This is a genomic window from Streptomyces sp. NPDC005752, from assembly GCF_040630715.1.
In the GTDB taxonomy this organism is placed as follows: Bacteria; Actinomycetota; Actinomycetes; order Streptomycetales; family Streptomycetaceae; genus Streptomyces.
In genome coordinates this window covers 57,672-113,130 of record NZ_JBEXYB010000016.1, presented here as the reverse complement: position 1 = coordinate 113,130, position 55,459 = coordinate 57,672, and the positions used below count along the sequence as shown (strand labels likewise).

Here is a 55,459-nt window from a genome sequence, read left to right as displayed (position 1 = left end):
TGTTGACCAGGCCAGCAAGGGCAACAACAGCCTCTTCGGTCTGGTCAACATGTTCAGCGGTGGTGCACTGCTGCAGATCACGATCTTCGCGCTCGGCATCATGCCGTACATCACGGCCAGCATCATTCTTCAGCTGCTGACCGTCGTCATCCCCCGGCTCGAAGCCCTCAAGAAGGAGGGGCAGTCGGGCACGGCCAAGATCACGCAGTACACGCGTTATCTGACCGTGGCGCTGGCCATCCTCCAGGGCACCGGCCTGGTGGCGACCGCCCGCAGCGGCGCGCTGTTCAGCGGTTGCCCTGTCGCCGACCAGATCGTCCCGAACCAGTCGATCTTCACGACGATCGTCATGGTGATCACCATGACCGCCGGCACCGCCGCCGTCATGTGGCTCGGTGAGCTCATCACCGACCGCGGCATCGGCAACGGCATGTCGATCCTGATGTTCATCTCGATCGCCGCCAGCTTCCCCGGCGCCCTCTGGGCCATCAAGGAGAGCGGCAAGCTGGCCGACGGCTGGATCGAGTTCATCACGGTCATCCTCATCGGCTTCGTGATGGTGGGCCTCGTCGTCTTCGTCGAGCAGGCCCAGCGCCGCGTTCCGGTGCAGTACGCGAAGCGGATGATCGGGCGCCGGTCGTACGGTGGTACGTCCACTTACATCCCGCTGAAGGTGAACCAGGCGGGTGTGATTCCCGTCATCTTCGCTTCTTCGCTGCTCTACATTCCTGCTCTAATCGTTCAGTTCTCCAACTCCACTTCGGGCTGGGCGACCTGGATTCAGGATCACTTCGTCAAGGGCGACCACCCGTACTACATCGCGACGTACTTCCTGTTGATCGTGTTCTTCGCATTCTTCTATGTGGCGATCTCGTTCAACCCCGAGGAAGTCGCCGACAACATGAAGAAGTATGGTGGCTTCATCCCGGGTATCCGGGCAGGTCGACCTACTGCCGAGTATCTGAGCTACGTGCTCAACAGGATCACTTGGCCGGGATCGCTGTACCTGGGGCTGATCGCTCTCGTGCCGACGATGGCGTTGGCGGGCTTCGGCGGTGCGAACCAGAACTTCCCGTTCGGCGGGACGAGCATCCTGATCATTGTGGGTGTGGGTCTGGAGACCGTGAAGCAGATCGAGAGTCAGCTCCAGCAGCGCAATTACGAAGGGTTCCTCCGCTGATGCGAATCGTCCTCGTCGGGCCGCCCGGTGCCGGCAAGGGAACGCAGGCTGCGTTCCTTGCCAAGAATCTTTCGATTCCGCACATCTCCACGGGCGACCTCTTCCGCGCCAACATCAGCCAGGGCACCGACCTTGGCAAGCAGGCCCGTGCCTACATGGACGCGGGACAGCTGGTGCCGGACGAAGTCACCATCGCGATGGCCAAGGACCGCATGTCCCATCAGGACGCCGTGAACGGCTTTCTGCTGGACGGCTTCCCCCGCAATGTGGGGCAGGCCGCGGCGCTCGACACGATGCTCCTCAGCGAGGGCGTCAAGCTGGACGCGGTTCTCGACCTCGAGGTCCCCGAGGACGAGGTGGTCAAGCGCATCGCCGGCCGCCGTATCTGCCGGAACGACAGCGCGCACGTCTTCCACGTGACGTACAACCCGCCGAAGACCGAGGGCGTTTGCGACGCCTGTGGCGGCGAGCTGTACCAGCGGGACGACGACACCGAGGAGACGGTCCGTACCCGTCTCGAGGTCTACCACACGCAGACCGAGCCGATCATCGACTTCTACCGGGCCCAGGGCCTGGTCGTGACGATCTCCGCGCTCGGCAAGGTCACCGAGGTGACCGAGCGGGCCATGGAGGCCCTCAAGAAGTCCGACGAGGGCTGATCCCTCCGCTCCACCACTGCAGCCGGCCGCGGCGCCCTCGGGCGTCGCGGCCGACTGTTTGCGCCGTATCGTTGACTACGGCTCCAACCGTTCCCCTTCGTACGCAGAGAGGCGCCCAGCGATGGTGCAGATCAAGACCCCCGAGCAGATCGCGAAGATGCGCGAGGCGGGCCTCGTGGTCGCTGCCATTCACGCCGCGACGCGAGAGGCGGCCGTCCCCGGCGCCACCACGAAGGACCTGGACGAGGTCGCGCGCAAGGTGATCGCCGACCACGGCGCGAAGTCGAACTTCCTGGGCTACGGCGGGTTCCCCGCGACCATCTGCACCTCGGTCAACGAGGTCGTGGTGCACGGCATCCCGGACGAGAAGACCGTCCTCAAGGACGGCGACATCATCTCGATCGACGCCGGTGCGATCATCGACGGCTGGCACGGCGACGCGGCGTACACGGCCTTCGTGGGCACCGGTCACGCTCCGGAGCTCGTCGAGCTCTCCCGGGTGACCGAGGAGTCCATGTGGGCCGGGATCGCCGCGATGAAGGTGAACAACCGCCTCGTCGACATCTCGAAGGCGATCGAGTCCTACATCCGCCGCCAGCCCCGCCCGGCGACCGGCAAGTACGGGATCATCGAGGACTACGGCGGCCACGGCATCGGCACCGAGATGCACATGGACCCGCACCTGCTGAACTACGTCTCGCGCAAGCGCGGCAAGGGCATCAAGCTCGTCCCGGGCGTCTGCCTGGCCATCGAGCCGATGGTCTCGCTGGGCACCGCGCAGACGAAGGTCCTGGCCGACGAGTGGACGGTCCTCACGACCGACGGCACCTGGTCCTCCCACTGGGAGCACTCGATCGCCCTCACGGAGCAGGGCCCGCTCGTCCTCACCTCTCCGGACTGCGGTCGCGCGAGGCTCGCCCAGTACGGGGTGGAGGCCGCGCCCGACCCGCTCAAGTGACGTTGGGCCCGGGCCGTCGGCAGGACTGTCCGGCTGATCCGTGTCTAAGGATCAGGGTTAGTGGGCAAACTTGACGGATTCGTCTTTTGGAGTCCGCTGACGTAGACTGACTCGTCGGCTCTCGTGCATCAGTGTGCCCGTATGTCTGCACACGAATGAGTGAGAGTCGATCAAGGTAGCCGATTCGAAGGGCGAAGCGTGGCCAAGAAGCAAGGTGCCATCGAAATTGAGGGCACCGTGATCGAGTCCCTCCCGAACGCGATGTTCAGGGTGGAGCTCCAGAACGGTCACAAAGTCCTCGCGCACATCAGCGGCAAGATGCGGATGCACTACATCCGCATCCTCCCGGATGACCGGGTCGTCGTGGAGCTCTCTCCGTACGACCTGACGCGTGGCCGGATCGTCTACCGCTACAAGTAGATCTTGCCGCCATCCCGCTTCGGCGTGGTGAGGGCACTGACCCGGAGAACCTGACATCCCATGAAGGTCAAGCCGAGCGTCAAGAAGATCTGCGACAAGTGCAAGGTGATCCGCCGTCACGGCCGGGTCATGGTCATCTGCGACAACCTGCGCCACAAGCAGCGCCAGGGCTGACGCACGACCACCTGCATCTCGCAGCTCTTCGCGCGACGCACGTAAACGTACATACGCAGTGCCCGTCCAAGCTTCGGCTGACGACACCTCCGGCGGGGGCCGGGGACCCGGACGTACCACTCACCCTCAGGGGTCGGGTCGGCGTTCGGGAGTGGTGCTGTGGAAGACCCCCGAAATAACAACTGGAGCCATTGAATGGCACGCGTTTCAGGTGTTGACATCCCGCGCGAAAAGCGCGTGGAGGTTGCCCTCACCTACGTCTTCGGTATCGGGCGCACCCGGTCCAAGGAGATCCTCGCCGCCGCCGGCGTGAACCCCAACACCCGCGTTCGTGAGCTGGCCGAAGAGGACCTGGTCAAGATCCGCGAGTACGTGGACGCCAACCTCCGCACCGAGGGTGACCTTCGCCGCGAGATCCAGGGCGACATCCGCCGCAAGATCGAGATCGGCTGCTACCAGGGCATCCGGCACCGTCGCGGTCTGCCGGTCCACGGTCAGCGCACCAGCACGAACGCGCGTACCCGCAAGGGCCCGCGTCGCGCCATCGCCGGTAAGAAGAAGCCGGGCAAGAAGTAGTCCTCAGCGGACGCACTACGGGTGCCCGGGTCACCGGACGTCCGTGGAAACCAGCGGTCTTCGCTGTAGGACCGATCACCTCCCCTCTCCATCTGGAGTCAAGACATGCCCCCCAAGGGTCGTCAGGGCGCAGCCAAGAAGGTGCGTCGCAAGGAAAAGAAGAACGTCGCTCATGGGCACGCCCACATCAAGAGCACGTTCAACAACACCATCGTCTCGATCACGGACCCCTCGGGCAACGTGATCTCCTGGGCCTCCGCCGGCCACGTCGGCTTCAAGGGCTCGCGCAAGTCCACCCCCTTCGCCGCGCAGATGGCCGCCGAGTCGGCCGCCCGCCGCGCGCAGGAGCACGGCATGCGCAAGGTCGACGTCTTCGTCAAGGGTCCCGGCTCCGGCCGTGAGACCGCGATCCGCTCCCTCCAGGCCACGGGCCTCGAGGTCGGTTCGATCCAGGACGTCACCCCGACGCCGCACAACGGCTGCCGTCCGCCGAAGCGTCGCCGCGTCTGATCCGCTACGGCCGGTGACGGCCGTGCGTCAGTAGCGTTTGATCCGGGCGGTACGTCCTTATCTGGGCGTACCGCCCGTATCCTTGTTTTATCTGTCGGGCATCAAATAGTGGGTGCCCACGACTGAAGGATCACCACATGCTTATCGCTCAGCGTCCGTCGCTGACCGAAGAGGTCGTCGACGAGTTCCGCTCCCGGTTCGTGATCGAGCCGCTGGAGCCGGGCTTCGGTTACACCCTCGGCAACTCCCTGCGCCGCACGCTCCTCTCCTCGATCCCCGGTGCCGCTGTCACCAGCATCCGGATCGACGGTGTCCTGCATGAGTTCACCACCGTGCCGGGCGTCAAGGAGGACGTGACCGACCTCATCCTCAACATCAAGCAGCTGGTCGTCTCCTCGGAGCACGACGAGCCGGTCGTGATGTACCTGCGCAAGCAGGGTCCCGGCCTGGTCACCGCTGCTGACATCGCCCCGCCGGCCGGTGTCGAGGTCCACAACCCGGACCTGGTCCTGGCCACGCTGAACGGCAAGGGCAAGCTGGAGATGGAGCTGACCGTCGAGCGCGGTCGCGGCTACGTCTCCGCCGTCCAGAACAAGCAGGTGGGCCAGGAGATCGGCCGGATCCCGGTCGACTCCATCTACTCCCCGGTGCTCAAGGTCACGTACAAGGTCGAGGCGACCCGTGTCGAGCAGCGCACCGACTTCGACAAGCTGATCGTCGACGTCGAGACCAAGCAGGCCATGCGTCCCCGTGACGCCATGGCGTCGGCCGGCAAGACCCTGGTCGAGCTGTTCGGTCTGGCGCGCGAGCTCAACATCGACGCCGAGGGCATCGACATGGGCCCGTCCCCGACGGACGCCGCGCTCGCCGCCGATCTGGCGCTGCCGATCGAGGAGCTCGAGCTCACGGTCCGTTCGTACAACTGCCTCAAGCGCGAGGGCATCCACTCCGTGGGTGAGCTCGTGGCCCGCTCCGAGGCGGACCTGCTCGACATCCGCAACTTCGGTGCGAAGTCGATCGACGAGGTCAAGGCGAAGCTGGCCGGTATGGGCCTCGCGCTGAAGGACTCGCCTCCCGGCTTCGACCCGACCGCCGCCGCCGACGCCTTCGGCGCGGACGACGACGCGGACGCCGGTTTCGTGGAGACCGAGCAGTACTGATCCGCTTCCCGGCCCGGGGCGTCCGCTGATGCGGGGCCCCGGGGCCGGTCGCGGACCATCAAGGACTTCCGCGGGGCGGCCGCCTCGCGGGAACTGACACCGGTACCTGATACGGCCGGTGCAGCACACAAGGAGAAACACCATGCCTCAGCCCGCCAAGGGTGCCCGTCTGGGCGGCAGCGCTGCGCACGAGAAGCTTCTTCTCATCAACCTCGCGAAGTCGCTGTTCGAGCACGGCCGCATCACCACGACCGAGGCCAAGGCCCGCCGCCTGCGTCCGGTCGCCGAGCGTTTCATCACCAAGGCGAAGAAGGGCGACATCCACAACCGTCGCCTGGTGCTGCAGTCGATCACGGACAAGAGCATCGTGCACACGCTCTTCACCGAGATCGCCCCGCGGTACGAGAACCGCCCCGGTGGTTACACCCGCATCACCAAGATCGGCAACCGTCGTGGCGACAACGCCCCGATGGCCGTCATCGAGCTCGTCGAGGCCCTGACCGTGGCGCAGGCCGCCACCGGTGAGGCCGAGGCCGCCACGAAGCGCGCCGTGAAGGAAGACGCCCTCAAGAAGGACGAGGCTCCGGCCGAGACCGTCGAGGACGCCAAGCCGGCTGACGCCGCCGCTGAGGAGTCCAAGGACGCCTGAGCGTTCTGAGACCCTGGTACGGGCCCGCATCACCCTTCGGGGCGGTGCGGGCCCGTTCGGTTTTGAGAGGATCTGCGGGTGAGTGACGAGGCAGAGCCCGGATTCGTACGGGTACGGCTGGACCTTTCCTACGACGGCAAGGACTTCTCCGGCTGGGCGAAGCAGACCAGCAGGCGCACGGTGCAGGGCGAGATCGAGGACGCTCTGCGCACCGTGACGCGGTCGTCGGTGACGTACGGCCTGACGGTCGCCGGGCGCACCGATGCGGGGGTGCACGCGCGGGGGCAGGTGGCGCACGTCGACCTGCCGGTCGAGGTGTGGGCGGAGCACGAGGAGAAGCTGCTGCGGCGGATGGCGGGGCGCCTGCCGCAGGACGTACGGATCTGGCGGGCGGCGGAGGCCGCGGCGGGGTTCAACGCGCGCTTCTCCGCGCTGTGGCGGCGTTACGCGTACCGGGTGGGGGACCGGCCGGGCGGGGTGGACCCGCTGCTCCGGGGCCATGTGCTGTGGCACGACCGGCCGCTGGACCAGGACGCGATGAACGAGGCGGCCGCCCTCATGGTGGGGGAGCACGACTTCGCGGCGTACTGCAAGAAGCGTGAGGGCGCCACGACCATCCGTACGCTGCAGAAGCTCCACTGGGTCCGGGACACGGAGACCGGTGTGCTGACGGCGACCGTGCAGGCCGACGCGTTCTGCCACAACATGGTGCGGGCGCTGATGGGCGCGGCGCTGTTCGTGGGAGACGGGCGCCGGCCCGTCGCGTGGCCGGCCGAGGTGCTGGCGGCGAAGGTGCGGGACCCGGGGGTGCACGTGGTGCGGCCGCACGGGCTGACGCTGGAGGAAGTGGCCTACCCTGCGGACGCGTTGCTGGCTGCCAGGGCCGTGGAGGCCCGCAACGTCAGGACGTTGCCGGGGGCGGGGTGCTGCTGACCGGCCGACGGCGCAGGGCGCGCACCAGCCTGGCCGCGCTGTCCACGGCCAGCAGTGTCATCACGGTGGAGCGGAACCAGCCGATGTCCGGCGTCCACCAGGCGTAGGCCGCCGCCGAGGTGAAGAGCAGCAGGGCCGCCGTGCGCAGGACCCACCAGTGGGCCGGGTGCCGTTCGTCCTGGGGAGGGGCTTCCGGATGGACGCCGTCCTTCGTGGTGAGGGTGTCCCGCATGCCCGCGAGGAACCCCCGGCGGGCCAGCACCCGGGCGCCGGGGAGCCCTGCGAGGATCTCCTGCTGCCCGCCGTATCCGGCGGGCAGCGGCGGGAGGCCCAGGGCGGCGAGGAGTTCGCCCTGGTGGCGGGAGGGGTCCCCGGCGGCGCGCAGGATGTGGGCGAGGGGACGCGGGTCGGACAGGCCGTAGACACGGGCGAGCGCGGTGGCCGTCGCGGCCGCCCTGGCGTGGTCGGCGGCGGGCGCGGCGGTCTCCCAGGCGTGGTCCGCCACCTTCCTGCCCCGGTGCAGGAGGGTGAAGCTGCTGCGCTCCGGGGTGCGGTGCAGGACCAGCGCGGGCCATTCCTCGGCCGTGGTGAAGTTGTCGGCCGCCGCGGTGAGCGGGTCCTCGGGGAGCAGCGCCGCGCGCTTGGCGCGTACCGGGTCCGGGACGATCTCGACGTACGTGTGGTGATTGCCGGCCGGGGCGGTCCGGAGGCTGTGGCCGCAGATCAGGGCTGCGTGGGCCACCTCGGTGGGGCCGGTGGAGGCGATGGCGACCGACCGCGGGGCCAGCTCGCGCTCCCAGTCCGGCGTACCGGTGGCCGGAGGGCCGGGGGAGGGCCGGAAGAAGGGGACCTTCATCGCGAGCTCGACGCGGGTGTCGGAGCGGGCCTCCAGGAACTCGGCACGGGCCTCGCCGAAATAGGTCCAGGGGTAGGTGGTGGCGTGCACCCCGATGCTGCGGAAGGCGGTGAGCGCCTCCTCGTAGCGGTCCATCGACCACAGGACCAGGGCCAGGTGGTTGCGGAAGCCCGCGGCCTCACGGTCCCCGGGGGCGTAGCTGTCCGACAGGGCCTGCGCGCGGGTCACCGCCGCCTCCGCGCGCTCCGCGTACGGGTCGGGATCGGGTGTCTCCTCGTCGGCGATCAGGTACTCCACGACGGCCTGGAGCGGCAGCGCGTGGAGCTTGGACCCCGGAGGCGCGTGGTCCGCCGCCCGCTCCGCGAAGGCGAACATCTCCTCGTGCGAGCCGTACCACTTGGCGCAGAGGTACTGGAGCGCCTGGATGTGGCATCCCTCGTGATGCGGGTCGCGGGTGTTGGCCTCGGCCAGATAGGTGTCGAAGACCTCGCGCGGGGCCTCGATGCCCCGAGCCTGGGTCAGCGCGATGCGCCACGGGACCGGGTCGTCGGGGTTGAGTTCGGCGGCGGCGGAGATCACCGGCACCGCGTCCCGCAGCACCGTGTGGAACGCCTGGAACTGGTCGGCCTCGACGTGCCTGGCCCGGGCCCCGGTCCGTATCTTCCAAGCCTGGAAGACGTACTGGTCGGCCTTGACGAGTACGGCGTCGGGGTCCTCGGGGGAGTCCTCCAGCCAGCTGTCGAGCCAGCCCGGATGGTGCAGCGAGGCCCGTGCGAGCCGGGAGACGCAGGTGTCCCTGTGCTCCCACTGGGCGTGCTCGCGCGTGGCGGCGAGCAGCTCGGCGGCCGGGGCGTGGTGGCCCGCGGCCGCGGCGGCGAGGGCCACCCGCAGCGACGGGTCCGGGGCGTCGAGGACCACGGCGTCGTCCGGGGGCAGGCCCGCGCCTATCGCGTCGCTGTGGCGCAGTACGCGCGGGATGGTGAAGAGGGAGGTCAGACGCACGACGACGGGTCCTCGTTCGAGGGGGTGGACGGGACTGGTGCGTGGGGAGACCGGCGGACGGTCAGGTGACGGGCGCGCCCGCGGCTGCCGAGGCCTGTACCTCACCCCGGTGACGGATCTGGCGGAAGGTGAAGTCGGTCAGGTCGTCGCCGACCGCGTACACGTCCTTGGACGCCGTGGTCACGTTCTTCCCGCTGGTGAAGCCGCCGACCGTGAAGTAGGCGTAACGGCCGTAGGAGTTGGCGGTACGCCGGCACACGGATCCGCCGCGGCAGAAGGTGGGGACCCTGGAGCCGCTGAGGGAGGCGATGCCGCCGGACGCCTGCTGGGCCGCCTTCCTGGCCTCCGCCTCGGTGCCGAACACGGCGAGGCCGATGGTGACCGCGATTCCGTCCTTGCTGTACGTGGCGCGGATGACCTGGTCGCAGCCGTTGCCGTCGAGGATCGAGCCGAGGGCGCCCTGCGTCGTCGTCGCGCAGTTCGTCGTGCGGGCGGTGGCGCCCTTGGCGTAGACGCGGTCGCCCATGGTGAGCTTTCTGCCGGGGAAGAAGGCGTCGACGGTGACCGGGGCCCTGTCCTTCTTCTCGTCGGCTATGTAGTCCTTCGGGTCCGGCGGGGGCGGCGGTGCCACCGAGGAGAAGGAGGGCTCCGGGGCGGAGGTGTCCGAGGGCAGATCGGCGGGGGCCGGCAGCTCGCTCGCGTTCTTGCCCGACCCGGAGGCGCCGCCCCCTCCGCCGGTCGTGATGACGGCCGTGGCCACGATCGCGGCCACGACTCCGGTGGCCAGCGCACCGCCGCCGAACATCAGCCACTTCCTGCGCCTGCCACGTGCGGCGGACGCGTCCGCCAGTGCCGCCCAGTCCGGAGTCCGGCTCTCTCCCGGCCCCCAGGAGGGCCCCCCTTGCCCAAAGCTCATGCGGCGAATCCTAGACCGACCGTAATCCGGTTGGGTCAACGGTTCGTATGCCGTGACAATGCTGTGCATGGGACATCTTGAAGCGGGCCATCTGGAGTACTACCTACCGGACGGACGGGTGCTGCTCGGCGACGCTTCGTTCCGGGTGGCCGACGGTGCCGTCGTCGCCCTCGTCGGCGCGAACGGGGCGGGGAAGACCACTCTTCTGAAGCTGCTCGCGGGGGAGCTCCAGCCGCACGGAGGCTCCGTCTCGGTGAGCGGCGGGCTCGGCGTGATGGCCCAGTTCGTGGGTTCCGTACGCGACGAGCGGACCGTCCGCGACCTGCTGGTGTCCGTGGCCCAGCCCCGGATCAGGGAGGCGGCGAACGCCGTCGACGCGGCTGAGGAGCGCATCCTCGGCGTGGACGACGAGGCCGCGCAGATGGCGTACGCGCAGGCGCTGAGCGACTGGGCGGAGGCGCGGGGGTACGAGGCCGAGACGCTGTGGGACATCTGCACCATGGCCGCACTCGGCGTCCCGTACGAGAAGGCGCAGTGGCGGGAGGTGCGCACGCTCAGCGGCGGCGAGCAGAAGCGGCTGGTGCTGGAGGCGCTGCTCCGCGGTCCCGACGAGGTGCTGCTCCTCGACGAGCCGGACAACTACCTGGACGTCCCCGGCAAGCGGTGGCTGGAGGAGAGGCTCAAGGAGACCCGTAAGACGGTGCTCTTCGTCTCCCACGACCGGGAACTGCTCTCCCGGGCTGCCCAGAAGATCGTGAGCGTGGAGCCCGGCCCGGCCGGCTCGGACGTCTGGGTGCACGGCGGCGGCTTCGCCACGTACCACCAGGCCCGCAAGGAACGGTTCGCGCGCTTCGAGGAGCTCCTGCGGCGCTGGGAGGAGGAGCACGCGCGGCTGAAGGCGCTCGTCCTGCGGATGCGGCAGCAGGCGGCGAACAGCCCCGACATGGCGAACCGCTACCACGCGATGCAGACGCGCTTCAAGAAGTTCGAGGACGCGGGACCGCCGCCGGAGCCGCCCCGCGAGCAGGACATCAGGATGCGGCTGCGCGGCGGCCGGACCGGGGTGCGTGCGGTGACGTGCACCGGTCTGGAGCTGACCGGGCTGATGAAGCCGTTCGACCTGGAGGTCTACTACGGGGAGCGGGTCGCCGTGCTCGGCTCCAACGGGTCGGGGAAGTCACACTTCCTGCGGCTGCTGGCGGGGGAGCCCGTGGCGCACACCGGTGAGTGGAAGCTCGGTGCGCGGGTCGTGCCCGGGCACTTCGCGCAGACGCACGCCCATCCGGAGCTGCTCGGCAAGACGCTCGTCGAGATCCTGTGGACGGAGCACGCCAAGGACCGCGGCGGCGCGATGTCGGTGCTGCGGCGCTACGAACTGGAGCGCCAGGGCGACCAGGCCTTCGAGAGGCTGTCCGGCGGGCAGCAAGCGCGGTTCCAGATCCTGCTCCTGGAGCTGTCCGGCACGACCGCGCTGCTGCTGGACGAGCCGACGGACAACCTGGACCTGGAGTCGGCCGAGGCCCTGCAGGACGGGCTGGAGGTGTACGACGGGACGGTCATGGCCGTCACGCACGACCGCTGGTTCGCCAAGTCCTTCGACCGGTATCTGGTCTTCGGCTCGGACGGGGTGGTGCGGGAGTCCACGGAGCCCGTCTGGGACGAGCGCAGGGTCCAGCGGCAGCGGTAGGGCCGACGCGTTTTGACCCGTCCGGGGCGGGGCGGGTACTGTCAGGGGTTGTTACGTATTGGCTTCGTCGTTCTCATGCGAAGGGCCCTTACGTAGGTTCCCTGGAGCAGTTACCAGTGGCTCGCATACGGGCAACGTTCCCGGCATTTGTGGGCCCCAGCTGCATGGTCGCTTCAGAGGTGCCATGTGTCTGGACCTCATCCACTGAAGAAGCGAAGGCTACGAAGTGCGTACGTACAGCCCCAAGCCCGGCGATGTCACTCGCCAGTGGCACATCATCGACGCCGAGGACATCGTCCTGGGCCGTCTGGCCACCACGGCTGCGAACCTCCTCCGAGGCAAGCACAAGGCGATCTACGCCCCCCACATGGACATGGGCGACTTCGTCATCATCATCAACGCCGAGAAGGTTCACCTCTCCGGCAACAAGAAGACCCAGAAGATGGCGTACCGCCACTCGGGCTTCCCGGGCGGTCTCCGTTCGGTGCGCTACGACGAGCTCCTCTCGAAGAACCCCGAGAAGGCTGTCGAGAAGGCCATCAAGGGCATGATCCCCAAGAACACCCTGGGTCGTCAGATGATCTCGAAGCTCAAGGTCTACGCGGGCGACCAGCACCCGCACGCTGCGCAGCAGCCGGTCCCGTACGAGATCACCCAGGTCGCGCAGTAGTTCCGGCCTCCCCCCTAAGACGTAAAGAAAGATCTGAGGAGAATCGTGGCCGAGACCACTGTTGAGACGACCGCCGAAGACGCGGCGGGCACCGAGGGCGAAGAGACCTTCGCCGAGGTGACCACCTTCGAGTCGGAGGTCCCCGTCGAGGGTGAGTACACCTCCGAGTCGCTCGCGGGCCGCTTCGGCGACCCGCAGCCCGCGGCCGGCCTCGGCCGTCGCAAGAACGCCATCGCCCGCGTCCGGATCGTTCCGGGCACCGGCAAGTGGAAGATCAACGGTCGCACCCTTGAGGACTACTTCCCCAACAAGGTGCACCAGCAGGAAGTCAACGAGCCCTTCAAGGTGCTCGAGCTCGACGGCCGCTACGACGTCATCGCCCGCATCTCGGGTGGCGGCGTCTCCGGTCAGGCCGGTGCCCTGCGCCTCGGTGTGGCCCGTGCGCTGAACGAGGCGGACGCGGACAACAACCGCGCCACGCTGAAGAAGGCCGGATTCCTCTCCCGCGACGACCGTGCGGTCGAGCGCAAGAAGGCCGGTCTCAAGAAGGCCCGTAAGGCGCCGCAGTACAGCAAGCGCTAAATCGCCTGCTCGTCTGCTTTACACGTTCGCCCCGGCGGCACACCTCGTGCTGCTGGGGCGTTCGTTTATCAGCCCGCGCGGGCGTATAACGGCCTAAGACGTTTGCACGTTTATAAGGTCGGCGGTTTCAGGCGCACCTTTCTTTGCTGTGTCTTGCCTCGCTTTGCCCTGTTTTCAGTACTTTGGTTTTTGTGGTTTCGGAGCACCTTCGGAGGACACCAGTGGGACGACTCTTCGGCACGGACGGCGTGCGCGGCGTAGCCAACGCGGACCTGACAGCAGAGCTCGCGCTCGGGCTCTCGGTCGCGGCGGCGCACGTACTCGCCGAGGCGGGCACCTTCGAGGGGCATCGCCCGACCGCTGTGGTGGGCCGCGACCCCCGTGCGTCCGGAGAGTTCCTGGAAGCCGCCGTCGTGGCGGGCCTCGCCAGTGCCGGCGTGGACGTCCTGCGCGTCGGTGTGCTGCCGACGCCCGCCGTCGCGTATCTCACCGGTTCGCTGGGCGCCGACATCGGTGTCATGCTCTCGGCCAGCCACAACGCCATGCCCGACAACGGCGTGAAGTTCTTCGCCCGCGGTGGCCACAAGCTCGCCGACGAGCTCGAGGACCGCATCGAGACGGTGTACGAGCAGCACCGTACCGGCGAGCCTTGGAGCCGGCCGACGGGCGCAGGAGTCGGCCGGGTGACCGATTACACCGAGGGCTTCGACCGTTACGTCGCCCACCTCATCGGCGTCCTCCCCAACCGGCTCGACGGAGTCAAGGTCGTCCTCGACGAGGCGCACGGCGCCGCCGCCCGTGTCTCGCCCGAGGCGTTCGCCAGGGCGGGGGCCGAGGTCGTCACCATCGGTGCCGAGCCGAACGGCCTCAACATCAACGAGGGCTGCGGTTCCACCCACATGGAGCTGCTGCGGGCGGCCGTCGTCGAGCACGGTGCGGACCTCGGCATCGCGCACGACGGCGACGCGGACCGCTGCCTGGCCGTGGACGCGGCCGGCGAGGAGGTCGACGGCGACCAGATCCTGGCCGTGCTCGCCCTCGCCATGCGCGAGTCCGGGCACCTGCGCAAGGACACCGTCGTCGGCACGGTCATGTCGAACCTCGGCTTCAAGATGGCGATGGAGCGGGAGGGCATCCAGCTCGTGCAGACCGCGGTCGGTGACCGCTATGTCCTGGAGTCGATGAAGGCCGAAGGCTTCGCGCTGGGCGGCGAACAGTCCGGCCACGTCATCGTTCTGGACCACGCGACGACGGGCGACGGCACCCTGACCGGGCTGATGCTCGCGGCCCGGGTCGCCGCCACCGGACGTACGCTCGCCGACCTGGCAGGTGTGATGCAGCGCCTCCCGCAGGTCCTCATCAACGTGCCGGACGTCGACAAGTCACGCGTGGGCACCTCACCCGAGGTCGCCACCGCTGTGGCCCGCGCCGAGCACGAGCTGGGCGACACCGGACGGGTGCTCCTGCGCAAGTCGGGCACCGAGCCGCTCGTACGGGTCATGGTGGAGGCCGCCGACCTGGAGCAGGCGCGCGCCGTGGCCGGACAGCTGGCCGACGTGGTCAAGTCCGCGCTCGGCTGACACGGCCTCAGCCACCGGAGGGACCCGGCCTCACGGCCGGGTCCCTCCGGCGTTGCGCCGCCCACAGCGCCTTCTGGACCAGCAGCGTCAGAGTCCCGGCGAGGACGATGCCGGCCAGGTTGGCCAGCAGTTGCGCCGAGGACCCCCACGTCTGTGCCAGGTCCTGGTAGCTGAAGGCGACCGCCGCGTTGGCGGCGGCCGGCACCGTGGTCACCGAGATCGCCACCCCGATCAGCGCCCCGGACTTCGCCGAGGTCAGCGAAAGGGTCCCCGCGATGCCCGCGAGGAGCGCGACCACGAACGACATCCAGTCCGGGTGCCAGATGAAACCGGTGTTGGGCCTCTCCGCCTTGACCATGTCCTCGGTGAACAGCCCGAGCAGGTCCATCAGCCAGGCGAAACCCGCCGTGAGCACCATCGCCGCCGCGAAGCCGCCGACCAGCGCCCACAGGGACCGCGCGACCAGTCGGGGCGCACGCTGCACCAGGGCCGTCGAGATCCCGGCCAGCGGGCCGAACTCCGGGCCCACCGCCATCGCGCCCACGATCAGCACCGCGTTGTCCAGCATCACTCCGCACGCGGCGAGCATCGTCGCGACGGAGAGGAAGGCGACGTAGGTGGCGCTGAAGGTCGACTCCTCGTGGGTCACCTCGCTCAGCTCTTCCCAGAGCACGGCGTCCGCGCCCTCGCCCGGCGCCGCCCGCTCCGCTTCCTCGGCACGCCTGGACAGCGTCAGATCTATGTTCTCGACGGTGATCGAGCCGTCGCTGTCGATGCCCGCCTTCCGCAGCGCGCCGATCAGTTCGTCGCCGGACTCCCGCGCCACGTCGCACATGACCACATCGCCCACCGGGCTCCGTGCGGCTCCGGTCAGCACCGCGATGTGCGCGGTGCCCACGGTCCGCTCCAGCAACCGCACCACCTCGTCGGTGCGTTCGGCGGGCACGATGAGGCGCAGATGCAGCACGGGCGCACCCTTTCCCTGGTCAGAGTTTGCGCAGTGAGAGCCGCTGGACCTTGTGGTCCGGCCCCTTGCGCAGCACCAGAGTGGCACGGCCGCGCGTGGGCGCCACGTTCTCCAGCAGGTTGGGCTTGTTGATGGTCCGCCACATGGTGCGCGCGTAGTCCAGCGCCTCCGCCTCGGAGACCTGCGTGTACTTGCGGAAGTACGAGAACGGGTTCTGGAACGCCGTCTCACGCAGCCTGCGGAAGCGGTGGAGGTACCAGTTCTCGATGTCCTCGGCGCGCGCGTCGACGTACACGCTGAAGTCGAAGTAGTCGGCGAGCCCGACCCTGGTCCGGCCGTCCTTGCCGGGCAGCGCGGGCTGCAGCACGTTCAGCCCTTCGACGATCAGGATGTCGGGGCGGCGTACGGTCAGCCGCTCGCCCGGCACGATGTCGTAGATCAGGTGGGAGTAGACGGGTGCCGTCACCTCGTCCTTGCCGGCCTTGATGTCGGCGACGAACCGGGTCAGCGCGCGCCGGTCGTACGACTCGGGGAACCCCTTGCGCGACATCAGGCCACGCGCTTCGAGCTCCTTCATCGGCAGCAGGAACCCGTCGGTCGTCACCAGCTCCACCCGGGGGTGCTCGGGCCAGCGCGCCAGCAGCGCCTGCAGGATGCGGGCACTGGTGGACTTGCCGACGGCGACGCTGCCCGCGACCCCTATGACGAACGGGGTGCCGCGCTGCGCGCCGTGTCCGTTGCCCGCGTCGCCCAGGAAGGTGTTCAGGGCGCCGCGCAGGCCGGACGTGGCCTGGACGTAGAGGTTGAGCAACCGGGAGAGCGGCAGGTAGACGTCCCGGACCTCGTCGAGGTCGATGACGTCGCCGAGCCCTCTCAGCTTCTCGACCTCCTCGGCGCTCAGCGGCAGCGGGGTCCTGTCGCGCAGGGCGCTCCACTCCGCCCGTGTCAGGTCGACGTAGGGCGTCGGCGCGTGCTCGGTGCGGCGGGGGCTCCGTGCGGACGAGGTGATCACGTACTCATTGTTGCGGGAGTTCGAACGGAGTGGGGGGTGGGGTCGGTCACGTGACCGGGCTCGGACTCTCCGGGGGCCGGGTGCCGTTCATGTTGCTGGCATACAATTCTTTGTACAAGGCCAACATTGCTTGGGAGGCGCCCGATGTCAGTGACACAGATCGACATAGACGATGACGCGCTGGAGCGCACGATGGCGCTGTCCAAGGCCAGGACCAAGAAGGAGGCTGTCAATCTGGCGCTCCGGTTCTACGCGGACCAGCAGGACCGTGCGGCGCGGATCAGCAGGCACTTCGAGCGGGCGCGCCACTGGGGCGCGGTGGAGGATGCCGAGCGCCGCCATCGTGCGGAGAAGGACGATCGGTGATCTATCTGCTCGACACGTCGGGTCTGGTCCGGCTGCTCCGGGACGCCGAGCTGCAGACCACCTGGTACGACGCCGTCTGCGCCGGTGCGGTCGGCTCCTGTTTCCCGCAGCGCGCCGAATTTCTGTACAGCGCCCGTACCGGCGGCGAGTACGACGAGATCGTGGACATGTTCGACGACCTCTACCCGGACGTTTCGGTGCCGAAGTACGCCGGACGCTGGATCGGTGCGGTACAGCAGCGGATGGCCCGCGCGGGACAGCACCGGAGTGCCTCTGCGGTGGATCTGATCATTGCCGCCACCGCTGCCCACCACGGACTGGCCGTCCTCCACGACGACGCCGACTACCTCACCGTCGCCCGGTACGCACCCGATCTGAGGGAGCACCGCATCCACGACGTGGGCTGAGCCGGGAATGCCCGCCGGTCCCTCTCTGCCGACGTCCCGGGCCCCCGCTCGGAGTGCCCGGCCGAACCGCTGGTAATCTGCCGCCCCGCCGTTCGGACATGATCGTCCCGGGCGGCGGTTCTCCTGTCCGCACGTACGCAGCAACGAGGTGCGCATGAAAACTGGCAGACCCGGCACCGTCGCCGCAATAGCGGGGGCGGCCGTCGCTCTCTCCACCGTCACGGCTCCCGCAGCGCAGGCCGCGAGCACCGGGATCACGGTTTCCCGGGTCGTCGTCAACGGAGGCAAGTCCGTGATCGTGGGCACCACGGACGAGAAGGAACCGTCCCTCACCTTCCGTGTCACCCTCCCCTCCGGATACACCTCTGCCGACATGAGCGGCTGGAGCACATGGCCGTTCCTCTACCACGGCACGACCGCGGCCGAGGGGGCGGAGAGCGGCGGTCTCCGCACGGGCATCTACACGTGTTACCCGACGACTCCCCGGATCGCGGACTGCGAGGGCAACCTGTACATCGATCCGCGCTACGACCTCGACTCGAACAACGACGCCACCACCTGGAAGATCGGCGTCCGGACGCAGCTCTGGAAGCCCGGTGGCGGGCTCAGGACGGAGCAGGTCGTCACCGCCTCCGGCACCGTGAAGGTCAAGCGCTGGGCCAAGGTCACGGTCAATGCCTCACCCGAACCGGTGGCGAAGGGTAAGACGATCACCGTCACCGGCAGTCTCAAGCGGGCAGACTGGGTGAAGCACACGTACACCGGTTACGCCGACAAGACGGTCAGCCTGCAGTTCCGTAAGAAGGGCAGCTCCGTCTACTCCACCGTCAAGACGGCCACGTCGTCCGGCACGGGCGCGCTGAAGACCACCGTCAAAGCCTCGGTCGACGGCTACTGGCGCTGGAGCTTCGGCGGTTCGTCCACCTCGGGCACGGCCACCGCGGCGGGCGACTTCGTCGACGTGCGTGAGCGGTGAGGCATCGGCGGCGGCTCATCCTGCTGAGGTGCCGCCGATGCCTGCGCCCGGCGGGTGCGTCGCCACCTGGCACCACCGAGGACGCACTACTCGGCCCAGGCGGGTGGTGGCTGGTGTGCAATGTGGGCGCTTTGCTCGACTTTGCGGTCGTCAATCTTTCGTTGGCGCGTTCCGCTCGAGGCGTCGCGCGACAGATCCGCGGCTGTGACCTGCTACGAGTCGCAGAGATGTCATGGGAATGTGCCGGTACGACAGCTGCCGTGAGGCCATGAGATTGCCTCAAAATCGCGGCTATACAGAGATTCTGTTTGCTAGTTTCTCCTGTAGGTGTGTTCTGCACTGGTGCTGACGGGGGGAAGTGATCAGGCATGGCCTGGGACGAGTGGGAGCAGCTGAAGACGGCAGCTCAGGGACGAGCTGCCCACATGCAGCTCAACCAAGTGCCGAGCCAGGGCGGGGGCGGCGGAGGGCAGCAGGGTGACCTGGCAGTCGACCAGCAGGACTTGGCCGCGATCGGGGACAGTGCCTTCAAGCTGTTCGAGGATCTGGGGCGGCACGGGCGGGATGCCTGGTCGAGCAGTCAGGTCGCAGCCAAAGATCTGACCACGCAGGAGTTCGAGCTCGGCAGCGGTTTGGACGTGGTGCAGAAGAAATGGGAAAAGCAGCTGCAATCGCTCGTCGACGCCTGTGCCCATATATCGAACCATATGGACTTCACCAAGAAGGCGCATCGAGGCGATGAGCACTTCATCGCGTCCACGGTCAGCAGCATCGCCACGCTGGACAAGGGATTCGATGAAGGGGTCAAGTCCTGATGGACATCGAGGCACTTCGGCACGGAAATTTCGCCGCGCTCGGCACTGCCGTGGAGGACTGGACCGGAGTGATCCGGCACCTTACGGAGATGGAGAAGAGGGCGCGGGACGATCTGCGGGCGAAGGCGAACAGGGCCAATTGGGCCGGCGTGAACGCTTCCGTTTCGAGGGAGTTCATCAACAGGACGGCAGGCGAATTCGCCGACGCAGTCAAGCAGGCCACCAGCATCCGCAACATCCTTCGCGATACCAGAGGTGAGCTCGTGGGCTACCGCGACGAGCTCAACCGGGCGATCGACCGGGGCTGGGACAAGCACCTTTCCGTCGTCGGCGCGAAGGGCGGAGGCTTCACCGTCTACGTGAACGTCCACCCGGAGCCCGCCGGTAGTAAGGAGGCGATGACGCTGCTTCGGGGGGAGCTCGAAAACATCCTCACCAAGGCCACCGAGAGTGACAGCACTGCCAGCGAGGTGCTGAAGGCGCTCGCGAATCACGCCGAGTACGGCTTCTCCGGAGGCTCCTCCTACAAGGACCGTGACGCCGCAGCCGATGCCTTGAAGGCAGCGGACGACATGGCCAAGATCGTGAAGAAAGACCCCGAGGACCGTACGGCTGCTGACCTGGCAAAGCTGAACGCCGGCCTCAAGAAGTACGGCCAGGACCCTCTCTTTTCGGAGCAGTTTGCCCTCGCGGCCGAGCCGAAGGAGACGCTGCAGTTCTGGGCGGAGGTCACGGATCGGTATGCGGGAGTGAAGGGCTCTGAACTGGACCGGCTTCAGGAACTGCAGAAGAACCTGAGCCTGACCCTTGCGTCAGCTACCTACTCCGATTCCGCTCCTATGAAGGATTGGAAGCAAGACCTCATCAACGAGGGGAACACCAATTTCCGGGCCGACCCGGCCAATCCTCTCAAGGGCCCGGTGGGAGCCATCGGTTTCCAGGTCATCAGCAGCCTGATGGGTCATGGAAAGTACGACAGTGAATTTCTTGACGAGTACGGGAAGAAGATCCTCAAGTCGGATATGGCTCCGGTGGGTGGTCCCGGAATGAACACCAAGGATGTATGGACGTCCCCGGACCAGTCGGCGGACCTGGTATTCGGGAAGGGGAATGGGCGCGATCCTCTGATCGGCTTCATGGACGCCCTCTCCCACAATGCCGAGGCGGCAACGAACACCTTCGACGACAAGTCGACCCTCGACCATGTGCTGCAGAGCACCAGGTACACGGAGAGGGGGGAGTCCGTGGGGCGTGCCCTCGAAGCTGCTGTTACCGGCGTGTCGTTCGGTGATGCGCCGACTGAACCCGCCCCGCACAGCAAGGTGCAGGTAGAGATAATGCGTAACGTCATGCATGCCGTCGCACAGCCTGGCGGCGGGTCCGACCTGGTGGACAAAGCAATTGGTGCGAGTTTTGGGCACATGGCCTCTGCGTATATGCCTGAGATCAGCCGGTCGTTGGCTGGCGAGGGGGCGGAATCCATCTTCCTCACAAATAGTGCGGATGGAAACGGTCTAACGTCTCCGACGGATGTCAGGAGATTCTTGTACGAGGTGGCCCGGGACGACAACGGGAGGGTCGCTCTCCGTATTGGTGAGAGTATCTACACGAGCAGCCTCCTGGAGGCGCATATCTCGACTCCCTCTCTTTTTGACGGCTCAACTAACCAGGCGATCGAGTCTGTGGCTTATAACGCTGGGCTCATCGAAGGGATCGTGGGTCACTCGGTGGCCGATGCTGGTATCTCGGCCGATCTCGAAGCCCAGAAGAGCGAGAATGAAGCTGTCAAGACTCAGGGCGATATTTTCAAGGCGGTGCTGTCGGCAGGCATCGGGGTGGGAGCGGTGGCCCTCGTGCCCGAGGGGAGGGAGGGCGGCATGGCGGGAGCCGTAGCGGGAGGATTCTTCGGTGGGATCGCAGGCCTGGCCGTGGACCGCCTCATGAGCGGACGTGAGATGGACGGTGCGCTGGACAACGCCCTCTATACCACAGGGCGAGGTCTCGACAGTGATCTCTCTTCGGCCAGAGTGCAGACCGAGGAGGCTGCTAAGGATGCCATCGAAAGGCATGACGCGGACCTGCCCGTAGATGCCACCAGCGATATTATTCGCAGGAATTTGAACCAAGGCTGGGCGGATAGTGACTCAAACCTGGAAGATAATCATGCTCGGCCGAGTTCGTGACGCAGTTGAGGTGTACGGCGTCGCGGAATTGTGCGGAAAAAGAGCGACCAGAGACCCCGAGGTGTAGCTGTGAAGCCGACTGAGAAAAAGATGACGAAGCAGGCCCTCGTCGTCCTCGCTGTAGTGGGTCTAGGGGTGTTCGGCTACACTCAGTTCTTTACCAAGGGGGTCGAGCGTCTCCCGGAAAGAGTATGCTCGGGTGCGGCAGACCGGGTTATTGCGGAAAAGGTGTTGCCGAATACAATGACGGCTGCCCAGCGAGGGAAAAGAGGCGCCGCCTACTCCAGTTCTCGTGGAACGGTCTTCTTCTGCAGCGTTAAGACTCACGGGGAAGATTCCATTCTTTCGGGCGAGGTCCGAGTCAATGACGTCTCGCTCGCCAAGTGGCGTGCCGGACACTCCCCCGGTGATGGGAAATCTCGCGAGGTGGAGGTAAAGAGAATTGTTGCCATGGTGACCTCTGAGGGTGTTTCCGTCTACGTTCCTTGCACTCGGCCGGAGCAGGACAGGCAGAAGCCTCTGGAGTCGTACGCGTTGATTGCTGACGCGAGGACCATTGGTGATACACGGGTGTCGGGGGTCGAGCTGCAGCAGTACGTGGCTGATTTCGCGTATCAAATCCTGAGGCATACCTACAGGGCTGAAGAATGTCAGGAGCGGCAGAAATTCCCAGCCGGGCTGCCTGACTTCGAGTGATGTGCGGATGGGGGCGTGCTGTGCGACGTCACCCAGTCGTGCGGCCGCTCGACTGGGGCTCCCCGTATGCTTTTTTCTAATCTTGCTCGGGTGGCATGTTCGAGGGCGACGAGGCTGTGCTGCAGCGGAGCTTCCGCAGGAGACGCCAGGGCTTGAGGATCGCCCAGGACTTGAGAATCGCCATGACGCGTTCGCCGAGGTTGTGGATCTTGGCGTGGTCCCGGTTGTGACGTCGGCGCCAGCCGCGCAGGTGCCTGCCACGGATTGGGACACGGATCGCGGGGTCGGCGCCCTGATACGCCTTGATGCTCGTATGACAGGGCAACACGTACCAGTCGGGCCAGGCGGACACGACAGTGACGGGTCTTCCCGCGCAAGCACCTATGAAGTCACGATGGCGTCACCGACCGATCGACGGATCAGGGCAGGGACACGAGATTCCGGCCAGTCGGCCCAAGGGGCGGATCTGTCGGTGGCACCATCACCCATCATCACTTGTCGGACCAGCACTGATGTCGTCTTCGGCGAGGGCGGCGGGAATGCCGTGGGCCCGCGCCGCGCTCAGGTTGTCTGTGGCTCCGGCAGTGCGTCCGAGGCCCAGATCGGGCGTCCGGCGAGATCGGTGAGGACTTGCACGTTCATCCCGTGGTGCTTTTTCTTCCCGGAGTGGTACGGCCGGTCTGCGGCTATGCGGCCGATCGGCAGCACGGTGCTGTCAAGGATCACATATGCCTTCTTCCGGACGGTCGTCATGGCCTGTTCCAGCGTGGGCGCGAGGACGTCCAGAAGGTCGACGGCCTCGCGTATGCAGAGGCAGGCCGTGGCGATCCCGATGCGGACGCCCGCGGCAAGGCGGGCGTAGGTCTCGCCGCAGCGCATTGGGTCAGGACGAGCATGGCTTGCCGGCCGTAGAACAGGCGACGCCACCGTGAGCCGATCCGGCGGCGGTGAGCTGCGAGAAGACCGGAGAGGTGTTGCACGGTGCGGCTGGGCAAGTCGAGCCGGGCGGGTAGACAAGCACGCGAAAGCTCCTGGCGGGCTGGTGATCTTGGTTGTGAACCCGTCCACCAAGAGCTTCCTGGCCGCTACCGCTACCGGGGTCACCGGCCCAACCACACGGCAGGTTGGAAACGGCTCAGTGCATCGGCGCGGGCTCGTGTGCGGCTCAGGCCCTCCTGCACCAGGAGGTCGTGTGCAGACATCGTTCGCGCGTGGCGTACCACTGGTGTCCCTCACCACCCTGCGGCCTTATGGTGCCGATATGTGCGGAATCGTGGGTTACGTCGGGGCGCAGTCGGCGCAGGATGTCGTTGTCGCAGGGCTGAAGCGGCTGGAGTACCGGGGGTACGACTCCGCCGGGGTCGCCGTCCTCGCGGACGGTGGCCTTGCCTCCGCGAAGAAGGCGGGCAAGCTGCTCAATCTGGAGAAGGAGCTCAAGGACCGGCCGCTGCCGGCCGGGAACACCGGGCTCGGGCACACCCGTTGGGCGACGCACGGCGGGCCCACCGACGCCAACGCCCACCCGCATCTCGACAACGCGGGCCGGGTCGCCGTCGTGCACAACGGGATCATCGAGAACTTCGCGGCGCTGCGCGAGGAGTTGGCAGGACGAGGCCATGACCTGGCCTCCGAGACCGACACCGAGGTGGTCGCCCATCTGCTCGCCGAGGCGTACTCCTCGGCTGGTGACCCGGCGGAGGCCATGCGGCAGGTGTGCCGGCAGCTGGAGGGCGCGTTCACGCTGGTCGCCGTGCACGCGGACGCGCCCGACGTCGTGGTGGGTGCCCGGCGGAACTCGCCGCTGGTGGTGGGCGTGGGGGACGGGGAGATGTTCCTGGCCTCCGACGTGGCCGCCTTCATCGCGCACACGCGGGACGCGATCGAGCTCGGGCAGGACCAGGTGGTCGAGCTGCGCCGCGACGGGGTGTCGGTCACCGGCTTCGACGGGCGGCCCGCCGACGTACGCGAGTACCACGTGGACTGGGACGCATCGGCCGCGGAGAAGGGCGGCTACGCCTCCTTCATGCTCAAGGAGATCGCCGACCAGCCCAAGGCCGTCGCCGACACGCTGCTCGGGCGCGTCGACGGCTCGGGCACGCTCCGCCTCGACGAGGTGCGCATTGCGCAGGGTGTGCTCCGGGAGGTCGACAAGGTCGTCGTCGTCGCCTGCGGGACCGCCTTCCACGCCGGGATGATCGCCAAGTACGCCATCGAGCACTGGACCAGACTGCCCTGCGAGACGGAGCTCGCCAGCGAGTTCCGTTACCGCGACCCGATCCTGGACCAGCGCACCCTCGTCGTCGCCATCTCGCAGTCGGGCGAGACGATGGACACGCTCATGGCGGTCCGGCACGCCCGTGAGCAGGGGGCGAAGGTGCTCGCCATCTGCAACACGAACGGCTCGACGATCCCGAGGGAGTCGGACGCCGTCCTCTACACGCACGCCGGGCCCGAGGTCGCCGTCGCCTCCACCAAGGCGTTCCTGACCCAGCTCGTCGCCTGCTACCTCGTCGCGCTGTATCTGGGGCAGGTGCGCGGCACCAAGTGGGGCGACGAGATCCGCACCGTCGTGCGCCAGCTCTCCGAGATGTCCGGCGCGGTGGACCGCGTCCTGGGAACCATGGAGCCGGTCCGTGAACTGGCCCGCTCCCTGTCCGGCCACGACACCGTGCTCTTCGTGGGCCGGCACGTGGGCTACCCGGTGGCCATGGAAGGCGCCCTGAAGCTCAAGGAACTCGCGTACATGCACGCGGAGGGCTTCGCCGCCGGAGAGCTCAAGCACGGGCCGATCGCGCTGATCGAGGAGGGCCTGCCGGTCGTCGTGATCGTGCCCTCCCCGCGCGGCCGTTCGGTGCTCCACGACAAGATCGTGTCGAACATCCAGGAGATCAGGGCCCGTGGCGCCCGTACCGTCGTCATCGCCGAGGAGGGCGACGAGGAGGTCGTCCCGTACGCCGATCACCTCATCAGGATCCCGGTTACGCCTACGCTGCTTCAGCCGCTGGTCGCCACGGTGCCGTTGCAGGTGTTCGCCTGCGAGCTGGCGACCGCCCGGGGCAACGAGGTGGACCAGCCGCGCAACCTGGCGAAGTCCGTGACAGTCGAGTGAGTTGAGTGAGCGCGTGATCATTGGGGTCGGGATCGATGTGGCGGAGATCGAACGCTTCGGCGCCGCGCTGGAGCGCACGCCCCAGCTGGCCGATCGGCTGTTCCTGGAGCGGGAGCTGCTGCTCCCCGGCGGGGGCCGGCGGGGGATCGCCTCGCTGGCGGCCAGGTTCGCCGCGAAGGAGGCCCTGGCCAAGGCGCTCGGGGCCCCGGGCGGGCTGCTCTGGACCGACGCCGAGGTGTGTGTGGAGGAGAGCGGCCGGCCCCGGCTGGAGGTGCGGGGCACCGTCGCTGCGCGGGCGGCCGAACTGGGCGTCCGCAGCTGGCACGTATCGCTGAGCCACGATGCGGGGGTGGCGTCGGCCGTGGTCATCGCGGAGGGTTGAGGGTATGCGACATGCCTACAGCGTCGAGACCGTACGGGCCGCCGAACAGGCGCTGATGGCACGGCTGCCGGAGGGGGCGCTGATGGCGCGCGCCGCCGCCGGACTCGCGGTGGCGTGCGGCGACCTGCTCCGGCGCAACGGGCGGGTGTACGGGTCCCGGGTGCTCCTCCTCGTCGGCAGCGGCGACAACGGCGGCGACACTCTGTACGCGGGCGCCCGGCTGGCCCGGCGCGGGGCCGGCGTACGGGCGCTCCTGACCACACCGGACAAGGTCCACCGGGCCGCGCTGGCCGCTCTGCTGGCGGCGGGCGGGCAGGTCCTCGACGGCCCGGACCTCGGCGCCTTCGGCCCCGTCGACCTCGTCGTCGACGGGATCACCGGTATCGGGGGCCGCGGTGGCCTGCGGCCAGAGGCGGCGGAACTCGTACGGGCGGTCACCGGAGGTCACGCGCCCGTGCTCGCGGTGGACCTGCCGAGCGGGGTCGAGGCGGACACCGGTCAGGTGCTCGGCGCGGCCGTGCGGGCGGACGCGACGGTCACCTTCGGTACGTACAAGCCGGGGCTGCTCATCGACCCGGCCGCCGGACACGCGGGCGCGCTCCGGCTCGTCGACATCGGCCTGGTGACCGAACTGCCCGCGCGGCCGGATGTGGAGGCGCTGCAGTACGCCGACGTGGCCGCTCTGCTGCCGGTGCCCGGCGCGGAGAGCGACAAGTACCGGCGTGGGGTCGTCGGAGTGGCCGCCGGCTCGGAGCGGTACCCGGGCGCGGCCGTCCTCGCGGTCGCCGGGGCGCTGCGCGGCGGCGCGGGAGCCGTGCGCTACGCGGGCCCCGGGGCCGACGCGGTGATCGCGCGATTCCCGGAGACACTGGTGCACCCCGGCCCGCCGTCAAAGGCCGGCCGGGTGCAGGCCTGGGTCGCCGGGCCGGGGCTCGGCGACTCCTCGGCGTCGGCGTCGGCGGTCGCCGATGTACTGGCCGCAGACGTCCCCGTGCTGGTCGACGCGGACGGGCTGCGGCTGATGGACGCCGGCGACGTACGCGCGCGGACCGCCGCCACCGTCCTCACCCCGCACGCCGGTGAGGCCGCCGCGCTGCTCGGGGTGGAGCGCGCGGAGGTCGAGGCCGGGCGGCTCGCCGCCGTGCGGGAGCTCGCCGCGCGCTACCGCGCCACGGTGCTGCTGAAGGGCTCCACGACCCTCGTCGCGGGACCCGGGGACACGCCCGTGCGGGTCAACCCGACCGGCACGTCCTGGCTGGCCACGGCGGGGAGCGGGGACGTGCTGTCCGGGCTGACGGGTTCGCTGCTGGCCGCGGGTCTGGCACCGCTCGACGCCGCCTCGGTGGGCGCCTATCTGCACGGGCTCGCGGCACGCCGGGCCTCGGACGGGGCCCCGGTCGCCGCGCAGGACGTCGCGGACGCCGTACCGGCTGCCTGGCGGGACGTACGGGCCTGATCCACGCTGGAGGCGGAGGCGGAGGCCGGAACGACGGAACGGACGGTGATCGGTCGTGGGCAGCGGCAGCGGCATACGCGTACGCAGGGTGTACGACCCGCCGGAGGACGACGACGGCACCCGGGTTCTCGTCGACCGGCTCTGGCCGCGCGGGATCTCCAAGGAGCACGCGGCGGTCGACCTGTGGGCCAAGGACGCGACACCTTCGAAGGAACTGCGCACCTGGTACCACGAGGACCGTTCCGACCGTCGGTACGACACCTTCGTGGAGCGCTACCGCACCGAGCTCGGCGACCCCGCGCACACCGAGGCCGTCGAGGGGCTGCTCGCCCTGCTGCGGCAGGGCGGCCCCGTCACCCTCCTCACCGCCGTGAAGGACGTCCCGGCCAGCCATGTCCCGGTCCTCGTCGAGCATCTGGAGCACGCCCTCGACCACCGGTGACCGCCTCACCGGGCACAGAGATCGAGGGCACAGACGTACGGCTCTGAGACACTGGGCGCGATGAACGAGACAGCGACCCTGAGAGCCCGTGCCGAGATCGACCTCGCCGCGCTGCGTGCCAACGTGCGCGCCCTTCGCGCGCGGGCGTCCGGGGCGCAGCTCATGGCCGTGGTGAAGTCCGACGCGTACGGGCACGGAGCGGTGCCCTGCGCCAGGGCGGCGCGGGAGGCCGGCGCGGAGTGGCTGGGCACCGCGACTCCGCAGGAGGCGCTCGCGCTCCGCGAGGCCGGACTCGGCGGCCGGGTGATGTGCTGGCTGTGGACGCCAGGCGGCCCCTGGCGCGAGGCGGTCGAGGCGGACATCGACGTCTCGGTGAGCGGCATGTGGGCGCTCGACGAGCTCGTCGCCGCCGCCACGGAGGCGGGGGTTCCGGCCCGGGTCCAGCTCAAGGCCGACACGGGTCTCGGGCGTAACGGCTGCCAGCCCGCGGACTGGCCCGCGCTCGTCACGGCCGCCCGCGCCGCCGAGGAGGCCGGCATCCTGCGCGTCACCGGGCTGTGGTCCCACTTCGCCTGCGCCGACGAACCCGGGCACCCGTCGATCGCCGCGCAGCTGGACGTCTTCCGCGACATGGTGGCGTACGCGGAGAAGGAGGGCGTCCGGCCCGAGGTCCGGCACATCGCCAACTCCCCGGCGACGCTCACGGTGCCCGAGTCCCACTTCGACCTCGTGCGCACGGGCATCGCGATGTACGGCATCTCGCCCAGCCCCGAGCTGGGCACCCCGGCCGACTTCGGGCTGCGGCCCGTGATGACGCTCGCCGCGTCCGTCGCGCTGGTCAAGCAGGTGCCCCCGGGCCACGGGATCAGCTACGGGCACCACTACACGACGTCCTCCGAGACCACGCTCGCCCTGGTGCCGGTCGGCTACGCGGACGGCATCCCGCGCCATGCCTCGGGCAGGGGCCCCGTCCTCGTCGGAGGCGCCGTCCGCAGGATCGCGGGCCGGGTCGCGATGGACCAGTTCGTGGTCGATCTCGACGGCGACGTGCTGGAAGCCGGCGCGGAAGCGGTGCTCTTCGGACCGGGCGACCGGGGCGAGCCGAGTGTGGAGGACTGGGCGGTGGCGGCGGACACGATCGGGTACGAGATCGTCACGCGCATCGGTGCGCGCGTTCCCCGCGTCCATCTCCACGAGGACTCCGGCCGGGGCTGAGCACGCTCCGGGCGGGGCGACCACGACAACGACGACGAAGGGGCACAGCACGGTGAGCGAGACCAGCGCGGAGGACGTGATGGCGACGGCGGCCGTCGCGGCGGCCGGCTGGCGCCGGGCGGGCGTCGCCGGGGCGGCGATAGGCGTCATCGCCGCGGGCGCGGCCGCGGGCGTCGCCGTCGAGCGGCTCACCGTGGGCCGGGGCATGCGTAAGAAGGCCCGCCTCGCGCTGGACGCCTCCGGCCCGTACGGCTCGCTCCGCGGACAGCCCGGCCGCGCGGTGGCGGACGACGGCACCGAGCTGTACTACGAGGTCGACGAGATCGAACCGGACGGCGGTACGGGTCGTGCGGGCGCGCGCTCCGGGTCGGGAAGCCCCGCGGGCTCCGGACCGCGCAGGCGCAGGCTCTTCGGCAGCAAGGACCCCGCGCCCCTGACCGTCGTCTTCAGCCATGGCTACTGCCTCGGCCAGGACTCCTGGCACTTCCAGCGAGCGGCTCTGCGCGGCCTGGTCCGCACGGTCCACTGGGACCAGCGCAGCCACGGCCGCTCCCAGCGGGGCAGGGCGCAGGCAGAGGGCGTCCCGGTCGGCATCGACCAGCTCGGCCGCGATCTCAAGGCGGTCCTCGACGCGGCCGCGCCCGAGGGCCCGCTGGTGCTGGTCGGACACTCCATGGGCGGTATGACGATGATGGCGCTCGCCGACCGGTATCCGGAGCTGGTCCGTGACCGGGTGGCCGCGGTCGCGTTCGTCGGGACGTCCAGCGGCAAGCTCGGCGAGGTGAACTTCGGGCTGCCGGTGGCGGGCGTGAACGCCGTGCGCCGGGTGCTGCCCGGGGTGCTGAGGGCGCTCGGTTCGCAGACGGAGCTGGTGGAGCGCGGGCGGCGGGCGACCGCCGACCTGTTCGCGGGGCTGATCAAGCGCTACTCGTTCGGATCGCGGGACGTGGACCCGGCGGTCGCGCGGTTCGCGGAGCGGCTCATCGAGTCGACCCCCATCGACGTGGTCGCCGAGTTCTACCCCGCTTTCACCGAGCACGACAAGAGCGGGGCCCTGCCCGCCTTCCTGGGGCTGCCGGTGCTGATCCTCGCCGGTGACAAGGACCTGGTGACGCCCAGTTCGCACAGCGAGGCCATCGCGGACCAGCTGCCGGACGCGGAGCTGGTCATCGTGCCGGACGGCGGTCATCTGGTGATGCTGGAGCACCCGGAGACGGTCACCGACCGGCTCGCCGACCTGCTCGTGCGGATCGGCGCCGTTCCGGCCGGGACGCGCTGATCCTCTACCGTTGGTCGACATGGAATCAGCGCACAACGGCCCGGTGGCCGACACGGTCGCACCGGGCGACGCACCCGGCACCGTCACCCTGGACGTCGCCGTCGAGTCCCCCGAAGAGATGAAGGAGCTCGGCCGCCGGATCGCCGGTGTGCTGGCCCCCGGCGACCTGGTGATGCTCACCGGCGAGCTCGGCGCGGGCAAGACGACCCTGACCCGGGGCCTGGGGGAGGGCCTCGGGGTCCGCGGTGCCGTCACGTCGCCGACCTTCGTGATCGCCCGCGTCCATCCGCCGCTGGGCGAGGGCCCCTCTCTGGTCCACGTCGACGCGTACCGCCTGGGCGGCGGTCTCGACGAGATGGAGGACCTCGACCTCGACGTGTCGTTGCCGGAGTCGGTGATCGTCGTGGAGTGGGGCGACGGCAAGGTCGAGGACCTGTCGGCGGACCGCCTGCGGGTCGTGATCGACCGCGCGGTCGGCGACACGGACGACGAGCGCCGCACGGTCACCCTGGTGGGGATCGGCGCCCGCTGGGCGGGACTGGGCGCGGAGCTGGCCGCGCTCTGACAGCGGGCTCGGGCCGGCCTGGTGAGGTGGCCTCCGCGCACCCGGCCCCCGACGGCTCCTCGATCGTCCTCCGGTGCTCTCCGACTGCGTTCCGGCACTTTCCGACAGGACGTCGGCAAAATGTTGCGCCGGGGAGCCCCGCCGTGGTCACATGGGACGCAGAGATTGGTTAGGTCTACCTAACCACGTCTCTCGCCGAAGCCCGAGGAGGCATCCATGCCGGTACCCGAGCGTGAAGTGCACCCGCAGTCGCAGGCGGAGCCACCGTCGGCCTCCGCCGTGTCGATGAAGGACCTGCTGGCCTCCTGTGCGGCCGCGACGGCGGTGTCGACACCGCCTCGCGGTGAGCACACGGGCGAACGTGAGGCCGACCGGGACGACGTCGACGACGTGGGGCCCGCCGAGGGGCGCGACGCGGCCTGACCGTCGGGTCGGCGGGGGCCGGTGCGCCGTCCCCGGTCAGGGCGAACAGCCCTACGCGACGACGACGACCTTGGCGCCGACCGTGGCGAAGGTCCACAACGCGTCGCCGTCGGCCCGCTTCATCCGCACCCCGCCGGTCTTGGCCGTGGGATCGGGGCTGGCCATCGAGTCGTCCTGAGCGGCGCTGAAGCCCACCACCACGTCGTCGACGCTCGCGAAACGCACCACGTGCTCGATCAGGACGCCGTCCGAGCCCTTGATGCTGCCGGAGCGCGAGGTCACCCGGTACACGCCCGGCAGGGGGCTCACGGTGCTCGGCATGACCCTGAAGGTCCGGAGCGCCTTCTCCGCGTCGTCCACGATCCACACCCGGCGGTCCTTCAGCGCGTACACGACGCGGGCGCCCGCGTCGGAGTCCCCGGGGACCGCGAGCGGTTCCTTCGTGGGCTTCGGCTTCGCGGAGGGGGCGGCGGTCGGCCCGGAGGTCTGCGCCGACGGCGCGGCGACCGAGTCCGGTGCGTTCGCCGACGCCTGGTAGGCGAGGAAACAGACCGCGGCCACCGCCGCGGCAGTGAGCCCGGCCACGATTCCCGAGCTGCCCCGTGCCACCGTGAGGTCCCCTTTCACATGCTTCTGTCGCATGTCGTACAAGCATTTACGTCGTACACGCGTATACCCGGCGACGGTACCAGCAGCTGCAGGGGAGCCCGGGACGCCGAACGGGCCGCCGTGGCCGAGTCTGCGGAGCCGTAGGCTGTTTGTGTGCTGCTGCTCGCCATGGATACCGCCACGCCCGCCGTCACCGTCGCCCTTCACGACGGGGCCTCCGTCGTCGCCGAGACCGGACAGGTCGACGCCCGGAGGCACGGGGAGCTGCTGCTGCCCGCCGTCCACCGGATCCTCGCCGAGGCGGGTGTGAAGCTCGACGCCGTGACCGACGTGGCCGTCGGGGTCGGCCCCGGCCCGTACACCGGGCTCCGCGTCGGCCTCGTCACCGCCGCGACCTTCGGTTCCGCCCTCTCCGTGCCGGTGCACGGGGTGTGCACGCTCGACGCGCTCGCGTACGCCGCGGGCCTGGAGGGTCTCGAGGGCCCGTTCGCCGTCGCGACCGACGCGCGCCGCAAGGAGGTCTACTGGGCGCGGTACGAGGACTTCCGCACCCGGGACAGTGGCCCCTCCGTCGACCGGCCCGCCGACGTCGCGGACCGGCTCGCCGGACTGCCCGTCGCCGGCGCGGGCGCCCTGCTCTATCCCGAGGCCTTCCCGGACGCCCGCGGTCCGGAGCACGTCTCCGCCGGCGCGCTCGCCGCCCTCGCGGCCGAACGCCTGACCGCCGGAGCCGGGCTGCTCCCGCCGCAGCCGCTGTACCTGCGCAGGCCCGACGCCCAGGTCCCGAAGAACTACAAGGTGGTCACCCCCAAGTGACCACCGCGACCGCTGTGCTCCGCGAGATGCGGTGGTGGGACATCGCCCCCGTCCTGGAACTGGAACACGAGCTGTTCCCGGACGACGCGTGGTCGGCCGGGATGTTCTGGTCCGAGCTGGCCAGGGCCCGCGGACCCCGGGCCACCCACCGCTACGTCGTCGCCGAGGACCCCGCCGACGGGCGGATCGTCGGCTACGCGGGCCTCGCCTCGGCCGGAGACCTCGCCGACGTCCAGACGATCGCGGTCAGCCGCGGCCAGTGGGGCGGCGGCCTCGGGTCGGAACTCCTCACCGACCTGCTGCGGCACGCCACCGCCTTCGAGTGCACCGCCGTGCTCCTGGAGGTCCGTGTCGACAACATCCGCGCGCAGAAGCTCTACGAACGCTTCGGTTTCGAGCCGATCGGCTTCCGCCGCGGCTACTACCAGCCGGGCAACATCGACGCACTCGTCATGCGCCTGACCGTACAAGGAACAGAGACAGACTGATGGCTGACGAACCGCTCGTACTCGGTATCGAGACCTCCTGCGACGAGACCGGCGTCGGCATCGTGCGCGGGACTACGCTCCTGGCCGACGCCGTCGCGTCCAGCGTCGACACCCACGCCCGCTTCGGCGGTGTCGTCCCGGAGATCGCCTCCCGCGCCCACCTGGAGTCGATGGTCCCCACCATCGAGCGCGCCCTGAAGGACGCCGGGATCAGCGCCCGGGACCTCGACGGCATCGCGGTCACGGCCGGCCCCGGGCTCGCCGGGGCACTGCTCGTCGGCGTATCGGCCGCCAAGGCCTACGCGTACGCGCTGAACAAGCCGCTGTACGGGGTGAACCACCTGGCCTCGCACATCTGCGTCGACCAGCTGGAGCACGGTCCGCTGCCCGAGCCGACGATGGCACTGCTGGTCAGCGGCGGGCACTCCTCGCTGCTGCTGGCCCCGGACATCACGAACGACGTACGGCCGCTGGGCGCGACCATCGACGACGCGGCGGGCGAGGCCTTCGACAAGATCGCCCGGGTGCTGGACCTGGGGTTCCCCGGCGGCCCGGTCATCGACCGGCTGGCCAGGGAGGGCGACCCGAAGGCGATCGCCTTCCCGCGTGGGCTGAGCGGCTCCCGCGATCCCGCGTACGACTTCTCCTTCTCCGGGCTCAAGACGTCCGTGGCACGCTGGATCGAGGCGAAGCGTGCGGCGGGCGAGGACGTCCCCGTACGCGACGTGGCGGCGTCCTTCCAGGAGGCCGTGGTGGACGTCCTCACCCGCAAGGCCGTCCGGGCCTGCAAGGACGAGGGCGTCGACCACCTGATGATCGGTGGCGGCGTCGCGGCCAACTCGCGGCTGAGGGCGCTCGCCCAGGAGCGGTGCGAGAAGGCCGGGATCCGGCTGCGGGTCCCGAGGCCGGGGCTCTGCACGGACAACGGGGCGATGGTCGCCGCGCTCGGCGCGGAGATGGTGGCGCGCAACCGTCCGGTGTCGGACCTGGGCCTCTCGGCGGACTCCTCGCTGCCGGTCACGGAGACCCACGTGCCGGGGGCCCACAGCCACGGCCACGACCACGTGCACGAGATCAGCAAGGACAACCTCTACTCATGACCGTCGCCCTGATGTGGGAGGCACGTGCCGCCGAGGGCCGCGGCGCGGAGCTGTTGGAGTGGGCCCGCGCCCGGGCTGCCGAGCTGGCCCGGGAGCCGCTGCGCAGCGAGCTGCTGCGCGCCCCGCAGGACCGGGTCCTCGTGCTGACCTGGTGGGACGCGGAACACGACGAGCTGTCCGGGCTGCCGGAGCTCCCGGAGCCGGACGCCGGGCTGATCACCCGCCCGGTGCACCGGTGGCGCTTCGAGTCCCTCGGTCCGGCGGTCGGCTGAAGGGCGTCGCGCGGCGCGTGTTCCGATGAGTTCCCCGCGCGCGGCCGGTCTACCTTGCACAGCGGAACGACGACGTTCCCCGGCGCGAGGAGAGAGACCATGCAGAAGATCAAGCCCTGCCTGTGGTTCGACGACCAGGCCCAGGAGGCCGCGGAGTTCTACGTCTCGGTCTTCGGAGGGGACTCCCGCATCGTCGACGTCACCCGCAATTCCGATGCGTCCCCGGGGGAGACGGGCTCGGTCCTGACGGTGGACTTCGTGCTCGCGGGCCAGGAGTACCTCGGCCTCAACGGCGGCCCGCACTTCCACTTCAGCGAGGCCGTCTCGCTCAGCGTGGACTGTGCGGACCAGGAGGAGGTCGACAGGCTGTGGGCGAAGTTCACCGAGGAGGGTGAGGAAAGCATGTGCGGGTGGCTGAAGGACAGGTACGGCCTGTCGTGGCAGATCGTCCCGCGCGCCCTTCCCGAGCTGCTCGGCGGCCCCGACCGGGCCCGGGCGGACCGGGTGATGAAGGCGATGATGGGCATGCGGAAGCTGGACGTGCAGGCCCTGCAGAACGCCTGAGGCGTGCCCCGCACGCCGTGCGCGGGCGGGGCAACGGGCGCACCCTGGAAGCACGAGTCCCGGGAGGTGACCGACATGATGGAGACCACGGTCGGATGGCACATCGAGCTGGAGTTCGAGGAGGACACCCACCGGACCCGCGCGGCCGCGATGGTGCGGCTGAGTGACGGGACCGAGGTGCGGGCCCACGGGTACGCCAGCCGCCACCCCTCCGACGCGGAGCAGCCCAGGGTCGGCGAGGAGATCGCCGGCGCCCGTGCGCTCAACGAACTGGCGATGAAACTGCTCACCAAGGCACACGACGAGATCGATGAGGCGTCCGGCCGGACCTCGTACCCGCTGACCTGATGCCCCGGACCGTCCCACGGCCGGAGGGTGGCGTGCGCGCTCGGTAATGTCTGCGACATGCCTAGCCGTTCACCCCTTCCCCCACCCCCTCCGCCGGCGGAGATACGCACGTGGCCCGACCGCGACGCACTGCTGGGGGACCGGGCGGTGGTGCTCGGCGAGCTGGTGCGGATGTTCATCGGGCCCGCGCGGCTCGGAGTGCTGCTGATGTGGGCGGGGATCGCCGCACTCGGCTGGTCGCTGGTCGGATCGGCGCTGCTCATGTTCGAGGACGCGAACGACGCCCTCGGCGTCGTCCCGGGAGTCGTCTGCCTTGCCGCGGGCGCCGCCGTCCTCGTCCCATCGGCCGTGCTCCTGGCCGTCGGCGTGGCCAGGGACCTGCGGGTGCACGCACTCCTCGTGGAGTGGGGCGGACTGGACCGCGACCCGGTGGGGGACCTGCCCCTGCGCAGGCCGCGGGCGAGCATCGCCTGGCTCCTGACGTCGTTCGTACTCTGCGCGGCGGGTCTCTTCGGCTGCGTGGCCGTCCCGGGGGCCGCGAGGGCGGGCCAGGAGACGTACGGCCTGGTGGTCTGGCTGATGGGGCTCGGGTTCCTCGCCTGGCTGGCCGGACTGACCGGCCTCGTCAAGGCGTTCGCCCACCGCCGCTGGGTGCTCAGGGCGCTCGTAGGTGTTCCGGCGGACCGGCCGGCCGGGGTGGAGGGCTGATCAAGTCCCCTTCACCGGCTGCCCGATGAGCATCGTCGGGGCCCCGGCCACCCGGGTCATGAACACGGTGGCCGCGTGCGGTCCCTGGAGCTTCATCTTCCGCCGCAACTCCTCCGGTTCGACCGGCGAGCCACGCTTCTTGACGGTCAGGACACCGACCTGACGCTCCCTCAGGAGAGCTTTCAGCTTCTTCATGTTGAAGGGCAGCTGGTCGGTGATCTCGTAGGAGGCCGTGGCCTCGGACTCGTACGGCGCGTCGCTCGTGACGTACGCGATCGTCTCGTCGATCAGCCTGCCCTCGCAGCGCTCCACGATCTCGGCGACCAGGTGGGCGCGGATCACGGCGCCGTCCGGCTCGTGGAGGTACCGGCCGACGGGGCCGACCGGTGGGGCGGGGAGCGGGCCGTCCGAGGCGAGGGTCGTCCCGGACGGGAGCAGCGTGGCCCGGAAGGTGCCGGGGGCGAAGCCCTCGCCGAACCACAGCACCGCTTCCTTCACGTCTCCGCCGTCCGAGATCCACTCGGCCTCCGCCTGCGGACCGATCGCCTCGTGGGGGACACCGGGGGCGATCTTCAGCGCGGCGCGAGGAGCCTTCAGCGCCGCCCCGGTCGCCCAGGAGAGCGGAGGTGAGTAGGCCTCGGGGTCGAAGATCCTGCCCCGCCCGCCGCGCCGCGCCGGGTCGACGAAGACGGCGTCGTACGGGGAGGTGTCGATCTCGGTGACGTCGGCGCACCGCACCTCGACGAGGTCCTGGAGGCCGAGTGCCTCGGCGTTGGCGCGGGCGACCTGGGCGGTGAGCGGATCGCGGTCCACCGCCAGGACCGGGACGCCCGCCCGGGCCAGGGTGATCGCGTCACCGCCGATCCCGCAGCACAGGTCCGCCACGCTCCCCACTCCGAGCGCCGCGAACCGCCCGGCGCGGTAGGTGGCGACCGAGGTGCGGGTCGCCTGCTCCACTCCGTCGGGTGTGAAGAACATGCGGTACGCGTCCGCGGCCCCGAACTTCGCCACGGCGCGCTGCCGCAGCCGCGCCTGGCCCAGCGCCGCCGACACGAGGGCCGCGGGGTGCGTGCGGCGCAGCCGGGTCGCGGTCGCCAGTTCCCGTGCGGGGTCGTGGTCGCGCAGTTCGTCCAGGAGCGCGGTGCCCTCGGGGGTGCGCAGGGCGGCGAAGGCGGCGAGCGGGTCGGCGGGGCCGGCCTGGCCGGCGGGGGGAAGGGCGTTCACGGATCCATTGTGAGCCAGCCGGGGGATGCGGCGGGTCCGCCGGATGTGTCGCCGGGGGAGGCCGGTGGCCCGGTGGCAGGATGCGGCGCCATGCAGCTAGTACGACAAAAAGAAAAATCCGTCATGAAGTGTCGCAGAACGGCGTGTGCGGTCCTGGCCGCACTGTTGCTGGGCGCCGTCGCCTCCGGATGCGCCGACGGTACGGACGAGGGGGCGGGAGGCCGGCGGAAGCCGGTCGAGGGGCAGCCGGGGGCGGCCGCTCCACAAGCGCCCGCCGCGGCCGCGGCGCAGGCCGCGCGGCTGAAGCGTGAACAGGCCGCCCGCGTCGCGGTGGCGAAGAAGTGGGGTCTGGCGAAACTCCCGCTCGTCGCCCCCGCACCGCCCGTGGTGAAGCCGCGCATCACCACCCGTGCCGGGTTCGAGGTGGAGGGCGGGGAGACGCTGCCGCCGGTCTTCACCACCGTGCCCACCAAGGAACGGGTCGTCTTCCTGACGATGGACGACGGGGCAAAGAAGGACCCCGAACTGCTGCGGATGATGACGGAGCTGAAGATCCCGTACAGCGCCTTCCTCAGCGACTACGTGGTGAGCGACGACTACGGCTACTTCAAGGACATGCAGGCCAGGGGCGTGACGCTCAACAACCACACGCTCAACCACCGTTACCTCCCGGGACTCTCGAAGGCGGACCAGCGGCGGGAGATCTGCGGCGAGCAGGACAAGCTCGAGAAGTACTTCGGGAAGCGGCCGACCCTCTTCCGGCCGCCGTACGGCAACTACAACGCAGACACCCTCCGCGTCGCCGAGTCCTGCGGCATCAAGGCCGTGCCCCTGTGGGCCGCCGAGGCGTTCCCCGACCACATGGAGTGGCGCGAGTGGGACCGGGACCTGCACCCGGGCGACATCATCCTCACCCACTTCCGGGGCGACGAGGACTGGGAGGGATCGATGGCCGACATGATCCGCCGCGTCATGAAGACGGTCACGGACAAGGGGTACGCCGTGGCCAGGCTGGAGGACTACGTCTGACGGGGCGGGGCGGAAGGCGGGGTCCCGTGCGGTTCCTCCGCCACCGGAACACCGCGCCGGTCTCCCGCGTTGTCCGGGCGTGCGCGGTCCACGCGACGCCACGCGAGGGTGGTGAATTGGCACTCCGCTTGACCGAGTGCTAATCCCGGTCATAGTCTCTGTGCTGGCACTCACCGATGGAGAGTGCCAGCACAACCGTGCGACAGGGCAGGTCCGGCACCCGCGACGACGGATCGGTCTGGTCGCCACCCCACAGACTGTTAAACCCCGTGAGATCTCCGAAGGGGGAGACCGGATCGTGTCGACCACCAGCTCCAAGGTTGCGATCAAGCCGCTCGAGGACCGCATTGTGGTCCAGCCGCTCGACGCCGAGCAGACCACGGCTTCCGGCCTGGTCATTCCGGACACCGCCAAGGAGAAGCCCCAGGAGGGCGTCGTCCTGGCCGTGGGCCCGGGCCGCTTCGAGAACGGCGAGCGCCTTCCGCTCGACGTCAAGACCGGCGACGTCGTTCTGTACAGCAAGTACGGCGGCACCGAGGTGAAGTACAACGGCGAGGAGTACCTCGTCCTCTCGGCCCGCGACGTGCTCGCGATCGTCGAGAAGTAGTTCACCTAACGTTTGCTTCTGTTCTGCGCCCCTGGCCCCCTGCGAAAAACTAGCCGGGTGGCGAGGGGCGCAGTTCGTTTTGAGAGGGAAGAAAACAGCCCATGGCGAAGATTCTGAAGTTCGACGAGGACGCCCGTCGCGCCCTTGAGCGCGGCGTCAACAAGCTTGCCGACACGGTGAAGGTGACGATCGGCCCGAAGGGCCGCAACGTCGTCATCGACAAGAAGTTCGGCGCTCCCACCATCACCAACGACGGTGTCACCATCGCGCGCGAGGTCGAGCTCGACGACCCGTACGAGAACCTCGGTGCCCAGCTGGTGAAGGAGGTGGCGACCAAGACCAACGACGTAGCGGGTGACGGCACCACCACCGCCACCGTGCTCGCCCAGGCCCTCGTCCGCGAAGGTCTGCGCAACGTCGCCGCGGGCGCGTCCCCGGCCGCCCTGAAGAAGGGCATCGACGCCGCCGTCAAGGCCGTGTCCGAGGACCTCCTCGCGACCGCCCGCCCGATCGACGACAAGGCCGACATCGCCGCCGTGGCCGCGCTCTCCGCGCAGGACCCGCAGGTCGGCGAGCTCATCGCGGACGCGATGGACAAGGTCGGCAAGGACGGTGTCATCACCGTCGAGGAGTCCAACACCTTCGGTCTGGACCTCGAGTTCACCGAGGGCATGGCCTTCGACAAGGGTTACCTGTCGCCGTACATGGTGACCGACCAGGAGCGTATGGAGGCCGTCCTCGACGACCCGTACATCCTGATCCACCAGGGCAAGATCGGCTCCATCCAGGAGCTGCTCCCGCTCCTGGAGAAGGTCATCCAGGCGGGTGCCTCCAAGCCGCTGCTGATCATCGCCGAGGACGTCGAGGGCGAGGCGCTCTCCACCCTCGTCGTCAACAAGATCCGTGGCACCTTCAACGCCGTCGCGGTGAAGGCCCCCGGCTTCGGTGACCGCCGCAAGGCCATGCTCGGCGACATCGCCACCCTCACCGGTGCGACCGTCATCGCCGAGGAGGTCGGCCTCAAGCTCGACCAGGCCGGTCTGGACGTGCTGGGCACCGCCCGCCGCGTCACCGTCTCGAAGGACGACACGACCATCGTCGACGGCGGCGGCGACTCCGCCGACGTCAAGGGACGCGTCAACCAGATCAAGGCCGAGATCGAGTCCACGGACTCCGACTGGGACCGTGAGAAGCTCCAGGAGCGCCTCGCGAAGCTGGCCGGCGGCGTGTGCGTGATCCGTGTCGGTGCCGCCACCGAGGTGGAGCTCAAGGAGAAGAAGCACCGTCTGGAGGACGCCATCTCCGCGACCCGCGCCGCGGTCGAGGAGGGCATCGTCTCCGGTGGTGGCTCCGCTCTGGTCCACGCCGTCAAGGTCCTCGAGGGCAACCTCGGCAAGACCGGCGACGAGGCCACGGGTGTCGCGGTCGTGCGCCGCGCCGCCGTCGAGCCGCTCCGCTGGATCGCGGAGAACGCGGGCCTCGAGGGCTACGTCATCACCTCGAAGGTCTCCGAGCTCGACAAGGGTCAGGGCTTCAACGCCGCGACCGGTGAGTACGGCGACCTGGTGAAGGCCGGCGTCATCGACCCGGTCAAGGTCACCCGCTCCGCCCTGGAGAACGCCGCGTCCATCGCGTCGCTGCTGCTCACGACCGAGACCCTGGTCGTCGAGAAGCCGGCCGAGGAAGAGGCCGACGCCGGTCACGGCGGCCACGGCCACTCGCACTAGTACGCTCCGTACGCCGCCGAGGCCCGGTACCCCCGTCGCGGGGGCACCGGGCCTCGGTGCGTTCCGGAGACCCGGACGCGCTCACTTCGGGCCGTACGTCCGGCCCGCGCGTGAGGTGACTCCGCCCAGGAGGCTGCGGGGTGTCAGCTTCACCAGGCCCATCAGTGCCTTGTAGCGCGGGTCCGGGATCGACACGGACCTGCCCCGGGCCAGGTCCTCCAGAGCCGCGGCCACCAGCTTGTCCGCGTCGAGCCACATCCAGTCGGGGATGTTGCCCGTCCCCATTCCGGCCCGCTCGTGGAACTCGGTCCGCACGAAGCCCGGGCACAGCGCCATCAGCCGCACCCCCGTACCCGCGAGGTCCTTCGCCGCGCCCTGGGTGAACTGGACGACCCATGCCTTCGACGCCCCGTACGTCCCCCGGGGCAGGAAGGCGGCGACGGACGCCACGTTGACCACCCCGCCGCGACCGCGCTCCCGCATCGAGCCGGCGGCTGCCGAGGTCAGCCGCAGGACCGCCTCGCAGTGGACCTTCAGCATCGTCAGTTCATCGGCCACCGGTACGTCCAGGTAGCGCCCCTTGTTGCCGAAGCCGGCGTTGTTGACCAGCAGATCGACCGGGCTCACGCGGTCCGTCAGCCGCGCGGCGACCGCCTCGATCCCGGCGTCCGTCGACAGGTCGGCCGTCAGCACCTCGGCCTCGATGCCGTGTCCGTCGTGCAGCTCCGTGGCCTGGGCCCGCAGCCGCTCCGTGTCGCGGGCCACCAGCACCAGATTGTGCCCGTCACTCGCGAGCCGCCGTGCGAAGGCGGCGCCGATCCCCGCCGTCGCGCCCGTAATCAGTGCAGTCGTCATAGGCGGCACGTTAGCGCCCGCGCGTGCGGCCGCCGGACCTGCCTCCCTTCCTCCACCCTGGTCAGCCGGGGTGCTGGACCGCGAGGACCCTAGGAGACGGGGTTCCTCCCCGCCTCGTACGCCCGCGCCGCGCGCAGCGTCTGGGTGTGCAGCGCGTCGCCGGCGACGAGCAGGCTCGGCAGCAGTTCCCGCTCCGTGGTCGTCGCCCGGAACTCCAGGGCCGCGGTGATGTCGTGGCCGGGCACGTGCACCACCTCGACCGGGTCACCGGAACGGATCGTCCCCGGTTCGATCACCCGGAGATACGCGCCCGTCGCCCCCTCATGTGTGAACCGCTTCACCCAGCCGCGCTCGCCCAGGTGGCCCGCGAACGTGCGGCACGGAATGCGGCCCGAGGTCACCTCCAGGACCAGCTCGTCGCCGATCCGCCAGCGCTCCCCGATCCGTGCCCGGCTCACGGTGAGGCCCAGGGTCGTGAGGTTCTCACCGAACGCACCGTTGGGCAGGGGGCGGCCGAGCTCCTTCTCCCAGGCGTCGAGCTCCTCGCGGGCGTACGCGTACACGGCCTGGTCCGTCCCGCCGTGATGCCGCAGATCGCACACCGCGTCACCGGCCAGGCCGCTGCCGCCGCTGCCCTTGGGGCCGGGATCGGCCACCCGCACGGAACCCGCGGCAGGCTGTTTGCCGATCCCGGTGAGGCCCTCGGCCGCGTCGGAGTGAGCGGAGGGTGTGGGACGGCCGAGATTCACGGTGAGCACCTTCATGGCCGGACAGATTAGCCGCCCTCACCTCAAAGCCGCTCCTGAATATGCGACCCGCACTGCAAGAGCCGCTTATGGTTGAAGCGTGATCGAAGCCCGTCATCTCCGTGTCCTGCGCGCCGTGGCCACCACTGGTTCGTTCTCCGCCGCCGCGCGGGAGCTGGGCTGCACCCAGCCCGCCGTCAGCCAGCAGATGAAGGCGCTGGAGGGCTCCGCGGGGACTCCGCTGCTGATCCGCACGGGGCGCGAGATGCGCCTCACCCAGGCGGGTGAGGCGCTGGTGCGCCACGCGTCCGGCATCCTCGCGGGCCTGACGGCCGCGGAGGAGGAGGTCGCCGCGATCGCCGGGCTGCGGGCCGGCCGGGTCCGGCTCGTGTCGTTCCCGAGCGGCAGCTCCACCCTGGTCCCCGGCGCCCTCGCCGCGCTGCGCGCCGCGCACCCCGGTACCCGGGTCTCGCTCGTCGAGTCGGAACCGCCGCGCTCGGTGGAGATGCTGCGCGACGGCGACTGCGACATCGCGCTGGCGTTCCGCTACGGGACGGCCGGGGGTGAGTGGGACGACCTGGTCGTACGCCCGCTGCTCAAGGACCGGCTGACCGGCCTGGTGCCCGAGGGGCACCGGCTGGCGGGGGCGGGCTCGGTGGGTATCGGGGAACTGGCCGAGGAGCCGTGGATCGCCGGCTGCCCTCGCTGCAGGCGGCAGTTGGTGGAGGTCTGCGAGGACTCGGGCTTCACCCCCCGAATCGACTTCGCCACGGACGACTACCCGGCGGTGATCGGACTGGTGGGCGCGGGGCTGGGAGTCGCCGTCCTGCCCGAGCTGGCCCTCGAGTCCGTACGGCGCAAGGGGGTCCGCACCGTGACCGTGGAGCCGGCCGTGGAGCGTGAGATCGTCGCCCTCACCCTTCCCGACCTCGCCCGGGTGCCCGCGGTGGCGGCGACCCTGGACCAGTTGTTGCTGGCGGCCGCACGCTGACCCGCTGAGGCGGCTGAGCCCGCCGCATTCGGGTTCGACAGGCCCGGCAGCGGGCACGCCAGGGCCGAAGAAACGTTTCTGCGTTCGGCGGGTCGCATGTGTGTCAGGTGCGGTCCGTCTCCGGCGCCGGTCCTGAGTGGGCGGAGATCAGGCGGTTGCGCGCGCGGCCCATGAGCTCTTCGCGCTCGTCCTCGGTCAGGCCGCCCCACACGCCGTAGGGCTCCCGTACCGCGAGCGCGTGCGCCGCACACTCGGCGCGCACCGGGCAGCGCATGCAGACCTCCTTCGCAGAGGTCTCACGGGCACTCCGGGCTGCTCCACGTTCTCCTTCGGGATGGAAGAACAGCGAACTGTCGACCCCGCGGCAGGCGGCCAGCAGCTGCCAGTCCCACAGGTCCGCGTTGGGTCCGGGAAGGCGGGAGAAATCTGCCATTGCGTGTCCCCTCGAAACCTTGCTGGTTCGGAAACGGCATCGTCGACCGTCGTCGCTCGTCCGTGGTTCGTCGATGGCCGGAGTCCCGACCGTACATCTACGGTGTTAGTAGATGTAAATATGACTGATTGCGAATCTAGCCTCAGACGCCCGCAAAAGGGAAGAAAACCCGCTAAATGGGGCAGGTTGCCGCGCGGGTGATCGGTTGAGGGGTGAAAGACCTCGTGTCGCTCTTCTCCGTGTGCGACCCCTCACTTAGAGTGCCGAACCGGGCGCTGTGGCCCGTAACTCTTTCGAGTGACCGTCGTTGTTGAGGGGGAGGCGGTTGACGGAGAACGAGCTCGGGCAGATGTCCGAGGGGGTCAACCGCACAGGTGACGACTTGTATCAGCCTGGAGGCTCAAGGTGACGCGCATCAGCTGCGGAGGGCGGACATGACATCTGTCCTCGTCTGCGACGACTCCCCGCTTGCCCGAGAAGCGCTTCGCCGCGCGGTTGCGACCGTGCCCGGCGTCGAGCGCGTGACGACGGCGGCCAACGGCGAGGAAGTCCTCCGCCGCTGGGGGGCCGATCGTTCGGATCTGATTCTGATGGACGTACGGATGCCCGGCCTGGGGGGTGTGGAGACGGTCCGGCGGCTGCTCTCGGCCGACCCCGGCGCCAGGATCATCATGCTGACCGTCGCCGAGGACCTGGACGGCGTCGCGCTCGCGGTCGCCGCCGGCGCCCGCGGCTATCTGCACAAGGACGCCTCGCGCGCCGAGCTGCGGGCGACCGTGACCCAGGCGCTCGCCGACCCGACGTGGCGGCTCGCCCCGCGCCGGCTGCGGTCCGCCGAGATGGGTGCGGCGCCGACCCTCACCGCGCGGGAGATCCAGGTGCTCGAAGGCATGAGCCACGGCCGGTCCAACGCGGAGATCGGGCGCGAGCTGTTCCTCTCCGAGGACACGGTGAAGACGCACGCCCGGCGGTTGTTCAAGAAGCTCGGTGCCTCGGACCGCGCGCACGCCGTCGCGCTCGGGTTCCGCTGGGGTCTGGTCCGCTGATGCCGTGGCGCGGCCGGTAGCCGTGCGATCCCGTCCGCACGCCGGCGGACGGGGCACCGGTGCGGCGGACCTGCGGCCGGGCCCTCCCCACCAGCGCTATGTGACGCTTCCCGGCCGATGACGCATCCTTGGGGTGTGGAGTTCCTCCGGGGACATTCGGTCGAGCGGAAGGGGAGGGCGCAGGACATGACATCCGGCGCACCCGCTCAGAACACTGGAGCACGTGCTCGCAGCACCGACGACGCACAGGCCGACGAACCCACCGCCCGCACCGACGGACCAGGCGGCGCCGGTGCGCCCTCCGATAACGCTTCGGTGCACAACTCCGGACGCGATGCCTCGGATCGGACGCCGTCAAGGCACCATGGTCCGATGCGCGAGGACGGGACGACGGTGATCGGTGCTCTGGTGCACCGTGCCGTCGACGGTGACGCGCAGGCCACGCACGACCTGCTGGCCCACGTCCACCCCCTCGCCCTGCGCTACTGCAGATCCCGGCTGAGCAGGCTCCCCGGTGATGCCCGTCACTTCGTGGAGGACCTCGCGCAGGAGGTCTGCGTCGCGGTGCTGATGGCACTGCCCAGGTACAAGGACACCGGCCGGCCCTTCGAAGCCTTCGTCTTCGCCATCGCCGGCCACAAGGTCGCCGACCTCCAGCGCGCCGCGATGCGGCACCCCGGTTCGACGGCCGTGCCCTCCGACGAGATGCCGGAGCGGCCCGACGACTCGCTGGGCCCCGAGGAGCGGGCCCTGCTCAGCAGCGATGCGGCCTGGGCGAAGAAGCTCCTCGCCAATCTGCCGGAGAACCAGCGCGAGCTGCTGGTCCTGCGGGTCGCGGTCGGGCTGACCGCCGAGGAGACCGGGCAGATGCTCGGAATGTCTCCCGGCGCGGTACGGGTCGCCCAGCACCGTGCGCTGAGCAGACTGAGGGCCCTCGCGGGCCAGTAGCGAACGGCTCCGGAGGCTCCCGCTGTGCGGAGGAAGCCACAGAACCGCTAGGTGATCTTGATCGTGGAATGAGACACCCCGTGAGCCCGTTAGCATGGACATCCGCACCGATCAAGACCATTTGGGGAAGGTGTCATGACTGCATACGTCGACGGAGTGCCTGAGAAATTCGCAACGCTCGGGCTGACATACGACGACGTGCTGCTGCTGCCGGGCGCGTCGGAGGTACTGCCCAACGCGGTCGACACCTCGTCCCTCATCTCACGCAACGTACGGGTGAACATCCCCCTGTTGTCGGCAGCGATGGACAAGGTGACCGAAGCCCGGATGGCCATCGCCATGGCCCGTCAGGGCGGCGTCGGCGTGCTGCACCGCAACCTCTCGATCGAGGACCAGGTGAACCAGGTCGACCTGGTCAAGCGGTCCGAGTCGGGGATGGTCACCGACCCGATCACCGTGCACCCCGACGCCACTCTCGGCGAGGCGGACGCGCTCTGCGCGAAGTTCCGCATCAGCGGAGTGCCGGTCACCGACCCCGCGGGGAAGCTCCTCGGCATCGTGACCAACCGTGACATGGCCTTCGAGTCGGACCGGACGCGCCAGGTGCGCGAGGTCATGACGCCGATGCCGCTCGTCACCGGGCGGGTCGGCATCTCCGGCGTCGAGGCCATGGAGCTGCTGCGCCGCCACAAGATCGAGAAGCTGCCGCTGGTCGACGACGCGGGAGTCCTCAAGGGCCTGATCACGGTCAAGGACTTCAAGAAGGCCGAGCAGTACCCGAACGCAGCCAAGGACGCCGAAGGCCGCCTGCTGGTCGGCGCGGCCGTCGGTGCCAGCCCCGAGGCGCTGGACCGTGCCCAGGCGCTCGCGTCCGCGGGGGTCGACTTCCTGATCGTCGACACCTCCCACGGACACAACAGCAACGCCCTCGACTGGATGGCGAAGATCAAGTCGAGCGTCGCCATCGACGTCATCGGCGGCAACGTCGCCACCCGCGACGGCGCCCAGGCGCTGATCGACGCCGGTGTCGACGGCGTGAAGGTCGGCGTCGGACCCGGCTCGATCTGTACCACCCGAGTGGTCGCCGGCATCGGGGTTCCCCAGGTCACAGCGATCTACGAGGCGGCGCTCGCCGCCCGCGCCGCGGGTGTCCCCGTGATCGGCGACGGCGGCCTCCAGTACTCCGGCGACATCGGCAAGGCCCTGTCCGCCGGTGCGGACAGCGTGATGCTGGGCAGCCTCCTGGCGGGCTGTGAGGAGTCCCCGGGTGAGCTGATGTTCATCAACGGCAAGCAGTTCAAGTCGTACCGAGGCATGGGTTCGCTGGGTGCCATGCAGTCCCGAGGACAGGGGCGGTCGTACTCCAAGGACCGCTACTTCCAGGCCGAGGTGGCCTCGGACGACAAGCTCGTACCGGAGGGCATCGAGGGGCAGGTGCCCTACCGCGGCCCGCTGGCCAACGTCCTCCACCAGCTGGTCGGCGGCCTCCGCCAGACCATGGGCTACGTCGGCGCCGCGACCGTCGACGAGATGGAGAGCAAGGGCCGCTTCGTCCGGATCACCTCGGCGGGTCTCAAGGAGAGTCACCCGCACGACATCCAGATGACGGTCGAAGCACCGAACTACAGCAGGAAGTAAGGCATCAGCGCAGGTGAGGGGCGGACCGGTGTTCCCGGGACCGCCCCTCACGTGTGCGTCGGGGATACTGGTCAGCGCAGACGTAGAGGAAAGGCCACACCATCGTGACTGAGATCGAGATCGGGCGCGGCAAGCGCGGCCGCAGGGCATACGCGTTCGACGACATCGCCGTCGTGCCGAGCCGACGCACCCGCGACCCGAAGGAGGTCTCGATCGCCTGGCAGATCGACGCCTACCGTTTCGAGCTGCCGTTCCTGGCCGCGCCCATGGACTCGGTGGTCTCCCCGCAGACCGCCATCCGCATCGGCGAGCTCGGCGGCCTCGGTGTCCTCAACCTCGAGGGGCTCTGGACCCGGCACGCCGACCCGCAGGCGCTCCTCGACGAGATCGCCGAGATGCCGGTCGAGGCCGCCACTCCGCGGCTCCAGGAGATCTACTCCGCTCCCATCCAGGAGGAGCTGATCGGGCAGCGCATCAAGGAGGTGCGCGACTCCGGCGTCGTCACCGCCGCCGCACTGTCGCCGCAGCGCACCGCGCAGTTCTCCAAGGCCGTCGTCGACGCGGGCGTGGACATCTTCGTCATCCGCGGTACGACGGTCTCCGCCGAGCACGTCTCCAGCGCGGCCGAACCGCTCAACCTGAAGCAGTTCATCTACGAGCTGGACGTCCCGGTCATCGTCGGCGGCTGTGCCACGTACACCGCGGCCCTGCACCTGATGCGCACCGGCGCGGCCGGTGTCCTCGTCGGCTTCGGCGGGGGCGCCGCGCACACCACGCGCAACGTCTTCGGTATCCAGGTCCCCATGGCGACCGCGGTCGCCGACGTGGCCGGGGCCCGCCGCGACTACATGGACGAGTCCGGCGGCCGGTACGTGCACGTCATCGCGGACGGCGGCGTCGGCTGGTCCGGCGACATCCCGAAGGCCGTCGCCTGCGGCGCGGACGCCGTGATGATGGGCTCTCCGCTGGCCCGTGCCACGGACGCGCCCGGCCGCGGCCGGCACTGGGGCATGGAGGCCGTCCACGAGGACGTGCCGCGCGGCAAGCTGGTCGACCTGGGATCCGTCGGCACGACCGAGGAGGTCCTGACGGGTCCCTCGCACAGCCCCGACGGCTCCATGAACATCTTCGGCGCGCTGCGCCGGGCGATGGCCACCACGGGCTACAGCGACCTCAAGGAGTTCCAGCGCGTCGAGGTGACGGTGGCGGACTCGCAGCACCGCCGCTGATCTTCCGCGTCGTACGCGGGACGTCGTACGCAGGACGGCCCGGACCAGGGGAATGGTCCGGGCCGTCCTGCGTGTGCGAGGTGTCAGCCGGCCTTCCTGGCACCACCGAACGCCGCGACCGGACCGAGGAGGAGGAAGAGGTACGTCATGAAGTCGGACAGTTCCTTCCAGGCATCGACGAGGTCGCCGAAGTGGTCGAAGAACACCTCGGAGAAGCCGACTCCGTTTGCCTCCGCGACCAGCATGGCCATGCCGATGAGCTGGCCGAAGAAGACGGCGACCAGGGAGAACACGACGCTGGCGCCGAGGACGGCGGGGTTCGCGCCGCCGACCTTGCTTGCTGCGAAACCGATCAGGAAGCCGACGCCGACGGCCGCGTACCCGACCTCACGCTCGATGGACCCCGCGAGGACGCCGTACAGGATCGCCGCGACGATCGCCGTGCCGAGCGCGGCCAGCACGCCGAGGCCGATGCCGGAGCCGCCTCGGGACTGCGGGGGCGCGAACGGTGCGCCGCCGCCGAACTGCCCGGGCTGCTGACCCGCGAACGGGTTGCCCGTCGGGGTGCCGGGCTGCTGGTCGGCGTAGGGGTTGCCGGGCGTGGGCTGCTGGCCCGCGTACGGGTTGCCGTCGGCCGGCTGGCCGCCGCCGTAGGGCTGCTGCGGCGGGTTCGGTGGCTGTACGGGCTGGCTCATCTGGGTGTTCCCCCTGGGACGGTGCGCACGCGCGTGCGAGAAGTGACGCCGCAGGCTAGCAGCCCGCGCCGACACGGCCCACCGGGAATTCCGGCGGGCCCGACCCGGGGTGCGTCAGAGCCGGTGGGCGGCACCCGCCGGGGTGGCTCCGCGGGTGTCCAGGAGCAGTTGGGCCTTCACCGCGAGGCCCTGGAGGTCGTACGTGCGGTGGTGCTGGAGCAGCACCGTCAGATCGGCTCCGGCGGCGGCCTCGTAGAGCGAGTCGGCACGCGGTACGGGCAGGTCGCGTACCCGCCAGTCCAGGACGTGGGGGTCGTGGTAGCCGATCTGGGCACCCATGTCCATCAGCCGGGTCGCGATCTCGCGGGCGGGAGAGGCCTCCTGGTCCGCGAGGTCCGGCTTGTAGGTGACGCCGAGCAGCAGGACCCTGGCCCCCCGGACCGACTTGCCGTGCTCGTTCAGGAGGGTCGCGCAGCGCTGGATCACATAGCTCGGCATCCGGTCGTTGATCTCCTTGGCCAGAGAGACCATGCGCAACGGGTGCCCGGGCGTACGGCTGTTGTAGGGGAAGTAGCCGGGGTCCACCGGGGCACCGTGGCCGCCGACACCGGGGCCGGGGCGGAACGGTTCGAAGCCGAACGGTTTGGTCTCGGCGCACCTGATGACGTCCCAGAGATCGACGCCGAGGTCGTGGCAGAGCACCGCCATCTCGTTGACCAGGGCGATGTTGACGTGCCGGAAGTTGGTTTCGAGGACCTTCGTCATCTCCGCCTCGCGCGGCCCGCGGGCCCGGACGACCTTGTCGGTGAGCCGCCCGTAGAAGGCGGCGGCCGATTCGGTGCACGCGGGCGTGAGGCCGCCGATGACCTTCGGGGTGTTGCCGTACACATGGGTGCGGTTGCCCGGGTCGAGCCGGCCGGGGGAGTGTGCCAGATGGAAGTCGCGTCCGGCGCGCAGCCCGGAACCCTCCTCCAGCAGGGGGCGTACGACGTTCTCGGTGGTGCCCGGCGGTACGGCCGACTCCACCAGGACCGTGGTGTGCGGCCGCAGCCGGGCGGCGAGTGCCCGGGCCGCGTCGGTCACGGCGCCGAGGTCGAGGGTGCGATCCGGCCCGAGAGGGGTGGGGGCGCAGATGGCGGCGGTGCGTACGCGGCCCAGTTCGGCCGGGTCGGCGGTGGGCCGGAAGCCGCCCGAGACCATCCGGCGGATGTCGGAGGCGCTCAGGGATCCCTCGACCGGCGTACGGCCCGCGGAGAGTTCGGCGAAGGGGCGTGGGTCGGTGTCGTAGCCGACGGTGTGGATTCCCACGCCGACGGCTGCTTGGGCGAGAGGCAGGCCGAGGTGACCGAGTCCGATGACGGCGAGGTCTGCGGGCATGTGGGCCGTCCTTTCCCTAAGGCCAAGGGACAGAAAGTGCAACTGCTGTGGACAGCGCAATGTCAGACTAGGCTTAAATATGACCTATATGTCGCATTCTGTGACGCGTGTGGGGCGGGTGTTGTCCACAGGCGGTGGCTGAAGTCGGGGAGCGCGGACAGAATCGAGGGGTGGCACGGGCGCCCGGCCCCCGGGCCGGTACCTGCTCCCGTGCCGTACGACCCCCGACGCACCGGGACTACCGGGAGGCAGCAGTGAGGACAGCGACACTGGGACCCGCGGAGCGCGCCGAAGCGCTGACCGCGATGGCCGAGCGCGAACTGGACGTGCTGGTCGTGGGAGCGGGCGTGGTCGGCGCCGGGACCGTGCTGGACGCGGCCACCAGAGGACTCTCGACCGGGCTGGTCGAGGCTCGCGACTGGGCGTCCGGCACGTCCAGCAGGTCGAGCAAGCTGATCCACGGAGGGCTGCGCTATCTGGAGATGCTGGACTTCGCGCTCGTACGGGAGGCGCTGAAGGAGCGCGGGCTGCTGCTGGAGCGGCTGGCTCCGCACCTGGTGAAACCCGTCCCGTTCCTCTACCCGTTGCAGCACAAGGGCTGGGAGCGGCTGTACGCGGGTTCGGGCGTCGCGTTGTACGACGCGATGTCGGTGTCCTCGGGCCACGGCCGAGGGCTGCCCGTGCACCGGCACCTCTCCCGGCGCCACGCCCTGCGGGTCGCCCCCGCACTCAAGAAGGACGCCCTGGTCGGAGCCCTGCAGTACTACGACGCCCAGATGGACGACGCGCGCTACGTGGCGACCCTGGTGCGCACGGCCGCGGGGTACGGCGCGCACGTGGCCAACAGGGCGCGGGTGACCGGCTTCCTGCGGGAGGGGGAGCGGGTTGTCGGCGCCCGGGTGCAGGACGTCGAGGGCGGCGAGGAGTACGAGGTCAGGGCCAAGCAGGTGGTCAACGCGACCGGGGTGTGGACGGACGACACCCAGGCGCTGATCGGCGAGCGCGGACAGTTCCACGTCCGGGCGTCGAAGGGCATCCACCTCGTCGTCCCCAAGGACCGCATCCACTCGACGACCGGGCTCATCCTGCGCACCGAGAAGTCCGTGCTCTTCGTGATCCCGTGGGGGCGGCACTGGATCATCGGCACGACCGACACCGACTGGGATCTCGACAAGGCCCACCCGGCCGCGTCGAGCGCCGACATCGACTACCTGCTCGAACGGGTGAACTCGGTGCTGAACACCCCGCTGGGCAGGGACGACGTCGAGGGTGTCTACGCCGGACTGCGCCCCCTGCTGGCGGGCGAGTCCGACGCCACCAGCAAGCTCTCGCGCGAGCACACCGTCGCCCACCCCGCCCCCGGACTCGTCGTCGTGGCGGGCGGCAAGTACACGACGTACCGGGTGATGGCGAAGGACGCCGTCGACGAGGCCGTGCACGGCCTGGACAAGAGGGTGGCGGACTGCGTCACGGAGGACGTCCCGCTGCTGGGCGCCGAGGGCTACCGCGCCCTCTGGAACGCCCGCGCGAGGATCGCCGCCCGCACCGGTCTTCACGTCGTCCGCGTGGAACACCTGCTGAACCGGTACGGCTCCATGGCCGAGGAACTGCTGGAGCTCGTCGAGGCCGACTCCTCGCTGGGCCAGCCGCTGGCGGGCGCCGAGGACTACCTGCGGGCCGAAGTCGTCTACGCCGCCTCGCACGAGGGCGCCCGGCACCTCGACGACGTCCTGACGCGGCGTACCCGCATCTCCATCGAGACCTTCGACCGGGGCACCCGCTGTGCCCGTGAATGCGCGGACCTGATGGCGCCGGTGCTCGGCTGGGACACGGGGCAGGTCGAACGCGAGGTGGAGCACTACCGCAAGCGTGTGGAGGCGGAGCGGGAGTCCCAGCGGCAGCCGGACGACCTGACGGCGGACGCGGCACGGCTGGGGGCACCCGACATCGGGCCCCTCTGAACGGCTCGTCGACGCCCGGGAGCGGGCCCGGGCCGGCGGGCGGAACGTCGCCCTCGCCAGGCCCGCTCCGGGACGTGCCTGACGGGTCCTCCGCCTTACGCCCGTCCCCGTGCCGGGCGCGTGGAGTCCCGTGTCTGCGCACCCGCAGGGGGCGTCGCGGAGTGCCGGAAGGGCGGCCACGGGGCGCGGCCCGGGACGACGAACCGGGGGAGGTAGGGCGATGCGGTCGTCAGGTGTGGTTCGCTTGGCACCCTCGCGCTTCCCAGGGCGAGTGGAGTCAGCACCGGCGGGGCGGCGGGCAGCGCCCTGAATACCGGCGTGGCAGGGGTTCCTTGCTCCGGCCTCATCACGGCCGACCCCGGACCCGGCACCACGACCGGTCCCGGGGTGAGGGACAATGAACGCTCTGCCAGGGCGGGTTGATCGCAGAGGGGACGCATGTCGGAGGCGGAGCAGTCGCGGGAGCCCCAAGGGGACAAGGACGGACGTCTCCTCGCGGGGCGGTACCGTCTCGGGGAGGTGCTCGGCCGGGGCGGCATGGGCACGGTCTGGCGTGCTGTCGACGAGACGCTGGGGCGCACGGTCGCGGTCAAGGAACTGCGCTTCCCGTCGGCCATTGACGACGACGAGAAGCGACGCCTCATCACGCGCACCCTGCGTGAGGCGAAGGCGATCGCCAGGATCCGCAACACCAGCGCGGTGACGGTCTACGACGTGGTCGACGAGGACGACCGGCCGTGGATCGTCATGGAACTCATCGAGGGCAAGTCCCTCGCCGAGGTGATCCGTGAGGACGGGACGCTGACGCCGAGGCGTGCGGCAGAGGTCGGCCTCGCCATCCTCGACGTCCTGCGCTCGGCGCACCGCGAGGGCATCCTGCACCGCGACGTGAAGCCGTCCAACGTACTGATCTCCGAGGACGGCCGGGTCGTTCTCACCGACTTCGGGATCGCCCAGGTCGAGGGCGACCCCTCCGTCACCTCCACGGGCATGCTCGTCGGCGCCCCCTCCTACATCTCGCCCGAGCGTGCACGCGGTCACAAGCCGGGACCGCCCGCCGACCTGTGGTCGCTCGGCGGGCTGCTGTACGCGAGCGTCGAGGGCCGGCCGCCGTACGACAAGGGCTCCGCCATCGCCACGCTGACAGCGGTGATGACGGAGCCGGTCGAGCAGCCGGTGAACGCGGGCCCTCTGGAGGAGGTCATCTACGGCCTGCTGGCGAGGGATCCCGACCAGAGGCTGGACGACGCCGGGGCGCGTGTCCTGCTCAACGCGGTGATCAACGCTCCGGAGAAGCCTGCCGTGCCGCCGGCCGACTCCACCCAGGTCATGGCGCTGCCCACGATCGGCGACCCCCAGAGCAACAAGAGCAACAAGAGTGACAGGGGCGGCAGAAGCGGCAGGAACGACCCAAGGGGCGGTGGCAGGAAGGCCGCCGCGGGCGCGGCGGCCGCAGCCGCCGTGTCCGGCCCGGCAGGTGCGGGAGGCGGATCAGGGGACGCCGCAGGCTCCGGGAGCCCCGCCACCGGCGGGTCCGCCCCCGCGGGCGGGGCTCCCGGCTCCTCCTCGGCGACCGCCTCGGCCGGCGTGTCCGCGATCGCCGAGGGCACCCGGGACCGTCTGCGCGGCGCGCTGAAGTCCGTACGCAACGCGAAGTCTCCGGCGGCGGCTGCTGTTCCCCCGGAGCCCTCGCACGCCCCGGGCACCCCGGCCGCCACGGCATCGGTGTCCGGCCCCGGCAGGCCGCCCGGCCGCCCGGCCGGGACCCGTGCGTCGATCACGGATGTCGTGCCGCGCCGCACTCTGGCGGTCATCGCCGGTGTCGTCGTGCTCGCCGTCCTCGGTACGGTCCTCGCGATCACGCTCGGTGACGACGGCGCGGGCAACGAAGGCGGCTCCAAGGGCGACACCGCCGCGTCTTCCGGTGCGACGGGCGGTGGCGACGCGGCCACCGGCGGAGGCGCCGGCAAGGACGAGGACAGCGGTACGCGGGGCGACGGCAAGGACAGCCAGGGAGAGGGCAAGGGTGAGGCGTCCGGTGACGCTTCGCCGCCCACGAAGAGCGACGATCCGACCCCCGACCCGGACGCGCTGCCCACCGGGTACAAGACGGTCACGAACAAGCAGTTCCACTTCTCCGTGGCGATGCCCGACACCTTCCGGTTCTACAAAATAGCGGGACAGAGCTCCGGCGCCATCTACAACGTCGACGGCGGTTTCCCGCGCATCCAGATCGACTACAACTCCTCCCCGAAGGACGACGCGGCAGCCGCCTGGGCGGCGGCGGTCGCGGGGACCAAGAGCTTCAGCAACGGCTACAAGCACATCGGGATAAAGAAGGTCGAGTACAACGGCTACCCGACCGTCGCCGACTGGGAGTTCACCCGCAACCAGAACGGCATGCGGGTCCGGGTCCTCAACCGGGGCTTCAAGGCCGACGCCACGCACGGTTACTCGATCATGATCAGCTGCAAGGCGGACGCCTGGGACGACGAGGAGTGCAGGACGCTGCGTGAGACGGCGTACGCCACGTTCGAGCCGACCGACTGACCCGTCCGGGCGGGCGAACGGGCGGCCGGGTTGCCGTGACCCGGCCGCGCGGCCGGGACTTGCCACGTATTGTGAGAGACCGAAGACCGTACGGAGCCGCAACGGTGGGTCAATTGCACAGCAAGTGAACGCAATTGACGGAATGATGCGGCCTCGGTGACCGGGGACAGCGCGCTCTGGGGAGGCGTCGTGGACGACTACGCGGGTCGGGTGCTTGCCGACCGCTATCGCCTTCCGCTGCCTCCGTCCGATGCGTACGAACTGGCGGAGACCCGGGCCTTCGACACGTACAGCGGGCAGGAAGTCCTGGTCCGGCAGGTCCCGCTGCCGGAGGTGGTGGACGCCGAGGTACTCGACGCCGAGGGACTGCCCTCGGCCGGGCGCGCCACCGGGCGTACGGTGCGGCGTCCCACCGACCCCGCGGTCCGGCGGGCGATCGAGGCGGCGCAGGCGGCGGCGCAGGTGCCCGACCATCCGCGCCTGGACCAGGTCTTCGACGTGTTCGCCGAGGCGGGATCACTCTGGATAGTGAGCGAGCTGGTCGCCGCCCGGCCGCTTGCCGCACTTCTCGCGGAGCGGCCCCTCAACCCCTACCGGGCCGCCGAGATCGGCTCCGACGTGCTCACGGCGCTGCGGGTGCTGCACGCGCACGGCTGGACGCACCGCAACATCACGGTCCGCACGGTGCTGGTC

58 protein-coding genes and 1 pseudogene (2 of these 59 only partly in view) are annotated in these 55,459 nt (G+C 69.8%); 46 read left to right on the top strand and 13 right to left on the bottom strand.

Annotated elements, in window-relative coordinates; translation table 11 throughout:
- The 10 genes from secY to truA form a co-directional block, all read left to right on the top strand.
- Window positions 1-1,180: the 3' portion of a preprotein translocase subunit SecY gene (gene secY, locus ABZ441_RS15945; protein WP_205018352.1), read on the top strand. Its footprint begins 140 nt before the window's first position; only the last 1,180 of its 1,320 coding nucleotides appear in the window; its start codon lies beyond the left edge, outside the window; it ends in the stop codon at window positions 1,178-1,180.
- A complete protein-coding gene (locus tag ABZ441_RS15940) occupies window positions 1,180-1,839 on the top strand; it encodes an adenylate kinase (protein WP_358973505.1) in 660 nt (219 codons plus the stop codon). The genes secY and ABZ441_RS15940 overlap by 1 nt, the downstream gene beginning before the upstream one ends.
- 121 nt (window positions 1,840-1,960) lie before the next feature.
- Window positions 1,961-2,797, top strand: coding sequence for a type I methionyl aminopeptidase (gene map / locus ABZ441_RS15935; RefSeq protein WP_358973502.1), 837 nt, complete (start codon window positions 1,961-1,963; stop codon window positions 2,795-2,797).
- Between the two features lie 198 nt (window positions 2,798-2,995).
- Window positions 2,996-3,217 carry a translation initiation factor IF-1 gene (infA, locus tag ABZ441_RS15930; RefSeq protein ID WP_014047798.1) on the top strand — a complete coding sequence of 74 codons (222 nt, stop codon included), beginning with the start codon at window positions 2,996-2,998 and terminating at the stop codon, window positions 3,215-3,217.
- Window positions 3,218-3,277: 60 nt separating this feature from the next.
- Complete coding sequence (gene rpmJ / locus ABZ441_RS15925; RefSeq protein ID WP_003956441.1) at window positions 3,278-3,391, top strand: 50S ribosomal protein L36; 114 nt, start codon at window positions 3,278-3,280, stop codon at window positions 3,389-3,391.
- Between the two features lie 195 nt (window positions 3,392-3,586).
- Window positions 3,587-3,967 (top strand): 30S ribosomal protein S13, encoded by a 381-nt coding sequence (gene rpsM / locus ABZ441_RS15920; protein WP_205018355.1) that lies wholly within the window; start codon window positions 3,587-3,589, stop codon window positions 3,965-3,967.
- Between the two features lie 105 nt (window positions 3,968-4,072).
- A complete protein-coding gene (gene rpsK / locus ABZ441_RS15915) occupies window positions 4,073-4,477 on the top strand; it encodes a 30S ribosomal protein S11 (RefSeq protein ID WP_003956432.1) in 405 nt (134 codons plus the stop codon).
- A gap of 137 nt (window positions 4,478-4,614) precedes the next feature.
- On the top strand, window positions 4,615-5,637 hold the full coding sequence (locus ABZ441_RS15910) for a DNA-directed RNA polymerase subunit alpha (RefSeq protein ID WP_003966937.1): 1,023 nt from the start codon (window positions 4,615-4,617) through the stop codon (window positions 5,635-5,637).
- Window positions 5,638-5,779: 142 nt separating this feature from the next.
- Window positions 5,780-6,286: a 50S ribosomal protein L17 gene (gene rplQ, locus ABZ441_RS15905; RefSeq protein WP_205018356.1), complete on the top strand. Its 507-nt coding sequence runs from the start codon at window positions 5,780-5,782 to the stop codon at window positions 6,284-6,286.
- A 78-nt stretch (window positions 6,287-6,364) separates the two neighbouring features.
- Entirely contained in the window at window positions 6,365-7,219 is an 855-nt protein-coding gene (truA, locus tag ABZ441_RS15900; RefSeq protein ID WP_358973490.1) for a tRNA pseudouridine(38-40) synthase TruA, read from the top strand.
- Here truA and ABZ441_RS15895 read toward each other — a convergent pair.
- Window positions 7,188-9,077 carry a hypothetical protein gene (locus ABZ441_RS15895; protein ID WP_358973487.1) on the bottom strand — a complete coding sequence of 630 codons (1,890 nt, stop codon included), beginning with the start codon at window positions 9,075-9,077 and terminating at the stop codon, window positions 7,188-7,190. The two genes, truA and ABZ441_RS15895, sit on opposite strands and share 32 nt — an antisense overlap.
- A 61-nt stretch (window positions 9,078-9,138) precedes the next feature.
- Window positions 9,139-9,993, bottom strand: a complete 855-nt coding sequence (locus tag ABZ441_RS15890; protein ID WP_358973484.1) for a hypothetical protein — start codon at window positions 9,991-9,993, stop codon at window positions 9,139-9,141.
- A 67-nt stretch (window positions 9,994-10,060) separates the two neighbouring features.
- Here ABZ441_RS15890 and ABZ441_RS15885 point away from each other — a divergent pair, with 67 nt between their 5' ends.
- The 4 genes from ABZ441_RS15885 to glmM all read left to right on the top strand — a co-directional run bounded on the left by ABZ441_RS15885 (window position 10,061) and on the right by glmM (window position 14,512).
- Window positions 10,061-11,680, top strand: coding sequence for an ATP-binding cassette domain-containing protein (locus tag ABZ441_RS15885; protein ID WP_358973481.1), 1,620 nt, complete (start codon window positions 10,061-10,063; stop codon window positions 11,678-11,680).
- 226 nt (window positions 11,681-11,906) lie between these two features.
- A complete protein-coding gene (gene rplM / locus ABZ441_RS15880) occupies window positions 11,907-12,350 on the top strand; it encodes a 50S ribosomal protein L13 (RefSeq protein WP_014154573.1) in 444 nt (147 codons plus the stop codon).
- Between the two features lie 117 nt (window positions 12,351-12,467).
- Complete coding sequence (rpsI, locus tag ABZ441_RS15875; RefSeq protein WP_307792626.1) at window positions 12,468-12,932, top strand: 30S ribosomal protein S9; 465 nt, start codon at window positions 12,468-12,470, stop codon at window positions 12,930-12,932.
- Window positions 12,933-13,153: 221 nt separating this feature from the next.
- Window positions 13,154-14,512, top strand: coding sequence for a phosphoglucosamine mutase (gene glmM / locus ABZ441_RS15870; protein ID WP_358973477.1), 1,359 nt, complete (start codon window positions 13,154-13,156; stop codon window positions 14,510-14,512).
- Between the two features lie 7 nt (window positions 14,513-14,519).
- On the opposite strand, the gene ABZ441_RS15865 is transcribed toward glmM, so the two are convergent.
- Both ABZ441_RS15865 and coaA read right to left on the bottom strand, forming a co-directional pair.
- Window positions 14,520-15,479, bottom strand: a complete 960-nt coding sequence (locus ABZ441_RS15865) for a DUF389 domain-containing protein (RefSeq protein WP_358973474.1) — start codon at window positions 15,477-15,479, stop codon at window positions 14,520-14,522.
- Between the two features lie 19 nt (window positions 15,480-15,498).
- Entirely contained in the window at window positions 15,499-16,491 is a 993-nt protein-coding gene (coaA, locus tag ABZ441_RS15860) for a type I pantothenate kinase (protein ID WP_358973471.1), read from the bottom strand.
- 144 nt (window positions 16,492-16,635) lie between these two features.
- Here coaA and ABZ441_RS15855 point away from each other — a divergent pair, with 144 nt between their 5' ends.
- The 6 genes from ABZ441_RS15855 (at window position 16,636) to ABZ441_RS15830 (ending at window position 21,934) form a co-directional block, all read left to right on the top strand.
- Complete coding sequence (locus ABZ441_RS15855; protein ID WP_358973468.1) at window positions 16,636-16,857, top strand: type II toxin-antitoxin system VapB family antitoxin; 222 nt, start codon at window positions 16,636-16,638, stop codon at window positions 16,855-16,857.
- On the top strand, window positions 16,854-17,264 hold the full coding sequence (locus ABZ441_RS15850) for a PIN domain-containing protein (RefSeq protein ID WP_358973465.1): 411 nt from the start codon (window positions 16,854-16,856) through the stop codon (window positions 17,262-17,264). Before ABZ441_RS15855 ends, ABZ441_RS15850 begins: the two co-directional genes overlap by 4 nt.
- Before the next feature lie 154 nt (window positions 17,265-17,418).
- Window positions 17,419-18,240: a hypothetical protein gene (locus ABZ441_RS15845; protein ID WP_358973462.1), complete on the top strand. Its 822-nt coding sequence runs from the start codon at window positions 17,419-17,421 to the stop codon at window positions 18,238-18,240.
- 368 nt (window positions 18,241-18,608) lie between these two features.
- Window positions 18,609-19,055 (top strand): hypothetical protein, encoded by a 447-nt coding sequence (locus ABZ441_RS15840; protein WP_358973459.1) that lies wholly within the window; start codon window positions 18,609-18,611, stop codon window positions 19,053-19,055.
- Window positions 19,055-21,238, top strand: coding sequence for a hypothetical protein (locus tag ABZ441_RS15835; protein ID WP_358973456.1), 2,184 nt, complete (start codon window positions 19,055-19,057; stop codon window positions 21,236-21,238). The genes ABZ441_RS15840 and ABZ441_RS15835 overlap by 1 nt, the downstream gene beginning before the upstream one ends.
- 69 nt (window positions 21,239-21,307) lie before the next feature.
- Entirely contained in the window at window positions 21,308-21,934 is a 627-nt protein-coding gene (locus ABZ441_RS15830) for a hypothetical protein (RefSeq protein ID WP_358973453.1), read from the top strand.
- Window positions 21,935-22,010: 76 nt separating this feature from the next.
- Here the strand turns inward: ABZ441_RS15830 and ABZ441_RS15825 are convergent.
- Both ABZ441_RS15825 and ABZ441_RS15820 read right to left on the bottom strand, forming a co-directional pair.
- Window positions 22,011-22,238 (bottom strand): annotated as a pseudogene (locus tag ABZ441_RS15825) (hypothetical protein); the annotation flags it as partial.
- A gap of 257 nt (window positions 22,239-22,495) precedes the next feature.
- On the bottom strand, window positions 22,496-22,813 hold the full coding sequence (locus ABZ441_RS15820; protein WP_358973450.1) for a hypothetical protein: 318 nt from the start codon (window positions 22,811-22,813) through the stop codon (window positions 22,496-22,498).
- Between the two features lie 382 nt (window positions 22,814-23,195).
- Between ABZ441_RS15820 and glmS the strand changes: the two genes are divergently transcribed.
- The 8 genes from glmS (at window position 23,196) to ABZ441_RS15780 (ending at window position 30,805) form a co-directional block, all read left to right on the top strand.
- Window positions 23,196-25,043, top strand: a complete 1,848-nt coding sequence (gene glmS, locus ABZ441_RS15815) for a glutamine--fructose-6-phosphate transaminase (isomerizing) (RefSeq protein ID WP_358973448.1) — start codon at window positions 23,196-23,198, stop codon at window positions 25,041-25,043.
- Between the two features lie 13 nt (window positions 25,044-25,056).
- On the top strand, window positions 25,057-25,425 hold the full coding sequence (locus tag ABZ441_RS15810) for a holo-ACP synthase (protein ID WP_358973446.1): 369 nt from the start codon (window positions 25,057-25,059) through the stop codon (window positions 25,423-25,425).
- Between the two features lie 4 nt (window positions 25,426-25,429).
- Complete coding sequence (locus ABZ441_RS15805) at window positions 25,430-26,881, top strand: NAD(P)H-hydrate dehydratase (protein WP_358973443.1); 1,452 nt, start codon at window positions 25,430-25,432, stop codon at window positions 26,879-26,881.
- Window positions 26,882-26,936: 55 nt separating this feature from the next.
- A complete protein-coding gene (locus ABZ441_RS15800; RefSeq protein WP_358973440.1) occupies window positions 26,937-27,323 on the top strand; it encodes a DUF488 family protein in 387 nt (128 codons plus the stop codon).
- A 60-nt stretch (window positions 27,324-27,383) separates the two neighbouring features.
- Window positions 27,384-28,538, top strand: coding sequence for an alanine racemase (alr, locus tag ABZ441_RS15795; protein ID WP_358973437.1), 1,155 nt, complete (start codon window positions 27,384-27,386; stop codon window positions 28,536-28,538).
- A gap of 52 nt (window positions 28,539-28,590) precedes the next feature.
- The gene (locus ABZ441_RS15790) at window positions 28,591-29,817 is read left to right on the top strand and encodes an alpha/beta hydrolase (protein ID WP_358973434.1); all 1,227 of its coding nucleotides are present in this window, start codon (window positions 28,591-28,593) and stop codon (window positions 29,815-29,817) included.
- 19 nt (window positions 29,818-29,836) lie between these two features.
- Entirely contained in the window at window positions 29,837-30,382 is a 546-nt protein-coding gene (gene tsaE / locus ABZ441_RS15785; RefSeq protein WP_358973431.1) for a tRNA (adenosine(37)-N6)-threonylcarbamoyltransferase complex ATPase subunit type 1 TsaE, read from the top strand.
- A 216-nt stretch (window positions 30,383-30,598) separates the two neighbouring features.
- Window positions 30,599-30,805: a hypothetical protein gene (locus tag ABZ441_RS15780; protein WP_358973428.1), complete on the top strand. Its 207-nt coding sequence runs from the start codon at window positions 30,599-30,601 to the stop codon at window positions 30,803-30,805.
- A 51-nt stretch (window positions 30,806-30,856) separates the two neighbouring features.
- Here the strand turns inward: ABZ441_RS15780 and ABZ441_RS15775 are convergent, their stop codons facing one another.
- Window positions 30,857-31,447 (bottom strand): hypothetical protein, encoded by a 591-nt coding sequence (locus tag ABZ441_RS15775; RefSeq protein ID WP_358973425.1) that lies wholly within the window; start codon window positions 31,445-31,447, stop codon window positions 30,857-30,859.
- 135 nt (window positions 31,448-31,582) lie between these two features.
- Here ABZ441_RS15775 and tsaB point away from each other — a divergent pair, with 135 nt between their 5' ends.
- The 7 genes from tsaB to ABZ441_RS15740 all read left to right on the top strand — a co-directional run bounded on the left by tsaB (window position 31,583) and on the right by ABZ441_RS15740 (window position 35,710).
- Window positions 31,583-32,230 carry a tRNA (adenosine(37)-N6)-threonylcarbamoyltransferase complex dimerization subunit type 1 TsaB gene (gene tsaB, locus ABZ441_RS15770; protein WP_358973604.1) on the top strand — a complete coding sequence of 216 codons (648 nt, stop codon included), beginning with the start codon at window positions 31,583-31,585 and terminating at the stop codon, window positions 32,228-32,230.
- Window positions 32,227-32,718, top strand: coding sequence for a ribosomal protein S18-alanine N-acetyltransferase (rimI, locus tag ABZ441_RS15765; protein ID WP_358973421.1), 492 nt, complete (start codon window positions 32,227-32,229; stop codon window positions 32,716-32,718). Before tsaB ends, rimI begins: the two co-directional genes overlap by 4 nt.
- The gene (gene tsaD, locus ABZ441_RS15760) at window positions 32,718-33,818 is read left to right on the top strand and encodes a tRNA (adenosine(37)-N6)-threonylcarbamoyltransferase complex transferase subunit TsaD (protein ID WP_358973418.1); all 1,101 of its coding nucleotides are present in this window, start codon (window positions 32,718-32,720) and stop codon (window positions 33,816-33,818) included. The genes rimI and tsaD overlap by 1 nt, the downstream gene beginning before the upstream one ends.
- A complete protein-coding gene (locus ABZ441_RS15755) occupies window positions 33,815-34,090 on the top strand; it encodes a hypothetical protein (RefSeq protein WP_358973415.1) in 276 nt (91 codons plus the stop codon). The genes tsaD and ABZ441_RS15755 overlap by 4 nt, the downstream gene beginning before the upstream one ends.
- A 99-nt stretch (window positions 34,091-34,189) precedes the next feature.
- Window positions 34,190-34,654, top strand: a complete 465-nt coding sequence (locus ABZ441_RS15750) for a VOC family protein (protein ID WP_358973413.1) — start codon at window positions 34,190-34,192, stop codon at window positions 34,652-34,654.
- 75 nt (window positions 34,655-34,729) lie between these two features.
- On the top strand, window positions 34,730-35,002 hold the full coding sequence (locus tag ABZ441_RS15745) for a DUF1876 domain-containing protein (protein ID WP_104791830.1): 273 nt from the start codon (window positions 34,730-34,732) through the stop codon (window positions 35,000-35,002).
- Between the two features lie 57 nt (window positions 35,003-35,059).
- The gene (locus ABZ441_RS15740) at window positions 35,060-35,710 is read left to right on the top strand and encodes a hypothetical protein (RefSeq protein WP_358973408.1); all 651 of its coding nucleotides are present in this window, start codon (window positions 35,060-35,062) and stop codon (window positions 35,708-35,710) included.
- Here ABZ441_RS15740 and ABZ441_RS15735 read toward each other — a convergent pair whose 3' ends face one another.
- Complete coding sequence (locus ABZ441_RS15735; RefSeq protein ID WP_358973405.1) at window positions 35,711-36,934, bottom strand: methyltransferase domain-containing protein; 1,224 nt, start codon at window positions 36,932-36,934, stop codon at window positions 35,711-35,713.
- Window positions 36,935-37,057: 123 nt separating this feature from the next.
- Between ABZ441_RS15735 and ABZ441_RS15730 the strand changes: the two genes are divergently transcribed.
- The 3 genes from ABZ441_RS15730 to groL all read left to right on the top strand — a co-directional run bounded on the left by ABZ441_RS15730 (window position 37,058) and on the right by groL (window position 40,297).
- Window positions 37,058-37,963, top strand: coding sequence for a polysaccharide deacetylase family protein (locus ABZ441_RS15730; RefSeq protein ID WP_358973402.1), 906 nt, complete (start codon window positions 37,058-37,060; stop codon window positions 37,961-37,963).
- Window positions 37,964-38,261: 298 nt separating this feature from the next.
- On the top strand, window positions 38,262-38,570 hold the full coding sequence (gene groES / locus ABZ441_RS15725; protein ID WP_003966899.1) for a co-chaperone GroES: 309 nt from the start codon (window positions 38,262-38,264) through the stop codon (window positions 38,568-38,570).
- A gap of 101 nt (window positions 38,571-38,671) precedes the next feature.
- On the top strand, window positions 38,672-40,297 hold the full coding sequence (groL, locus tag ABZ441_RS15720) for a chaperonin GroEL (protein ID WP_358973399.1): 1,626 nt from the start codon (window positions 38,672-38,674) through the stop codon (window positions 40,295-40,297).
- An 81-nt stretch (window positions 40,298-40,378) separates the two neighbouring features.
- On the opposite strand, the gene ABZ441_RS15715 is transcribed toward groL, so the two are convergent.
- Together ABZ441_RS15715 and ABZ441_RS15710 are read right to left on the bottom strand one after the other, a co-directional pair.
- Window positions 40,379-41,152, bottom strand: a complete 774-nt coding sequence (locus tag ABZ441_RS15715) for an SDR family oxidoreductase (protein WP_358973396.1) — start codon at window positions 41,150-41,152, stop codon at window positions 40,379-40,381.
- An 89-nt stretch (window positions 41,153-41,241) separates the two neighbouring features.
- The gene (locus ABZ441_RS15710; protein WP_358973393.1) at window positions 41,242-41,916 is read right to left on the bottom strand and encodes an MOSC domain-containing protein; all 675 of its coding nucleotides are present in this window, start codon (window positions 41,914-41,916) and stop codon (window positions 41,242-41,244) included.
- Window positions 41,917-41,998: 82 nt separating this feature from the next.
- Between ABZ441_RS15710 and ABZ441_RS15705 the strand changes: the two genes are divergently transcribed.
- Window positions 41,999-42,889 (top strand): LysR family transcriptional regulator, encoded by an 891-nt coding sequence (locus ABZ441_RS15705; protein ID WP_358973390.1) that lies wholly within the window; start codon window positions 41,999-42,001, stop codon window positions 42,887-42,889.
- Window positions 42,890-42,992: 103 nt separating this feature from the next.
- On the opposite strand, the gene ABZ441_RS15700 is transcribed toward ABZ441_RS15705, so the two are convergent.
- The gene (locus ABZ441_RS15700) at window positions 42,993-43,322 is read right to left on the bottom strand and encodes a WhiB family transcriptional regulator (RefSeq protein WP_358973387.1); all 330 of its coding nucleotides are present in this window, start codon (window positions 43,320-43,322) and stop codon (window positions 42,993-42,995) included.
- 434 nt (window positions 43,323-43,756) lie between these two features.
- Here ABZ441_RS15700 and ABZ441_RS15695 point away from each other — a divergent pair, with 434 nt between their 5' ends.
- The 4 genes from ABZ441_RS15695 (at window position 43,757) to ABZ441_RS15680 (ending at window position 48,183) form a co-directional block, all read left to right on the top strand.
- Window positions 43,757-44,368, top strand: coding sequence for a response regulator transcription factor (locus tag ABZ441_RS15695; RefSeq protein ID WP_003948568.1), 612 nt, complete (start codon window positions 43,757-43,759; stop codon window positions 44,366-44,368).
- Window positions 44,369-44,740: 372 nt separating this feature from the next.
- Window positions 44,741-45,316, top strand: coding sequence for a sigma-70 family RNA polymerase sigma factor (locus tag ABZ441_RS15690; protein WP_103514145.1), 576 nt, complete (start codon window positions 44,741-44,743; stop codon window positions 45,314-45,316).
- A gap of 135 nt (window positions 45,317-45,451) precedes the next feature.
- A complete protein-coding gene (gene guaB / locus ABZ441_RS15685) occupies window positions 45,452-46,954 on the top strand; it encodes an IMP dehydrogenase (protein ID WP_358973383.1) in 1,503 nt (500 codons plus the stop codon).
- A gap of 104 nt (window positions 46,955-47,058) precedes the next feature.
- Window positions 47,059-48,183 carry a GuaB3 family IMP dehydrogenase-related protein gene (locus ABZ441_RS15680; protein WP_358973380.1) on the top strand — a complete coding sequence of 375 codons (1,125 nt, stop codon included), beginning with the start codon at window positions 47,059-47,061 and terminating at the stop codon, window positions 48,181-48,183.
- A gap of 83 nt (window positions 48,184-48,266) precedes the next feature.
- Here ABZ441_RS15680 and ABZ441_RS15675 read toward each other — a convergent pair whose 3' ends face one another.
- Entirely contained in the window at window positions 48,267-48,878 is a 612-nt protein-coding gene (locus tag ABZ441_RS15675; protein ID WP_358973377.1) for a hypothetical protein, read from the bottom strand.
- A 114-nt stretch (window positions 48,879-48,992) separates the two neighbouring features.
- Complete coding sequence (locus ABZ441_RS15670; protein WP_358973374.1) at window positions 48,993-50,255, bottom strand: nucleotide sugar dehydrogenase; 1,263 nt, start codon at window positions 50,253-50,255, stop codon at window positions 48,993-48,995.
- A 254-nt stretch (window positions 50,256-50,509) separates the two neighbouring features.
- Here ABZ441_RS15670 and ABZ441_RS15665 point away from each other — a divergent pair, with 254 nt between their 5' ends.
- The 3 genes from ABZ441_RS15665 to ABZ441_RS15655 all read left to right on the top strand — a co-directional run.
- Window positions 50,510-52,216 carry a glycerol-3-phosphate dehydrogenase/oxidase gene (locus ABZ441_RS15665; RefSeq protein WP_358973371.1) on the top strand — a complete coding sequence of 569 codons (1,707 nt, stop codon included), beginning with the start codon at window positions 50,510-50,512 and terminating at the stop codon, window positions 52,214-52,216.
- A 438-nt stretch (window positions 52,217-52,654) separates the two neighbouring features.
- Window positions 52,655-54,766 (top strand): serine/threonine-protein kinase, encoded by a 2,112-nt coding sequence (locus tag ABZ441_RS15660; protein WP_358973368.1) that lies wholly within the window; start codon window positions 52,655-52,657, stop codon window positions 54,764-54,766.
- Window positions 54,767-54,955: 189 nt separating this feature from the next.
- Window positions 54,956-55,459, top strand: partial view of a protein kinase gene (locus ABZ441_RS15655; protein WP_358973601.1) — the 5' end (the start) only. It continues 2,409 nt past the right edge of the window; only the first 504 of its 2,913 coding nucleotides appear in the window; it begins with the start codon at window positions 54,956-54,958; the stop codon falls past the right edge of the window.

Bases quoted from the DNA above. Each gene is read 5' to 3' on its own strand.
- ABZ441_RS15700 (WP_358973387.1), bottom strand. From the start codon at position 43,322: ATGGCAGATTTCTCCCGCCTTCCCGGACCCAACGCGGACCTGTGGGAC.
- ABZ441_RS15835 (WP_358973456.1), top strand. From the start codon at position 19,055: ATGGACATCGAGGCACTTCGGCACGGAAATTTCGCCGCGCTCGGCACT.
- alr (WP_358973437.1), top strand. From the start codon at position 27,384: ATGAACGAGACAGCGACCCTGAGAGCCCGTGCCGAGATCGACCTCGCC.
- rpsK (WP_003956432.1), top strand. From the start codon at position 4,073: ATGCCCCCCAAGGGTCGTCAGGGCGCAGCCAAGAAGGTGCGTCGCAAG.
- ABZ441_RS15885 (WP_358973481.1), top strand. From the start codon at position 10,061: ATGGGACATCTTGAAGCGGGCCATCTGGAGTACTACCTACCGGACGGA.
- ABZ441_RS15805 (WP_358973443.1), top strand. From the start codon at position 25,430: ATGCGACATGCCTACAGCGTCGAGACCGTACGGGCCGCCGAACAGGCG.
- tsaE (WP_358973431.1), top strand. From the start codon at position 29,837: ATGGAATCAGCGCACAACGGCCCGGTGGCCGACACGGTCGCACCGGGC.
- ABZ441_RS15855 (WP_358973468.1), top strand. From the start codon at position 16,636: ATGTCAGTGACACAGATCGACATAGACGATGACGCGCTGGAGCGCACG.
- ABZ441_RS15730 (WP_358973402.1), top strand. From the start codon at position 37,058: ATGAAGTGTCGCAGAACGGCGTGTGCGGTCCTGGCCGCACTGTTGCTG.
- ABZ441_RS15690 (WP_103514145.1), top strand. From the start codon at position 44,741: ATGCGCGAGGACGGGACGACGGTGATCGGTGCTCTGGTGCACCGTGCC.
- rplQ (WP_205018356.1), top strand. From the start codon at position 5,780: ATGCCTCAGCCCGCCAAGGGTGCCCGTCTGGGCGGCAGCGCTGCGCAC.
- ABZ441_RS15660 (WP_358973368.1), top strand. From the start codon at position 52,655: ATGTCGGAGGCGGAGCAGTCGCGGGAGCCCCAAGGGGACAAGGACGGA.
- ABZ441_RS15710 (WP_358973393.1), bottom strand. From the start codon at position 41,916: ATGAAGGTGCTCACCGTGAATCTCGGCCGTCCCACACCCTCCGCTCAC.
- ABZ441_RS15940 (WP_358973505.1), top strand. From the start codon at position 1,180: ATGCGAATCGTCCTCGTCGGGCCGCCCGGTGCCGGCAAGGGAACGCAG.
- ABZ441_RS15715 (WP_358973396.1), bottom strand. From the start codon at position 41,152: ATGACGACTGCACTGATTACGGGCGCGACGGCGGGGATCGGCGCCGCC.
- ABZ441_RS15675 (WP_358973377.1), bottom strand. From the start codon at position 48,878: ATGAGCCAGCCCGTACAGCCACCGAACCCGCCGCAGCAGCCCTACGGC.
- ABZ441_RS15840 (WP_358973459.1), top strand. From the start codon at position 18,609: ATGGCCTGGGACGAGTGGGAGCAGCTGAAGACGGCAGCTCAGGGACGA.
- tsaB (WP_358973604.1), top strand. From the start codon at position 31,583: ATGGATACCGCCACGCCCGCCGTCACCGTCGCCCTTCACGACGGGGCC.
- glmS (WP_358973448.1), top strand. From the start codon at position 23,196: ATGTGCGGAATCGTGGGTTACGTCGGGGCGCAGTCGGCGCAGGATGTC.
- ABZ441_RS15910 (WP_003966937.1), top strand. From the start codon at position 4,615: ATGCTTATCGCTCAGCGTCCGTCGCTGACCGAAGAGGTCGTCGACGAG.
- rpmJ (WP_003956441.1), top strand. From the start codon at position 3,278: ATGAAGGTCAAGCCGAGCGTCAAGAAGATCTGCGACAAGTGCAAGGTG.
- ABZ441_RS15755 (WP_358973415.1), top strand. From the start codon at position 33,815: ATGACCGTCGCCCTGATGTGGGAGGCACGTGCCGCCGAGGGCCGCGGC.
- groL (WP_358973399.1), top strand. From the start codon at position 38,672: ATGGCGAAGATTCTGAAGTTCGACGAGGACGCCCGTCGCGCCCTTGAG.
- ABZ441_RS15740 (WP_358973408.1), top strand. From the start codon at position 35,060: ATGCCTAGCCGTTCACCCCTTCCCCCACCCCCTCCGCCGGCGGAGATA.
- ABZ441_RS15820 (WP_358973450.1), bottom strand. From the start codon at position 22,813: ATGCGCTGCGGCGAGACCTACGCCCGCCTTGCCGCGGGCGTCCGCATC.
- ABZ441_RS15780 (WP_358973428.1), top strand. From the start codon at position 30,599: ATGCCGGTACCCGAGCGTGAAGTGCACCCGCAGTCGCAGGCGGAGCCA.
- map (WP_358973502.1), top strand. From the start codon at position 1,961: ATGGTGCAGATCAAGACCCCCGAGCAGATCGCGAAGATGCGCGAGGCG.
- ABZ441_RS15695 (WP_003948568.1), top strand. From the start codon at position 43,757: ATGACATCTGTCCTCGTCTGCGACGACTCCCCGCTTGCCCGAGAAGCG.
- ABZ441_RS15890 (WP_358973484.1), bottom strand. From the start codon at position 9,993: ATGAGCTTTGGGCAAGGGGGGCCCTCCTGGGGGCCGGGAGAGAGCCGG.
- guaB (WP_358973383.1), top strand. From the start codon at position 45,452: ATGACTGCATACGTCGACGGAGTGCCTGAGAAATTCGCAACGCTCGGG.
- tsaD (WP_358973418.1), top strand. From the start codon at position 32,718: ATGGCTGACGAACCGCTCGTACTCGGTATCGAGACCTCCTGCGACGAG.
- ABZ441_RS15745 (WP_104791830.1), top strand. From the start codon at position 34,730: ATGATGGAGACCACGGTCGGATGGCACATCGAGCTGGAGTTCGAGGAG.
- ABZ441_RS15775 (WP_358973425.1), bottom strand. From the start codon at position 31,447: ATGCGACAGAAGCATGTGAAAGGGGACCTCACGGTGGCACGGGGCAGC.
- ABZ441_RS15845 (WP_358973462.1), top strand. From the start codon at position 17,419: ATGAAAACTGGCAGACCCGGCACCGTCGCCGCAATAGCGGGGGCGGCC.
- rpsM (WP_205018355.1), top strand. From the start codon at position 3,587: ATGGCACGCGTTTCAGGTGTTGACATCCCGCGCGAAAAGCGCGTGGAG.
- ABZ441_RS15670 (WP_358973374.1), bottom strand. From the start codon at position 50,255: ATGCCCGCAGACCTCGCCGTCATCGGACTCGGTCACCTCGGCCTGCCT.
- ABZ441_RS15750 (WP_358973413.1), top strand. From the start codon at position 34,190: ATGCAGAAGATCAAGCCCTGCCTGTGGTTCGACGACCAGGCCCAGGAG.